The sequence below is a fragment of the Vibrio sp. ED002 genome, assembly GCF_023277445.1.
GTDB lineage: Bacteria > Pseudomonadota > Gammaproteobacteria > Enterobacterales > Vibrionaceae > Vibrio > Vibrio jasicida.
In genome coordinates, this window is sequence record NZ_CP080238.1 from 1730144 (window position 1) to 1787814 (window position 57671).

At 45.5% G+C, this 57671-nt stretch carries 54 protein-coding genes and 1 other RNA gene (2 of these 55 running past the window's edge); 13 read left to right on the forward strand and 42 right to left on the reverse strand.

Annotation, left to right across the window (positions count from 1 at the left end; translation table 11 throughout):
• Positions 1-149, forward strand: partial view of an erythromycin esterase family protein gene (locus tag ITG12_RS08000; RefSeq protein WP_038875533.1) — the 3' end only. Its footprint begins 1117 nt before the window's first position; only the last 149 of its 1266 coding nucleotides appear in the window; its start codon lies off the left edge, out of view; it ends in the stop codon at positions 147-149.
• A gap of 54 nt (positions 150-203) precedes the next feature.
• On the opposite strand, the gene ITG12_RS08005 is transcribed toward ITG12_RS08000, so the two are convergent.
• Together ITG12_RS08005 and ITG12_RS08010 are read right to left on the reverse strand one after the other, a co-directional pair.
• Positions 204-506 (reverse strand): RnfH family protein, encoded by a 303-nt coding sequence (locus tag ITG12_RS08005; protein ID WP_038868778.1) that lies wholly within the window; start codon positions 504-506, stop codon positions 204-206.
• Positions 496-939 carry an SRPBCC family protein gene (locus tag ITG12_RS08010; protein ID WP_005424743.1) on the reverse strand — a complete coding sequence of 148 codons (444 nt, stop codon included), beginning with the start codon at positions 937-939 and terminating at the stop codon, positions 496-498. The genes ITG12_RS08005 and ITG12_RS08010 overlap by 11 nt, the downstream gene beginning before the upstream one ends.
• 119 nt (positions 940-1058) lie before the next feature.
• Here ITG12_RS08010 and smpB point away from each other — a divergent pair, with 119 nt between their 5' ends.
• The 6 genes from smpB to ITG12_RS08040 all read left to right on the forward strand — a co-directional run bounded on the left by smpB (position 1059) and on the right by ITG12_RS08040 (position 7419).
• Positions 1059-1544, forward strand: coding sequence for an SsrA-binding protein SmpB (gene smpB, locus ITG12_RS08015; RefSeq protein WP_038868779.1), 486 nt, complete (start codon positions 1059-1061; stop codon positions 1542-1544).
• A 66-nt stretch (positions 1545-1610) separates the two neighbouring features.
• Positions 1611-1977: a transfer-messenger RNA gene (gene ssrA / locus ITG12_RS08020) on the forward strand.
• 138 nt (positions 1978-2115) lie between these two features.
• On the forward strand, positions 2116-3009 hold the full coding sequence (locus tag ITG12_RS08025; protein WP_248873932.1) for a LysR family transcriptional regulator: 894 nt from the start codon (positions 2116-2118) through the stop codon (positions 3007-3009).
• A 99-nt stretch (positions 3010-3108) separates the two neighbouring features.
• Positions 3109-5151: an FUSC family protein gene (locus ITG12_RS08030; protein WP_038881754.1), complete on the forward strand. Its 2043-nt coding sequence runs from the start codon at positions 3109-3111 to the stop codon at positions 5149-5151.
• A 145-nt stretch (positions 5152-5296) separates the two neighbouring features.
• A complete protein-coding gene (locus tag ITG12_RS08035) occupies positions 5297-5872 on the forward strand; it encodes a DedA family protein (RefSeq protein ID WP_038881755.1) in 576 nt (191 codons plus the stop codon).
• Positions 5873-6051: 179 nt separating this feature from the next.
• Entirely contained in the window at positions 6052-7419 is a 1368-nt protein-coding gene (locus ITG12_RS08040) for a Na+/H+ antiporter NhaC family protein (RefSeq protein WP_038881756.1), read from the forward strand.
• 47 nt (positions 7420-7466) lie between these two features.
• On the opposite strand, the gene ITG12_RS08045 is transcribed toward ITG12_RS08040, so the two are convergent.
• The 3 genes from ITG12_RS08045 to ITG12_RS08055 form a co-directional block, all read right to left on the reverse strand.
• Complete coding sequence (locus tag ITG12_RS08045) at positions 7467-8303, reverse strand: 3-keto-5-aminohexanoate cleavage protein (RefSeq protein ID WP_038881757.1); 837 nt, start codon at positions 8301-8303, stop codon at positions 7467-7469.
• Positions 8294-9625: an aspartate aminotransferase family protein gene (locus tag ITG12_RS08050; protein ID WP_248873933.1), complete on the reverse strand. Its 1332-nt coding sequence runs from the start codon at positions 9623-9625 to the stop codon at positions 8294-8296. Before ITG12_RS08050 ends, ITG12_RS08045 begins: the two co-directional genes overlap by 10 nt.
• A 207-nt stretch (positions 9626-9832) precedes the next feature.
• Entirely contained in the window at positions 9833-11101 is a 1269-nt protein-coding gene (locus tag ITG12_RS08055; protein ID WP_038881760.1) for an O-acetylhomoserine aminocarboxypropyltransferase/cysteine synthase, read from the reverse strand.
• Between the two features lie 200 nt (positions 11102-11301).
• On the opposite strand from ITG12_RS08055, the gene ITG12_RS08060 reads away from it, so the two are divergent.
• Positions 11302-12948, forward strand: a complete 1647-nt coding sequence (locus ITG12_RS08060) for a mechanosensitive ion channel family protein (protein WP_038881761.1) — start codon at positions 11302-11304, stop codon at positions 12946-12948.
• 44 nt (positions 12949-12992) lie between these two features.
• Here ITG12_RS08060 and ITG12_RS08065 read toward each other — a convergent pair whose 3' ends face one another.
• From ITG12_RS08065 to ITG12_RS08075, 3 genes are all read right to left on the reverse strand, one after another.
• A complete protein-coding gene (locus ITG12_RS08065) occupies positions 12993-14129 on the reverse strand; it encodes a lipase family protein (protein ID WP_038881763.1) in 1137 nt (378 codons plus the stop codon).
• A gap of 2 nt (positions 14130-14131) precedes the next feature.
• The gene (locus tag ITG12_RS08070; protein ID WP_038881764.1) at positions 14132-14710 is read right to left on the reverse strand and encodes a DUF6795 domain-containing protein; all 579 of its coding nucleotides are present in this window, start codon (positions 14708-14710) and stop codon (positions 14132-14134) included.
• Positions 14711-14872: 162 nt separating this feature from the next.
• Positions 14873-15775 carry a LysR substrate-binding domain-containing protein gene (locus ITG12_RS08075; protein WP_038881765.1) on the reverse strand — a complete coding sequence of 301 codons (903 nt, stop codon included), beginning with the start codon at positions 15773-15775 and terminating at the stop codon, positions 14873-14875.
• Between the two features lie 106 nt (positions 15776-15881).
• On the opposite strand from ITG12_RS08075, the gene ITG12_RS08080 reads away from it, so the two are divergent.
• Positions 15882-17138 (forward strand): D-amino acid dehydrogenase, encoded by a 1257-nt coding sequence (locus ITG12_RS08080; protein WP_038881766.1) that lies wholly within the window; start codon positions 15882-15884, stop codon positions 17136-17138.
• A gap of 307 nt (positions 17139-17445) precedes the next feature.
• Positions 17446-18993, forward strand: coding sequence for an alanine/glycine:cation symporter family protein (locus ITG12_RS08085; RefSeq protein WP_038881767.1), 1548 nt, complete (start codon positions 17446-17448; stop codon positions 18991-18993).
• Between the two features lie 128 nt (positions 18994-19121).
• Here ITG12_RS08085 and ITG12_RS08090 read toward each other — a convergent pair whose 3' ends face one another.
• From ITG12_RS08090 to guaB, 5 genes are all read right to left on the reverse strand, one after another.
• Complete coding sequence (locus ITG12_RS08090; protein WP_009705589.1) at positions 19122-19715, reverse strand: GPR1/FUN34/YaaH family transporter; 594 nt, start codon at positions 19713-19715, stop codon at positions 19122-19124.
• A 179-nt stretch (positions 19716-19894) separates the two neighbouring features.
• Positions 19895-21604, reverse strand: a complete 1710-nt coding sequence (locus tag ITG12_RS08095; RefSeq protein ID WP_020194993.1) for a glycoside hydrolase family 19 protein — start codon at positions 21602-21604, stop codon at positions 19895-19897.
• A 200-nt stretch (positions 21605-21804) separates the two neighbouring features.
• A complete protein-coding gene (locus ITG12_RS08100; RefSeq protein ID WP_038881768.1) occupies positions 21805-23328 on the reverse strand; it encodes a Na+/H+ antiporter NhaC family protein in 1524 nt (507 codons plus the stop codon).
• Positions 23329-23629: 301 nt separating this feature from the next.
• A complete protein-coding gene (gene guaA / locus ITG12_RS08105; protein ID WP_039977093.1) occupies positions 23630-25183 on the reverse strand; it encodes a glutamine-hydrolyzing GMP synthase in 1554 nt (517 codons plus the stop codon).
• A gap of 126 nt (positions 25184-25309) precedes the next feature.
• A complete protein-coding gene (gene guaB, locus ITG12_RS08110) occupies positions 25310-26773 on the reverse strand; it encodes an IMP dehydrogenase (RefSeq protein ID WP_038881770.1) in 1464 nt (487 codons plus the stop codon).
• 232 nt (positions 26774-27005) lie between these two features.
• Between guaB and xseA the strand changes: the two genes are divergently transcribed.
• Entirely contained in the window at positions 27006-28337 is a 1332-nt protein-coding gene (xseA, locus tag ITG12_RS08115) for an exodeoxyribonuclease VII large subunit (protein ID WP_038881771.1), read from the forward strand.
• Here the strand turns inward: xseA and ITG12_RS08120 are convergent.
• From ITG12_RS08120 to trmJ, 21 genes are all read right to left on the reverse strand, one after another.
• Positions 28334-28558, reverse strand: a complete 225-nt coding sequence (locus ITG12_RS08120) for a zinc ribbon domain-containing protein (RefSeq protein WP_033006191.1) — start codon at positions 28556-28558, stop codon at positions 28334-28336. The genes xseA and ITG12_RS08120 overlap by 4 nt on opposite strands.
• Before the next feature lie 71 nt (positions 28559-28629).
• On the reverse strand, positions 28630-29634 hold the full coding sequence (locus ITG12_RS08125) for a sensor domain-containing diguanylate cyclase (protein ID WP_038881772.1): 1005 nt from the start codon (positions 29632-29634) through the stop codon (positions 28630-28632).
• A gap of 296 nt (positions 29635-29930) precedes the next feature.
• Positions 29931-30800, reverse strand: coding sequence for a metal-dependent hydrolase (locus ITG12_RS08130; RefSeq protein WP_038881774.1), 870 nt, complete (start codon positions 30798-30800; stop codon positions 29931-29933).
• A 79-nt stretch (positions 30801-30879) separates the two neighbouring features.
• A complete protein-coding gene (der, locus tag ITG12_RS08135) occupies positions 30880-32376 on the reverse strand; it encodes a ribosome biogenesis GTPase Der (protein ID WP_038869600.1) in 1497 nt (498 codons plus the stop codon).
• A gap of 181 nt (positions 32377-32557) precedes the next feature.
• Positions 32558-33718, reverse strand: a complete 1161-nt coding sequence (bamB, locus tag ITG12_RS08140) for an outer membrane protein assembly factor BamB (protein ID WP_038881775.1) — start codon at positions 33716-33718, stop codon at positions 32558-32560.
• A 12-nt stretch (positions 33719-33730) separates the two neighbouring features.
• Positions 33731-34345: a YfgM family protein gene (locus ITG12_RS08145; RefSeq protein ID WP_038869596.1), complete on the reverse strand. Its 615-nt coding sequence runs from the start codon at positions 34343-34345 to the stop codon at positions 33731-33733.
• A gap of 125 nt (positions 34346-34470) precedes the next feature.
• Positions 34471-35739, reverse strand: coding sequence for a histidine--tRNA ligase (hisS, locus tag ITG12_RS08150; RefSeq protein ID WP_038881776.1), 1269 nt, complete (start codon positions 35737-35739; stop codon positions 34471-34473).
• A gap of 55 nt (positions 35740-35794) precedes the next feature.
• Positions 35795-36913 (reverse strand): flavodoxin-dependent (E)-4-hydroxy-3-methylbut-2-enyl-diphosphate synthase, encoded by a 1119-nt coding sequence (gene ispG, locus ITG12_RS08155; protein ID WP_038881777.1) that lies wholly within the window; start codon positions 36911-36913, stop codon positions 35795-35797.
• A 5-nt stretch (positions 36914-36918) separates the two neighbouring features.
• Entirely contained in the window at positions 36919-37875 is a 957-nt protein-coding gene (gene rodZ, locus ITG12_RS08160; protein WP_038869593.1) for a cytoskeleton protein RodZ, read from the reverse strand.
• 413 nt (positions 37876-38288) lie between these two features.
• Positions 38289-39416, reverse strand: a complete 1128-nt coding sequence (locus ITG12_RS08165) for a bifunctional tRNA (adenosine(37)-C2)-methyltransferase TrmG/ribosomal RNA large subunit methyltransferase RlmN (RefSeq protein ID WP_038869592.1) — start codon at positions 39414-39416, stop codon at positions 38289-38291.
• A gap of 210 nt (positions 39417-39626) precedes the next feature.
• Positions 39627-40052: a nucleoside-diphosphate kinase gene (gene ndk, locus ITG12_RS08170; RefSeq protein WP_038869590.1), complete on the reverse strand. Its 426-nt coding sequence runs from the start codon at positions 40050-40052 to the stop codon at positions 39627-39629.
• A 99-nt stretch (positions 40053-40151) separates the two neighbouring features.
• Positions 40152-41450 (reverse strand): aminopeptidase PepB, encoded by a 1299-nt coding sequence (pepB, locus tag ITG12_RS08175; RefSeq protein WP_038869587.1) that lies wholly within the window; start codon positions 41448-41450, stop codon positions 40152-40154.
• 171 nt (positions 41451-41621) lie between these two features.
• A complete protein-coding gene (gene iscX, locus ITG12_RS08180) occupies positions 41622-41816 on the reverse strand; it encodes a Fe-S cluster assembly protein IscX (RefSeq protein WP_038869586.1) in 195 nt (64 codons plus the stop codon).
• Positions 41817-41863: 47 nt separating this feature from the next.
• Entirely contained in the window at positions 41864-42202 is a 339-nt protein-coding gene (gene fdx, locus ITG12_RS08185) for an ISC system 2Fe-2S type ferredoxin (protein ID WP_005424889.1), read from the reverse strand.
• Positions 42203-42215: 13 nt separating this feature from the next.
• Positions 42216-44069, reverse strand: coding sequence for a Fe-S protein assembly chaperone HscA (hscA, locus tag ITG12_RS08190; RefSeq protein WP_038869582.1), 1854 nt, complete (start codon positions 44067-44069; stop codon positions 42216-42218).
• A 21-nt stretch (positions 44070-44090) separates the two neighbouring features.
• Positions 44091-44606, reverse strand: a complete 516-nt coding sequence (hscB, locus tag ITG12_RS08195; protein WP_038869581.1) for a co-chaperone HscB — start codon at positions 44604-44606, stop codon at positions 44091-44093.
• Between the two features lie 55 nt (positions 44607-44661).
• A complete protein-coding gene (iscA, locus tag ITG12_RS08200) occupies positions 44662-44985 on the reverse strand; it encodes an iron-sulfur cluster assembly protein IscA (protein WP_038869579.1) in 324 nt (107 codons plus the stop codon).
• A 74-nt stretch (positions 44986-45059) separates the two neighbouring features.
• Positions 45060-45443, reverse strand: a complete 384-nt coding sequence (gene iscU / locus ITG12_RS08205; protein WP_005424883.1) for a Fe-S cluster assembly scaffold IscU — start codon at positions 45441-45443, stop codon at positions 45060-45062.
• Positions 45444-45480: 37 nt separating this feature from the next.
• Positions 45481-46695 carry an IscS subfamily cysteine desulfurase gene (locus ITG12_RS08210; protein WP_038881778.1) on the reverse strand — a complete coding sequence of 405 codons (1215 nt, stop codon included), beginning with the start codon at positions 46693-46695 and terminating at the stop codon, positions 45481-45483.
• Positions 46696-46723: 28 nt separating this feature from the next.
• Entirely contained in the window at positions 46724-47230 is a 507-nt protein-coding gene (gene iscR, locus ITG12_RS08215) for a Fe-S cluster assembly transcriptional regulator IscR (protein ID WP_038881779.1), read from the reverse strand.
• 125 nt (positions 47231-47355) lie between these two features.
• Entirely contained in the window at positions 47356-48075 is a 720-nt protein-coding gene (trmJ, locus tag ITG12_RS08220) for a tRNA (cytosine(32)/uridine(32)-2'-O)-methyltransferase TrmJ (RefSeq protein WP_038869573.1), read from the reverse strand.
• Between the two features lie 232 nt (positions 48076-48307).
• Between trmJ and suhB the strand changes: the two genes are divergently transcribed.
• Positions 48308-49111, forward strand: a complete 804-nt coding sequence (gene suhB / locus ITG12_RS08225) for an inositol-1-monophosphatase (RefSeq protein ID WP_038869570.1) — start codon at positions 48308-48310, stop codon at positions 49109-49111.
• 70 nt (positions 49112-49181) lie between these two features.
• On the opposite strand, the gene ITG12_RS08230 is transcribed toward suhB, so the two are convergent.
• From ITG12_RS08230 to ITG12_RS08265, 8 genes are all read right to left on the reverse strand, one after another.
• On the reverse strand, positions 49182-49493 hold the full coding sequence (locus ITG12_RS08230; protein ID WP_050568840.1) for a hypothetical protein: 312 nt from the start codon (positions 49491-49493) through the stop codon (positions 49182-49184).
• Positions 49494-49634: 141 nt separating this feature from the next.
• On the reverse strand, positions 49635-50051 hold the full coding sequence (locus tag ITG12_RS08235; protein ID WP_038878405.1) for a hypothetical protein: 417 nt from the start codon (positions 50049-50051) through the stop codon (positions 49635-49637).
• 164 nt (positions 50052-50215) lie between these two features.
• A complete protein-coding gene (secF, locus tag ITG12_RS08240; RefSeq protein WP_038869569.1) occupies positions 50216-51163 on the reverse strand; it encodes a protein translocase subunit SecF in 948 nt (315 codons plus the stop codon).
• Positions 51164-51177: 14 nt separating this feature from the next.
• Positions 51178-53034: a protein translocase subunit SecD gene (secD, locus tag ITG12_RS08245; RefSeq protein ID WP_080774369.1), complete on the reverse strand. Its 1857-nt coding sequence runs from the start codon at positions 53032-53034 to the stop codon at positions 51178-51180.
• 21 nt (positions 53035-53055) lie between these two features.
• On the reverse strand, positions 53056-53385 hold the full coding sequence (yajC, locus tag ITG12_RS08250) for a preprotein translocase subunit YajC (protein WP_010446143.1): 330 nt from the start codon (positions 53383-53385) through the stop codon (positions 53056-53058).
• A gap of 165 nt (positions 53386-53550) precedes the next feature.
• On the reverse strand, positions 53551-54684 hold the full coding sequence (tgt, locus tag ITG12_RS08255; protein WP_038878404.1) for a tRNA guanosine(34) transglycosylase Tgt: 1134 nt from the start codon (positions 54682-54684) through the stop codon (positions 53551-53553).
• 205 nt (positions 54685-54889) lie between these two features.
• Complete coding sequence (gene queA, locus ITG12_RS08260) at positions 54890-55942, reverse strand: tRNA preQ1(34) S-adenosylmethionine ribosyltransferase-isomerase QueA (RefSeq protein ID WP_038869562.1); 1053 nt, start codon at positions 55940-55942, stop codon at positions 54890-54892.
• Positions 55943-56175: 233 nt separating this feature from the next.
• Positions 56176-57342: a trypsin-like serine protease gene (locus tag ITG12_RS08265; protein ID WP_042603092.1), complete on the reverse strand. Its 1167-nt coding sequence runs from the start codon at positions 57340-57342 to the stop codon at positions 56176-56178.
• A 260-nt stretch (positions 57343-57602) separates the two neighbouring features.
• Between ITG12_RS08265 and ITG12_RS08270 the strand changes: the two genes are divergently transcribed.
• Positions 57603-57671, forward strand: partial view of a hypothetical protein gene (locus tag ITG12_RS08270; protein WP_042606299.1) — the start only. 153 nt of this gene lie beyond the right edge of the window; 69 of the gene's 222 nt are visible here — the first part of the coding sequence; it begins with the start codon at positions 57603-57605; the stop codon falls past the right edge of the window.

Genomic DNA, 57671 nt, shown 5'->3' on the forward strand with positions numbered 1-57671 from the left:
AGAATGCGTTCATAAAAATGGAAGATATCGCAAACTTAACGTACCCAAATAGCATCATTAAGCAGCCAATCAACTACGCTACAGAACTGGCCGACGGCATCATCTACACCAGAACAGAAACACCAAGCTCTATTGACTCTCCAAGATAGCACCTTAAAACAAAAAACCTCCCATTTGGGAGGTTTTTCAGCTGTCCATAAGCGTTACTTAGCTGCTTTTGCTTGCTCTGCACGTTTACGGCGAATTTCTTTTGGATCGGCCAATAACGGTCGGTATATCTCGATACGATCTTTATCACGGATAGTTGCATCTAAACGAACATTTCGACTGTATACGCCGACTTTATTCTTTTTCAAATCAACTTCAGGGTACAGTTCCAGAACACCAGATTGACGAATGATCTCTTCAACTGTCGCTTGTTTGTTCACAACTAGATTAAACACACGTTGTTCTTGAGGAAGCGCATACACCACCTCAACGTGAATCATGTCCGACTCAATACTCATAACACTCGTACACCTGTTTCGCACGTTTAGTAAAAGCGTTCACCATATTACTGGTTAGCTCATTAAATATTTTGCCGAAAGCCATTTCGATCATCTTGCTCGAAAACTCAAACTCAAGCTTTAGTTCTACTTTACACGCTTGCTCATCCAAAGCAGTGAAGATCCAACCACCACGCAGCGTCTTAAAGGGACCATCCACCAAGTTCATCATAATAGCCTGACCTGGGATGAGTTCATTTGAAGTTGTGAACGTTTTGCTGATACCCGCTTTCGCAACATCGACAGAAGCCACCATACCCTCGCCCGAAGACTCAATGATTCGTGAACCTGAACAACCAGGTAGAAACTCAGGATACTTCGAAACATCATTGACCAGATCGAACATCTGCTCTGCACTAAAAGACACCAAAGCAGAACGGCTGATTTGCTTCATACACACTCCTATCGATACGCGTACATGTTTTAAGGCTTGTGCCAATTTTACTTTTATTCCACGATAGCGCAAATAAAAGGATTTCCTAACGTATATCCAACCCGTATAATGAGCCCATTATGGTAAAGAAAAAATCAAAGCAAAAAGCGGGTAGCAACACTATCGCGCTGAATAAAAAAGCTCGCCACGAATACTTCATTGACGATGAAATTGAAGCCGGCTTGGAGCTACAAGGCTGGGAAGTGAAAGCCCTTCGCCAAGGAAAAGCTAATATCGCCGAAAGCTATGTTTTCATGCGTGACGGTGAGGCTTTTGTGAGCGGAATGACCATCACTCCTCTTAATCAAGCATCAACTCACGTTGTCGCAAACCCTACACGTGTGCGTAAACTATTGATGAGTCGTCGTGAACTCGACAACCTTCTTGGTCGCATTAACCGTGAAGGTATGACGCTAGCAGCACTGTCACTGTACTGGTCTCGCTCTTGGGTGAAGATCAAAATCGGTGTTGCAAAAGGTAAAAAGCTTCACGACAAACGTACTGATATGAAAGAAAAAGATTGGGCTCGCGATAAAGCACGTATCATGAAGAGTAACTTGCGTTAATCTTGAGCACTTAAACGCACAGAGCTAGACAAGGAAAGCTTTTCTGGTACTATGCGGATAACACTTGGGGCTGATTTAGGATTCGACAGGAATTTTGAAGTCTGAGGTGCATGCCGTGGGGCGGTTGGCCACGTAAAAAGCCGCAAAAAAATAGTCGCAAACGACGAAAACTACGCACTAGCAGCTTAATAACCTGCTTAGAGCTCTCTTACCCTAGCTTCCGCTCGTAAGACGGGGACCAATAAGAGATCAAACCCAAACTAGCTAGCGTGGCTTCTCCCACCTGAGAGGAAAAGCGCGAATTATAATTCAGGTTAGCCTTTAACTAGCGTGTCGGTTCGCAGGTTGCTGGTGAAATTAAAGATCGACTAAGCATGTAGTACCAATGATGAATGATTTTTGGACGCGGGTTCAACTCCCGCCAGCTCCACCAAACGTTTGGAAAGGGCCAACTCGAAAGGGTTGGCCCTTTTTGTATCTGCAATTTATATCTCCCCCTCAACTCATCGCTTTGATTCCTAGCCAAAATCTCTTAGTCTGTGGTTAAGCATTCATCAATGGACATGAGATCATGCTAAAAGGCAGTGAATACCCTTCTATTCGTGCACTTCGAACCTTTGTTGCGGTTGCTAACCATCTGAGTTTTTCTAAAGCGGCAGAGAGTTTGTGCGTGACTCAAGGTGCCGTGAGCAAACAAATTGCGACGTTAGAGCAACTGGTTGGGCCACCTTTAATCCAACGTGGTATCAATGGTATTGAGCTCACTGAAGAAGGAAAACGTTACTTACCCAAGGTAACTGAAGCGTTGGAAATCATCCAACATGCCACAGCGAGCCTAATTCAAACCGACACAGAGCAAGAGTTACTGGTGGTGGATGTTACGCCTTCTTTCGCCAGTTTGTGGTTGGTGCCAAACATTGATGCATTCCATCAAATCCATCCTGATATCCGCGTTAAAGTTCGCACCAGTGATGGTCCAGTAAATCAGCTAGACGTAGACAGCGACATCACCATCCGTTGCCTTCCTCTTTCTAGTCACTACGAACATGGTCGATTGTTGCGTCAAGAAACGCTACTGCTAACGGGCTCATCAAGTTCTTCAACATGTAACGACAAACAGTCCATTGCAGATTTCGCATTTATTCCTCAAACGACACGCCCGCAGTTGTGGGAGCAGTTCAAACTAGAACAATCTCTGCAAAGCGCGATTCATTATCACCCCGTCGGTCATGAGCATTTCTATCTTTCTTATGAAGCGGTAAAGCTTGGCAAAGGGCTTGCTCTTCTACCTGATTTTATGGTGCAACAGGCGATGTCGAGAGATGAGGTCCACCACATCCAACAGCTGAGTATGCTGAGCCATTATGGCTATTACGTATTTGTGCCGAACTACCGTCTAGCGGCGCGAAAAGTCTCACTGTTCAATGATTGGTTATTTGCTCAGCTTGGAGAAGGCGTCGGTTAGATAACGACTCCGCTTCAATTTTTCAATCTGTGGTTGAAGCCAGCACATCTAAAGATATTCGCGTTACACTGAAGGGGTTGCCAACTGTAATGAGGGTTTATGACGTTATCTCCTGCCTTTCTGCGTAAAATCTGGTACTCCCCTTCTATCAACCTTGGTTTGCGTGCCACCAGCGCGATTGTTCTGTTCATGGGGTTGGGTGTGCTATTCAACCAAATCAATCTCGCCATGACGGCTTTAATGACCATGCCCGCAGCATTGATCAGTGGTTTAGACACTGCCGGCCCTAGGCGCTGGACACGCTTTGCGATTACTGCTTTCACGTGGAGCATTACGCTCGTCATCAGTTATGCTCTGCTGAATATGGGCTTACCACTGTGGCTGACTTACGGCGCGATGGGAGCAGTATTGGCGAGTACAGCAGTGAATGGTCCGTTTTGGGGACGTCTTGGCATGTCGAGCTTGCTGATCGCGGTCGTGAGCTTGTCGCTACATAATTCCAGCGCGGTACTTGGTCTCTATCCTATGTTGGTGTTGGGACCACTCACTTTTGCGCTGTTCAGTTGGCTTTGGTTTGCCTTATGGAAACATTACGCGCTGCGTGTTTGTCTTTCTGCGATTTACGAAACGCTAGCGGACTACATTCAATATCGCCAAGCTTTCTTGCTTGGAAGCGAAAATGATGCCCCGAAACGACGCATCAAATATCAGTTGATTGAACTGTTTCAGCAAGCTCTGCAATCGGAATCTTTTCGATCGAAACATGAAGGCGCCAACTCACTACGTCAGGCTTTGTTTTTGGCGCTCGATACATTTGAAGTCGTCTTGAGCAGCCATACCAGCAACCCTGATCTGTTCAAGCAATTTCAATCCAGTAAACCGAAACGAGATCTGCTCTTGGTTTGGAGCCAACACTGTCAGCAAAGATTAAGACACAAAGCCAAGCAGCTTTTGCATAACACGCATGAAGAGATGGAACACTTGAGCTCACTAGAACAGGAAGCTCATGATTTGATTGAAGCAGTGAAGCTAGAAGACCAACCTCGCTTTCGCTACTGGGCATACGCGGTCAAGCATATTTCTCGTCGTATTGAGCTCAATGAACCCGCTTATGAACGCTCCTTTGATGTGCAACCATTCGAGCTGTCTTTTCGTTTACCAAGTCGAGGCAACCCGATTTGGCGCCACGTGACTCGCGTTGGTTTGATGTTTGCTCTTGGATCTGGGATTGCTGAATACTTTGAATTGATTCGCCCGGATTGGGTATTAATTTCCATGTTGATGGTGATTCAGCCGAGCTTCTTGGCAACCCGAAGTAAAACCTGGCAACGCTGTTTAGGTACCGCGCTCGGGGTACTGTTCGCCACCTCCTTGATTCACCTTGGCGTACCAACGACCATCCTGTTTGTGTTAATAGCTGTCCTATTACCCGTCGCAATGCTCAATATTATGCGTCATTACTCGCTGGCGATTGGCTGTATTACCGCACTGTTAATTTTGGTTTATCAGACCATGGCACACCAGGGACTCGACTTTGCTGCACCGCGCCTGATAGACAATATCGTCGGTGGCGCAATTGTCCTACTCGGTTATGGTTTACTGTGGCCGCAGTGGCGAGGTAAAGAGATTCATACCCAAGCATTAAAAGCACTCGATAGTTCAAAAAGCTTATTTGTGTATTGCTATGAGCAGTTACAAGTAGACACTGAGCAACGTGATCACATGGCGCTCACTAAGCAACGTGCCGCTATGCTCACCGCTGAAAGCGATCTTGAACTGATTTACAACGAGATGCAACAAGAGCCAAGGCACACTCGCGCCGATCCGCATTATTATGAAGATATGCTGAGCCATTATCGCTTGTTGAGTCACTACCTTTGCTTGCTGATCCCTCTAGTGAGAACGGGCACCCATTATGAAGGCTCAACGCAAGTCGAACGCCTGATTCATGATGCGATGGATGCGTTGATCAGTACGATTCGTGACAATCGTGTTCATGAGCTGCCAGCACTGAGCAATAAAACCGATGCCGATCATCCCTCCTCAACGGCTGGTCAACGATCTGTCGAAGAGATCATCTGGTTAGCATTGATGACGATTAAGCAAATGCACGACTTAGTAAGGCGTAACCTAAAAGACTAAATACCCAGCACTATTATCAACGGCGTGTCAGATTTTACTGACGGAGACCAACGTCGATTGACCAAGCGAACTAACAGGAGTATCACTCCAGCTTCGTTCCAGTTTTGTTAGAGGAAAGCGTTTGGAACACATAAATGAACTATTGATGGCGATGAAGCCGCTGCTTGAGCAATATGGCTATCTCGCCCTTATCGTCAGCATCTTTCTTGAAGGCATTGGCATTCCGATGCCGGGGCAATCGCTGATGATTGCAGCGTCTATCATCTCATCAGAGCATGTCATGAACCTTAGCTTGGTGATGATAGTTTCTTGGTTGAGTTGCTTTTTTGGCAACACGTGCGGCTACCTGATTGGCTATTACTTTGAAGGTTGGTTAGACAAGAAAGGCTATATTTCTGGCCCCAAAATGCAGAAGCTACAAAATACGATTCAGAAGTATGGTCCTGCTTGTTTAGTTGTCAGTCGCTTTGTTGAAGGGATGAAGCAGTTTATGCCGCTTGCTTGCGGTATTGCTAAGATGCCGCGCAAAGAGTTCTTATTGGGTAACGCGCTTGCAACCACCATTTGGGTTGCCGTGTTCAGTTTGCTCACCAACTTCGCGTTTGAGCACTTGAGTGCCCTTAGCCAGTTCTACACCGAACACCATTACGTGGTTTGGTCTAGCGCAGCACTGCTGTTCTCACTGATGATCTTCGCGCTTCTTAAACGAAAAAAAGCGTAAGTGATCTAAACCAATATAATTCCGCAAAGGCTCACGGTATCAATAAGATATGTTATGTGAGCCTTTTTTCTGGGTCTTTTCCATTTAAAATAACCAGCCATTTAGACGTCTAGACGTTGACAAGTCTTTGGTGTCCGATTAGTCTGCTCGCCTTATTTGTTGATTATGTTGTCGTTCACATGTCTGGTTCTAAAAATTCTAATAAAGCAATCGCACCATCAGCGGTCGCACTTTTACCTTTAGTACTATTCCTTGCGCTGTTTATTGGCGTGGGCACTTACTTGTCTCTGCAAGGGGTAGATTTTGCATTTTACCAACTGCCAGCGCCTATCGCGGTATTGCCTGCGGTGATCCTTGCGCTCATCCTAAGCAAAGACAAACTCAATCGTTCTATCGAACACTTTATGCGTGGCGTTGGTCATCCAGACATCATCGCGATGTGTATGATCTACCTGCTTGCCGGTGCCTTTGCTGCAGTTGCAAAAGCGTCTGGCGGCGTAGATGCAACTGTTAACCTTGGTCTTTCTGCGATTCCAACCAGCATGATCTTGCCGGGTATCTTCCTGATTTCTGCATTTATCGCGACAGCGATGGGCACCTCAATGGGCACCATCGCAGCAGTTGCGCCTGTTGCTCTGGGCATTGCTCAATCGGCAGGTATGAGCCTTCCACTAACGGCAGGCGTAGTGCTAAGCGGCGCAATGTTTGGTGATAACCTTTCGATCATCTCGGACACCACCATTGCGGCAACACGCTCTCAAGGCTGTGAGATGAAGGACAAATTCAAAGAAAACATCCGTATCGCACTGCCAGCAGCACTGGTTGCGCTTGTTATCTTCGCCTTCAACAGCACAGCGACTCAAGTACCAGAAACCGGTTCTATTGAGTGGTTGAAAGTACTTCCTTACATAACGATTCTTATCCTTGCGGTATCAGGCATGAATGTATTTGTCGTGCTTACTATTGGTATCGTTTTGGCGGGTGGCGTGAGCTTGTCTTCTATCGATGATTACGGTCTAACCAACTTCGCACAAGACATCTACTCAGGCTTTGGCAATATGCAAGAGATCTTCTTGCTGTCCATGCTGATTGGCGGTTTGAGTGAGCTTATGCGTCGCCAAGGTGGTCTCGCGTTTCTGACTAACCTAGTGAGCGGCATCATCCGTACGTTTGGTTCTAGCCACTCGAAAGAAGCAAATGGTCGTGCAAGCGAACTAGGTATTGCTGGTCTGGTTTCGATGGTGAATACCTGTACCGCTAACAACACCGTTGCCATCATCGTATCAGGTAGCGTGGCTCGCCAACTGGCAGAAGAGAACAACGTTTCACCGCGTCGCTCTGCAAGTTTGTTGGATATCTTCTCGTGTGTTATCCAAGGTGTATTGCCATACGGTGCACAGGTTCTGCTATTGGGCTCGGTATTTAACCTTTCTCCACTAGAAGTTGTTGCGAACTCTTACTACTGTTTTGCTCTGGCAATTGCCGCTGTCGTAGCAGTATTTATCAAACACCCAGCGCGCCAAACAGTGACTCAGGCTGAAAACTAAAATACATTTGAAGAAGGCTCCGATTGGAGCCTTTTTTGTACCTGTTGCTAAATGGATTCTCGAAAACTCTCCGCATCATGCAGTGGCACATCGAGCAATTCACAGATCTCTTTTAATCGTTGAACTTGCTCCGCATTGCTGTTCGCGGGCTGACCATCAGCACTCAAATGGTTGTTCTCAAAGCCTACCCGAACATCCAACCCCAATAACAATGCATGGGTTAAACAGTCTTGCTCTCTCGCGCCAAACGCGCACACGGCACACCTAACCTTCTCTTCGATAAATCGCTCTAAATGCAGAGCCCGTAAATCCCATGGCGAAGATTGTTGAGCCTCATGATATCGACCAAGCACCACTAACGCGTGTTGGTTTTGCTTTGGTAAAACGCCTCGCTCTCTTAGGGATAAATAGCGCTCAATGTCTGCCTGATCATACAAAATGATTTGGCTGAGAATGCCCTGTTCAGCGACCCAGTCAAAAAAGACAAAACCTTGCTCTTCACTCTGCTCATCAGGAATCAGTTCACGCAAAGCAAAAGAAGCAGCTTCTGGTTTTACCGCTTTGATCAGCACCATTTGCTGTTGTGGCGAATACGTCCCAACAGCCTCAGTCGTGAGCTGAACAATCATCGAATCACCAACCGCAGCTTTCACCGCGTGGTAGATTTCTAAGTTGTCTTCAACCTCTAGAGAATGCCTGCCTTGCGCATCTCTCGCATGCAAATGGATCATGGCAGCCCCTGCCGTTTGACATGCTTTCGCCTCGACAACCATTTCTTCAATAGTCATCGGCAATTGAGCATGGTCTTGCTTGGTTTTTCTCGCTCCATTGGGCGCAACAATAATCGCGATTCGAGCTCTTTTAGTTTGGGAGTTCACTGCCATTTCTGCGACACCTCTCTAAGTGTACGAGTGAGCTTTTCCACCAGCTCGTCAATGTGGCTTCGCTCGATGATAAAAGGCGGTGCAAGAAGGATATGATGCCCATTTACACCATCAATCGTGCCGCCCATTGGGTAGCACATCAGTCCATTTTCCATCGCTTGTTGCTTGATCTTTTTGTCTGCCAAAGTTGAATTAGACAACGGGGTTTTACTTACTTTGTCTGCGACAAGCTCAATGCCAAGAAACAACCCTTTACCACGAATATCCCCAACATATGGGAAGTCTGAAAGCGCCGATTCGAGCTCTCTTTTTAACATCGCCCCTTGTTGATTGACGGCTTGCAGGAGCTTTTGGTCACCGATGGTTTGAATGGTTGCAACGGCAGCTACGCACGCAACAGGATGCGCCATAAAGGTATGCCCATGTTGAAAGAAGCCACTACCAGACGCGATTGCTTGATAGACTTTGTCATTGGCAACAACCGCACCGATAGGTTGATAACCCGCCCCTAACCCTTTCGCCATACAGACTAAATCTGGGACAGCTTGCTCTTGTTCAAAAGCAAAAAAGCTACCGCTGCGCCCAACGCCACACATCACCTCATCCATGATCAGCAACACATCATAGCGATCGCAAATCTCTCGTATTCGTTTGAAGTAATCTTGAGTGGCAGGTACTGCACCCGCTGTTGCGCCAACAATCGGCTCTGCAACAAACGCCATAACGTTATCCGCGCCCAGTTCTAAAATCTTAGCTTCAAGCTCATTGGCGGCTCTCAGTGAATAATCGAGTTCTGACTCATCTTCTCTTTGATAACGATAGGCATAACACGGCGCAATATGATGGCTTGGGTGCAAGATGGGTTTAAAAGGCTCACGCCGCCATTCATTACCACCAACAGCCAACGCACCAAGTGTATTACCGTGGTAGCTTTGTTGGCGGGCAATAAACTGCTTTTTCTCAGGTTTGCCACATTCCACAAAATATTGCCTTGTCATCTTTAGCGCAGATTCAACCGCTTCAGAGCCCCCACTGACTAAGTAGACATGATTAAATTGCGATGGCATTTGCTGGCAAATCAACTCAGCCAACTGCTCACTAGCATCGCTAGTAAAAAAGCCCGTGTGAGCAAAAGGCACTTTTTCGATTTGGTCGAGCATGGCTTGTTTAACAGCTTGGTAGCTATGCCCAAGGTTTGAAACAGCAGCTCCGCCGCAAGCATCGAGGTATTGGTTGCCTTGATTATCGAACAGGTAAACCCCTTCCCCTCTGGCGATAGTGGGCAATTTGGCGTGGCAATGACGGTGAAACACGTAAGACATGAGCGCCCCTTCCTAGTGACTATTTTCTAAGCATAGTCAGTAAGATGAGACTTATACGCAAGGTAAGAAAAGTACACCATCATGAGCATTTGGAATACTATAACCCAAATACTCAAAAATCATTATAAATAAGCACCTTATAGAAATATGGCCAGCTTTTAGTAAGGCTGACCTATGGGTAACCCAAAGCTCTGTTGAAAAGTATAATTATGCGTTCAGAGCTTGTTCTAAATCAGCCAGAATATCATCGATATGTTCAATGCCGACAGACAAACGAATCATCTCTGGAGAAACGCCCGCTTGCTTTTGCTCCGCCTCACTCAACTGTCGATGTGTAGTTGATGCAGGATGACAAGCAAGCGACTTCGCATCACCAATGTTCACCAGTCGCTTGAATATCTTAAGCGCATCGTAAAAACGTACACCCGCCTCGTAACCATCTTTCAACCCAAACGACAATATCGCCGACGGCTTACCTTGCATGTATTTCTCAGCCAACGGATAGAACTCAGAGTCAGGCAAGCCTGCGTAACTTACCCAACTCACTTTATCGTGCTGGCTTAAATATTCCGCAACTTTGAGTGCATTCTCGGTGTGTCTCTCCATACGCAGCGACAGCGTTTCCAGCCCCTGCATCAACATAAACGCATTCATCGGTGACAAAGCAGAACCGGTATTACGCAAAGGAACGGTGCGAGCACGACCAATAAACGCTGCCTCTCCAAATGCCTCGGTGTAAACCACGCCGTGGTAGGAAGGTTCAGGCTGATTAAATACCGGGAAACGATCTTTGTGCTGCGCCCAAGGAAACTTGCCCGAATCAATGATGATGCCACCTAATGTCGTACCGTGACCACCCACATACTTAGTCAGTGAATGCACCACGATATCTGCACCAAATTCGATTGGTTTACATAACACAGGAGTTGCGACCGTATTGTCAACAATCACAGGCACGCCCTGCCCATGAGCCAACTCAGCAACACGTTCAAGATCGATGATATTGCCAGCCGGATTACCAATGCTTTCACAGTAAACCGCTTTGGTATTCTCATCGATAAGCTCAGCGAGACTTTCAGGTTTGTCATCCTTGGCAAAACGTACCTCAATACCTTGGTTCGGCAACATATGCGCAAATAAAGTGTAAGTGCCGCCGTATAGCTGAGGAGTAGAAACGATGTTATCGCCGGCTTGCGCGAGCGTGAGAATGGCATAGTTAATTGCCGCACTGCCTGCACTAACAACCAAACCAGCAATACCGCCTTCTAGTGCTGCCATACGTTTTTCCAACACGTCATTGGTTGGGTTCATAATGCGGGTGTAAATGTTGCCTGGAACTTCGAGGTTAAATAGATCGGCACCATGCTGAGCATTATCAAACTCATACGCGACGGTCTGGTAAATCGGTGTCGCAACAGATTTGGTTGTTGGGTCTGTTTCGTAGCCAAAATGGATTGAGAGTGTTTCGTCTTTCATGCATCTTCCCTGAACTATTGAGTGAATGGTTATTCTTTTATATTGCCGATTTTTTCAGCAAAGAAAAGCAGTTTGAGTCACATTGAAGGGATTGGACTTTATTCAAGTCAGACGGAGATAAAGAGATAACAACAAGGCTTTTCCGCATATGAAAATCATTGACTAGACTTATTCAATAATCACAAGGCTAGGATAATATAATGAAAACAATCACATCATCGATGCTCAGTGTCTGCTGTGTACTTTTCACGTTCTTTGCTCAGGCTGAGGAAGCTTTCCCCCTCGCACCTCCCGATCTCTCTAGCCCTCAAAAAGCACTCACAAGCTTTGAGACTTTGGTTTCACAAGCGAATCAGCAGCTGACAGAAATCATCGAAGATCCAACCCAAAATACCGAACCAAACCGACAACACATCTATGCACTTTTCGACAAAGCAACTCAAGCCTTCGATCTGTCTAAAGTACCGGAATCTAGCCAAAATCGAGTTGCTATTGAATCGGTCATGTTGATGAAGGAAATTCTCGACCGAGCCCCGCCTTTGGACTTATCACTCATTCCAGATAGCAACACACTGGATCGCTGGCAAATACCAGAGACAGGTTTGGAGTTGATCAAACAAGCTGATGGGCAGTATCGTTTCTCAGGGCAAACCGTTCATGGGCTTTACAGTGATTACTTGTTGGTAAAACATCTACCCTCTCATTCAGGCGCGGACTTGGATTACTACCAATATTATTCGCTAAGCGCAGGACGATTGATTCCACCAACATGGTTTCACCTCGTAGAAACATTACCAAGCGTATTTATGCTTGAATATGGAGATCAAGCGATATGGCAATGGCTCGGGTTGGTTCTTTCTCTTTCTCTAACCATCTCCGCACTTGCTTTGCTCTATAACCATATTCACTCTCCGATTTCGAAAGCCATATGTGCCGTAATCACTTTGAGTGGTTTTCTCTATCTCGCAGACTATCAACTCAACTTAACTGGCATACTGATGTCGACGCTTAACGTCATCATAGAACTCATTTGTTGGCTATTACTCAGTCAAGTGGCTTACCTATTGATTTACAAAACTTGTCGTTTATTAATGAGTAAGCAGCGCACGAATACCATACTTCGACAAAGTCTGACCCAAATTATTGGCACTTTATTAGGTTCAATGGCAGCCATTGCCTGTCTTGGTTATGGTTTGAATCGCTTAGGAGTCCCTGTTTATGGCATCGTGACAGGCTTGAGTTTAGGGGGCATGGCAATCGCACTCGCTATCCGTCCAACTATGGAGAACTTAATCGGCGGGGTTATCTTATTCCTAGACAAATCGTTATCGGTGGGTGATTACTGCCAAATTGGCAGTCAGTCAGGAGTTATCGAACAAATAGGTGTGCGTTCAACACGAATTCGAGCGAAAGACCGAACACAAATCACCATTGCCAATGGTGACCTTATTAAGCGAGAGATCATCAACTACAGCCGTCGTGACCGATATCCTTTCAAAGCGACTATCGGGCTACGCTATGAGACTAGCATGTCTCAATTGCAGAGCATTACAGAGAAAATCACGTCCTTACTCAAAGAGCATCCCGATGTTTTAGATTCTCCTCTTCGAGTTCACTTTAGTGCCTTCAATGCTTACAGCCTGGATATTGAGATACTCGCTCACTTGAACACCACAAATAGAGAGACATTCCTCAACTTGCAGCAAGAACTTCTTATATTGATTGATAAGATCATTACCGCAGAAGGCGCTCAATTTGCTTTCCCTTCAAGTACCACATACCTCGCCACAGATACTTTACAGCCAGCAGTCACACCCAAGACCGTTCAAGCAGTCCCTCAAACATAGAGATTTAAAAAACCGCCTCGAATGAGGCGGTTTTATATTGAAGACTAAAAGCTAGTTTTTAGTGCGGCTTTTACTGCTGTATTTAGTTTGCCTAAAACCAGTTCGAATACCCAACGGATAAAGGAGTAAGTAAATTTAATCGCAATTTGGGCGACTTTACCTGCAAACACCAACATATGACCAAGTAAGCCTTTTACGCGAGAGGCAAATTCACTAGAAAGTTCTGAGATTTTTACCATTGAGCGCGCCATCGCATCGTAGATAGTTGCGATTGCAGCACCACCACTTTGCAATGCAAAGACTGTTGCTGCAAAGCCACCATCAATTAACAGCGTAAGGATTGCCGCTGAAATCTTATCTGCCCAATCAGCAGAAGGTTTCGCTTGCAATCGATTCTCGTAATTCAGGACAACACGCTTAAAAGCTGAGTTCGCTTTTTGAAGCCCTAGGCTATCCCACGTTGCTGATTGTGTGTAAGAACTATATTCCGACATAAAATGCGCGCTAGGAAGCAGTCCTTGTGCACGATTTAATATGTATTCTGAACCATCATAAGGCACATGATAAAAAGGCCACACTGGCGCTTTTGTCACTGGGTCTGCACCATTCACACAACGAAAATGTGACGATATGCGCGAGGATGAGTTAACAGAAAACGGCTTCATTCCCACTCTTGGTGAGCCAAAGGTATACAAATTCACTTTTCCTTTAAACTCAGGGGAAGCCGATATCCAGTTCGCAGCCAAAGTGGCAAGTGCGCCACCTAAACTGTGTCCGACGCAATGAATAGTACCATTACCAACAACCGGATTATCACGTAGAAAACGAGTTAGGCCCTTTTTCATAGAATAGAAAGTCGTTTGAAACCCAGAGTGCACGATCTCTCCTGTCCCCGTCCCCTTTCCACTGCAAGTTAAGTCGGTAATTCCATCAGCTAATCCTGCGGTACCTCTAAAAGCTAAAACTAAGTCGTTCTTATGGCGCTGACTTTTTCCTTTCCCCAACAAAGCAAATCCAGTTTCTGGGCGAAAGAAAAAACCACCACTAGTTCCTGTAACCATGTTTTTGAAAGAAAAATCATTGCGAAGAGAAAGAGGCACCTCTAAGTCTTCTAAGTTGTTTTTTATGGCATAAGCTGCGGATGCCAAGTAACTGGCTTGCTTTGGGGAAATATCACTCATAATTATTTAGCCATATCCTTTTTTGCAATGTATGTATCAGTGTCTTCGTCATACAGATAGGTGGTTACCCTGTCGTGATTCCAGTCGCAAACCGAGTAAACCGAAATTGGCGCACCTTTTTCCGGCGCGATCTCTACTTCATGAATACGTTCAATATTGGTTAACTCACAATCGATATTAGAGAGCATTGATACCAAAGGCTTCCGCCCATCTGTAGGAGACCAAACTCCCCAAAGCTTCTTTTGTTCACCGTTATAAGTGAGCGAAATCTTTTGATGAACCCTTAAGCTTCCTCCAAAGAGATCTCCAGGAGCACTAGAACGAACAATGAGCCGTTCGAAAGAGAACTCTCCTAGTTCATTGGTCTGAACCTCATCTGATAAGGTTTTGCCTTTTTTGTACCCTTCATAATAAAGCTCTCGATGAACCGTTAACCCCGCCTGTGGCACGCCATCAAGCTTGATAACACCACGCACATCCGGAGACATTTCCACATCGTATTTTTTGAACGGCCAAAACATTGCACTTGCTCCTACCGAAAATAGAGCTAGGGCCAACATAAGAGAGATTCTTTTAGCCATAGTCTTTCTCATCCATTGATTAATTTTTGGATGATATGGAAAAAGAAGACAGAGTGAGAGGAGTTAATAAACGGAAGGCAATTTGTGGGAAGCAATTCGAAGTATCATGTAATTAAGAAATTTATTTTTATTATTTCTTAAACACTTGTGCCAATTATCTCTCTACATTGATGATTGGACTTGCTGTAAAAGCCAACGTCTAAATCGTGCTGTAGGCTCACTTTTGGTATTAATGATCAGGTAGTAGCCTGCGTTAGCATCCACAGGTTCAAATGGCGAGACTAAGCGACCGCTTTCAAGTTCATCTTCCACCAGCGCCATACGTGCCATTGCTATCCCCACTCCAGCTTCGGCGGCAGACATTGCCATATCCGTACGATTAAAGAAGTGCCCTACCTCTGTTTTGAAATCAAACCCCATGCTTGATGCCCAGTACAGCCATTCATAGTCACGCGGAGCCTTATCCCATGGCATAGCATCGTGCAGTAATGTTGCGTCTCTCCATTGTTCTGGTGACGCTTTAAGAGTTTTTAGCCACCTATGATCCTCAAGGTATTTGGGGCTCATCACCGGTAGAAGTTGCTCATTGAGAATCCGCTCTGCGCTTTTATCTCGATAGGGATGAGAACCGTAGTCTATCGCAACGTCATAGTCCTTTCGCTCACTATTCACTAGTGCTCCCTCTGCAAAAATCTGCACTTGGAGATCGGGGTTTTCTAGATGAAAGCTTTCAAGGCGTGGAACTAACCATTTAAACGCAAAAGAAGGCGTCAGCTTGAGGCGAATTTCATTGTGGGGCTTTTCAATTTGCAGTTCTTTAAGTGTCTTTCCTAGTTCGGAGAAGTGGAATTGTGAGGATTGAGATAACTGCAATCCTTTAGGCGTCAATCGAATTCCACGCGAGTGGCGTTCAAACAAAGTAAAACCAAGCTGTTCTTCTAACTGAATGATTTGCTGGCTGATCGCCCCCGTCGTTAGGTGCAATGCCTTTGCAGCACTGGTAAAGCTGTTGTGTTCCGCCACTTGGCAGAATAACCACAATCCGCTAACGACACTACTTTTCATCTTTGAGCCTATAGATTTTCTAAACGCTAAATGTAATTTATATCGATTGTTAACAAAAGGTAAAGAAGAGAAACTGCGCAACATCAAAAATGTGTGGAGCACATCAATGGAAGTCATCGTAATAGGCAGTGGTGTTATCGGATTAACCTCGGCTTGGTATTTATCTCAGGCAGGCTGTCAGGTGACCGTGATCGATCGCCAACCAAGCAGTGCGATGGAAACCAGCTTCGCTAACGCCGGACAAATCTCTTATGGTTACTCTTCACCATGGGCTGCGCCGGGGATTCCACTCAAAGCCATAAAGTGGCTCACTGAAGAACATGCACCACTCAAAATAAAACCGTCTCTTAGCCCGGAGCTTATCCGCTGGGCAACGCAAATGGTGTCGAACTGCACTTTGTCCCGCTATCAAATCAACAAAGCCCGAATGCTCTCTATCGCCAATCATAGCCGCGCGTGTTTGGAGCAGTTGCGCCGTGATCATGCGATTGAATACCAAGGGCGGCAGTTAGGCACCTTGCAAGTATTTCGCTCTCAACAGCAGCTCGATGCCATAGAGAAAGACCTTGAGTTGTTAGAGCAAAGCGGTACACGTTTTCAGTTAATGGATGTCGAACAGTGCATAAAGCAAGAGCCAGGATTGGCATTAGTAAAAGAAAAATTGGTCGGTGGGTTATATCTGCCTGATGACGAAACGGGTGATTGTTTTCAGTTCTGTCAGCAGTTAACAGAGCTAGCAAAAGCCCATGGTGTAAGGTTTGAATTCAATACAGAGGTGAGCAATTGGGTTACCGTAGGCAAAAAGATCATGGGTGTCCAAACGGACCGTGGTTTGTTTAAAGCAGACCAGTTTGTCCTTGCCTCTGGCAGCTATTCTACAGCGTTACTCAAACAGCTTGAGATCGACATTCCTGTTTACCCCGTCAAAGGATATTCACTGACGGTACCAATTGAATGTGAGCAATTTTCGCCTCGTTCTACCGTCATGGATGAAACCTATAAGGTCGCAATGACGCGCTTTGATGACCGTATTCGTGTCGCAGGAACCGCGGAGCTAGCAGGCTTTGATCCTTCGTTACCGCAAAAACGCAAAAATACGATTGAAATGGTGATTCGAGATCTGTTTCCGCAAAGCGCCGATTTTACTAAAGCCGAGTTTTGGAGTGGATTTCGCCCTATGACACCCGATGGTACGCCCATTATAGGGACAACACCTTACAAGAATTTGTTTACAAACACAGGGCATGGCACGCTCGGTTGGACTATGGCTTGTGGCTCAGCTCAGATACTAACAGACGTCATCATGAACGCCGTTCCCAAAGTGACAAATCACTCAGAATTGAACCTGAGTCGTTACGCCTAAACACCTGCAAACCATTTCAAACAGTGCATTACTCCACAAGTTGAATAGCATTCAGAAGATATAACTATCATCTCTCGCGGAACATTTTCATGACAATGTTCTGCATATTCAATCAATTCATTGTTATTTCCAATAAAAACCACACAGATACATAACAAGAACCAATTTTTAACAATATTTAACCGTTCTGTGCCCACCATCACGCTACAAGGGATTTTTAGTTAAAAAGGTTAACAATTGCATTACAAAAAAGGGTAATGTGTTGTACGAAAAACAACCACAACCATAACAAACAGGGAAAATACTCATGCAGTCATTAGTTGATTTTCTGAATGGAATTATCTGGAGTCCGGCACTGATCTATCTGTGTCTTGGCGCTGGTTTGTTCTACTCGATCATGACGCGCTTTGTGCAGATTCGTCACTTCTTTGAAATGTGGCGCTTGCTACTTAATGGTAAGAGTTCAACCAAGGGGATTTCATCATTTCAGGCTTTGGCCGTTTCACTATCTGGCCGTGTAGGTACAGGTAACATTGCAGGTGTTGCTGCTGCTATCGGCTTCGGTGGCCCAGGTGCAGTATTCTGGATGTGGGTTGTTGCCTTCTTTGGTGCAGCAACGGCGTACGCAGAATCAACACTCGCACAGATTTACAAAGAGGAAGACGAAGGCGAATTCCGCGGTGGTCCAGCTTACTACATCGAAAAAGCAATGGGTCAGAAGTGGTACGCATGGGTCTTCGCTATCGCAACCATCTTTGCATGTGGCGTTCTACTTCCCGGCGTTCAATCAAACAGTATTGGTAACGCAGTAGAAGCAGCCTTTGGCTCAGGTGACATGATTGAAACCGCTATTGGTACCTTCAGTTTCGCTAAAATTTTCACTGGTACGGTTGTCTGTGTCATTCTTGCTTTCATTATCTTTGGTGGCGTAAAGCGCATCGCGAACTTCACGCAGATTGTGGTTCCGTTCATGGCGCTGGCTTACATCATCACCGCGTTCGTTATCATCCTACTTAACATCGGAGAGATTCCGCGTATCGTTGGCATGATCATTGGTGATGCATTCACGCCGATGGCTGGTATTGGTGCTGCGATTGGTTGGGGTGTAAAACGTGGTGTTTACTCTAACGAAGCAGGTCAAGGTACTGGCCCTCACGCAGCAGCGGCAGCAAGTGTTGACCACCCAGCGCAACAAGGTCTTGTTCAGTCATTCTCTATCTACATCGATACGTTGTTAGTATGTTCAGCAACCGCGTTTATGATTCTTATCACGGGTGCATACAACGTACAAGGCGCAGTAGAGGGTTCATTCTTAGTGCAAAACCTACCTGCAGATATCGGTGCTAATGGCCCTGTATTTACACAGATGGCGATTGAAAGCGCTCTACCTGGGGTTGGTAAACCATTCATCGCGGTTGCCTTGTTCTTCTTCGCCTTCACGACGATTCTGGCTTACTACTACATCGCAGAAACGAACATCGCGTACATCCGTCGCACTGTAAAAGTAAACGGTCTGATGTTCATTCTGAAGCTGGTACTCATCTCTGCGGTATTCTACGGCACCGTGAAGACTGCCAACCTTGCGTGGGCAATGGGTGATGTGGGCGTAGGTCTAATGGCATGGCTGAACATTGTCGGCATTCTGATCATTTTCTTCATGTCGAAGCCTGCACTAAAAGCGCTGGCTGACTACGAAGAGCAACAGAAACGTGGTGTGACTGAGTTTACGTTCAACCCAGTAGCACTTGGTATTAAAGGCGCGACTTACTGGGAAGAGAAGTACAAGCGCAAAACAGGTAAAGCACCAACCGCAGAAAGCGATACAACAGAAACGGTAGAGCAACCATCTACCTAATGCTTCACTTAACATCCTCCCCCAATGGGTTGGCAGGTATATAAGAAAAAGCAGTGGTCCGAACAACGGACATTAAAAAAGGGTTAGCCAGTGGCTAACCCTTTTCTTTTGCATTCAATTCGAAGCGATTATGCAGCGATTTCTTGCGTAGCAACTTGTGGCTTTTGCTTTTCGCCAACAGGAAGTACGGTACGGCCGTATTCGTTGTTTAGTACTTGAGCCATTGCAAAGTAGATTGCGCTCGCGCCACAGAAGATACCTTCGAAGCCTGCGATAGTACCGATCAGCTCGCTACCAGTGAAGTCACGTGCCGCTAGTAGGAAGAACAGGATAGTAAGAGAACCGAATACTACTTGCTTCGCTACTGGGTAACATAGAGAGCCAATGAACATGAAGCCAGTGAAGATACCCCATAGTAGTAGGTACCAACCCATGAAATGTGCTGGGCTTGCTGGAAGGCCCATGTAAGGCATTACGATTAGACCAACCAGTGTTAGCCAGAATAGACCGTAAGAAGTAAATGCAGTCGTACCGAACGTGTCACCACGCTTGAAGCACATCATGCCAACAAGTACTTGGCTTAAACCACCGTAAAAGATGCCCATAGCCAGAATCATAGAATCCATTGGGAAGAAACCTGCGTTGTGGATGTTTAGCAGGATGGTAGTCATACCAAAACCCATTAGACCTAGTGGCGCTGGGTTAGCCAGTTTTGTAGACATGTACATTACCTTTTCAAAAATGTTGATAAAAATTGCGCGCGAATTTTAATGGACTCAAAAACAAAAGAGAAAAGACGTTATTGAAAACTTAGATTGCACAAATAAGCAACCAAACGAATAAAAAAAGACCCTGCTAAAAAGAAGAGTCTTTATAGATAGTTAGACTATTTATTGTTCAACTACTGGCAAGAGATCTCATCCCAGAACCAATTGCTCTGTGTCGGTGATTCCCATACTCCCGGCCCATTTTTCGCGATAAAGCATTTACCTTGATAAGTCACTTTGTCGCCATTAGCCACTTGAGTCACACCTGGTTCCCATGCAATAAAGTCACCCGATACTGGTGGTTCAGTAACCGGAGGCTCTGTCACTGGCGGCTCGGTGACAGGTGGTTCTGTTACAGGTGGCTCAGTCGTTGGCGGTTCAGTCGCTGGTGGCTCTGTTGGCGTACCTGAGACCAATTTCCAAGGGTCACCTTTAGTAGGCTCATTACCTTGTGACCACCACTTCGCTTCATATACCGCCCCCTTGTAAGAGACTTGGTCGCCCGTGTTATAAACCTTGCCAGCATCCCATGCAGCAACACCGCCTACAGGTGGGTCAACCGGATCGACTGGGTCTAATTTATCGACAACGCGAACTTCAGGCCAACCTGCATGAGATTGGTAGAAGTTAGTAACACACTTCTCGTAATCACCAGCCACTAGCGCTGAATACGCGGTTTGGAAACCAACCAATTCACATTCAAATGAGTGACCGCCTGGGCGATCTGAGTAGTACTTCCAGTTACCATCCCAGTTGGTGTAAAGCACGTCAGTGGCACCGTTAAGGTTTAAGCTACCGTAAGGCGTTTGTTGCCAGCAGGTATTGGTTTCATCAGCTTCGATAGGAATCTGATAGTGCGCCGCTAGACCTTCCCAGTAACGAATGCGGTTAACTGGCTGACCTTTGTCTTTGTTTTGCTCACCACACTCAATACCACCGTTGATGACGTTGATCGTGGTACCAAAGCCGTAGCCAATGCCCGCATCAATTTCACGCTGCGATGGTACCCAAGTACGATCAATCACGTGCAGCATTGCTGGTTTTGGCGCTTGAGGGGTTAAGAAGAACCAAATCGCAGAAGCTAAGTTCAACCATGAGTCTGCGACTAAGCCCGGATTTTTCAGCAATACCGATGCATCGCCATCGAACATAACTTCAGAGAAAGCGCCGTAGTTAAAGTGGTAAGAAAGCTGTTTTGCACCACGACCGAAATACCCCTGACCAGGTTCACAAGGCCAACGCTTATTTTGCCAATCGTTCTGACCACAACCTGTGGTGTAGCCCTCTTGACCTTCTGACCACCCCATTTCACGTACGTGCACGAGTGCCTGCTGCCACTCTTCTAATGCAAGCGGGTTGTCCGATACGTTATCAACCGCAATGTGACCACCGGTTTCCTGAGCAAAGTGCGCAAATGCTGTCACGATAGATTTCTTACAAATCGCGTCTGAATCACGCCCGTCGGTGTACTCACCACAGAATGCGGGGAACTTACCGATCGCACGCAAGAAACGTGTGTACGTATACTCTGGTGCCGCCATCTGAGTAAGGAAGTTCCATTCGCTCTCAGGGAAGACACGTTCAACTCGCTTAACGTTTTCCGGATTGCTTGCTGCTCCTGGAACAATCGCTTCAACAACCGTATTTGGACGAGTCTCTAGCGCTTGTGACCAAATAGCATACATAGGGTCAGAGGTTTTACTTTGCTCCATAGCTTGGATGTCGCCACGAGCAATCACGTAACCATTTGGGTTTTGTGGATCAGGTTGGATATTCATGCTGGCATGAGCTTGTGCAGCGAGTACACAACCCAATGCGAGAGGCAGATGTTTGAGTGCAAACATGTCTAATCTCCGTATTTAACAATACAATATACAAGGAATAACTAGACACATAGTGGATCATGTAGAAAAAACGCCGAGTGAAGTGAATTAATTCTGCGACGCAAATTTCATAAATAAATACTGTTACACAGTGGGTATCACAAAAACTGTTACCTCGACTCAAAAGAAAACGGGGGATAATCCCCCGCTCTCATTTATTGTTATTGATCTGCTGTTGCTTGCTCTAGCGTCGGTGAAGATTGCTGTTTAGAGAGCACCAAGTAAATGGCAAACTGCGCGACTATTGCCACCAGCACAATTACAGGAGAAGCCATCACACCCGCAACAAGGAAGCTTGTCAGAGCGATAGCGCCGTTGAGTACCGCATAAGGCAATTGAGTTCTAAAGTGCTCATACTGCTCACAACCTGCACCCGTAGAGGACAAGATGGTGGTTTCCGAAATTGGCGAACAGTGATCACCAAATAAGCCACCAGATAGCACCGCACCGATACACACCAATAATGGCGCATCAATCGCGACTGCGGTTGGAATGACCAATGGCATCATGATGGCAAAAGTGCCCCATGACGACCCTGTGGCAAAAGAGATAATACCCGCCAGTAAAAATGCCACCGCTGGTAATAACCAGTATGGGAAGCCAGCTTGTGCCTGCTCTGCAATGTAAGCCGCAGCGCCAAGCTCTTTACCGACAGAACTCAGCGACCAAGCGAGAACTAGAATCACCGCAACGGACATCATGTTCGACATCCCTTTTAGGTAAACCTGAATGCCATCAGAGAGCTTTCTCACGCCATAAAACGCCATCAAACTAATTAGGGTAATTGCAGCAAAGAAATACGCCGACGACAGTGCAGCACGGAAAGTTGAGCCTGCTACTTTCTGAAATGGAAAACCGTGAGGAACCAAGATTGAACAAAGCACCACAAGCATGACGAGCAGCGGTGCCCAAACAAAACTTGTTTTTGCATTTTTATGCTCAAACACATTCAATGAATCTTGCACTTTTCCAAAATCAGAACCCTGCTCAGCAAGCTGTTCGGCTTTCGCCATTGGTCCAAAATCCAGTTTGAAGAAAGAGACAATCGGCACAATCGCGATCGCTAAAAAGGCATAAAACTGGTAAGGAATCGCGCCAATAAAGGCATCCCAATCACTTATACCCACATCCAACGCAGCAAACTCTTTTTGAATCAGGCTCATGATGTAAACGCCCCAACCAATGAAAGGGATCAGGATAGCCACAGGGGATGAAGTGGAATCAATAATAAACGCAAGTTTCTGGCGAGAGACTTTCAGCTTATCAAAAAGAGGACGAAAGACAGGGCCAACAATTAACGGTGTACCAAGGTCTGAAAAGAAAATAACAACGCCACCAAACCAAGCAGAAAGCTGCGCTTGGCATTTACTTGCAACCCACTGAGTGATCTTTTTAGCGAACGCCACGCCACCGCCAGATTTTTCCATCAAGGCCACAAAGCCACCAATAAAGACTAAGAGCAAAATGACGCCCGCATTGTAACTGTCAGTCAGTTGCGGCAACAGGTAACTTTTCATCAGTGCGCTAAACGAATCGAGCGGACCTTTATCGACGAATGTGCCTTCTAACATAGCCACACCGCTAACAACGCCGGCAAAAAGACCGACAACAACGTTTCTTGTAGTTAGCGCGAGGACTAACGTAATAATGATGGGGATGAGGGAGGTAACTTCTGCCTGTTCCATAGCAATACCAACTTTAATATTCAAACACTAAAAATGAATATACATTCAACAATCTCGCATGTATATATTTTCTAATAAAAAAGTTGAGACCTGCGTTCACACTTTTCAGGCATAAAAAAACCAGCCCGAAGGCTGGCTTTACTATTTTAATCTTTACGTCAAATACGAAAGCTAATTCCCAAAATAGTTGGAGTTGCAACTAGGCGACAAGCCATTTCAGCCCTATGAGCATAGGTTTACTATGTGATTAGGGTGAAATGGAGAAGTCAACAACGTTGCTACTTCAAATATGAAGGGAATATTATTCCCATTCGATTGTCGCTGGTGGCTTACCAGAGATGTCGTAAACCACGCGAGAAATACCTTCAACTTCGTTGATGATACGGTTAGAAACCTTACCTAGGAAGTCGTATGGTAGGTGCGCCCAATGCGCAGTCATAAAGTCGATAGTTTCTACCGCACGTAGAGAGACAACCCAATCGTACTTACGACCGTCGCCCATTACACCTACAGAACGAACTGGTAGGAATACCGTGAACGCTTGAGATACTTTGTTGTATAGGTCCGCAGCGTGTAACTCTTCAATGAAGATAGCGTCTGCACGACGTAGCAAGTCACAGTACTCTTTCTTGATTTCACCAAGAACACGAACACCTAGACCGGGACCTGGGAATGGGTGGCGGTAAAGCATGTTGTATGGAAGACCAAGCTCTAGGCCGATCTTACGAACTTCATCTTTGAACAGCTCACGAAGTGGCTCAACAAGACCCATTTCCATGTCATCTGGAAGACCACCCACATTGTGGTGTGATTTGATCACGTGCGCTTTACCAGTCTTAGATGCAGCAGATTCGATAACGTCAGGGTAAATCGTACCTTGAGCTAGCCATTTCGCGTTTTTCAGCTTCTTAGACTCTTCATCGAATACGTCTACGAATACGTGACCGATTGTCTTACGCTTCTCTTCAGGATCCGCTTTGCCTTCTAATGCATTTAGGAAACGCTCTTCTGCGTCAACTTTGATGATGTTCAGGCCGAACTTGTCGCCAAACATATCCATAACTTGTTGACCTTCGTTTAGACGAAGCAAACCGTTATCTACAAATACACACGTTAGCTTGTCACCGATTGCACGGTGAACCAGCATCGCTACTACCGATGAATCCACACCACCAGATAGACCTAGGATAACTTCGTCGTCACCCACTTGCTCTTTAATACGAGCAACCGCGTCTTCGATGATAGATTCAGAAGTCCATAGACGCTCACAGCCACATACGCCAAGAACGAAGTTCTCTAGCATTTGTAGGCCGCCTTTCGTGTGCGTTACTTCTGGGTGGAACTGAACGCCGTAGTATTTCTTCTCTTCGTTCGCCATCGCAGCGTACGGACATGTGTCTGTCTCACCGACTTTCACGAAGTCAGCAGGAATTTCTACTACTTTGTCACCGTGGCTCATCCACACGTCTTGAGTTAGCTCAAGATCTTTAAATAGTGCAGATTCACCAGAAACTTTAACTTGTGCGTAGCCGAATTCACGTTCAGTAGAACCCGCTACTTTACCACCTAGCTGCTCAGCCATAGTTTGCATGCCGTAACATACACCTAGTACTGGCACACCAGAGTCAAATACGTATTGAGGAGCGCGTGGAGAGTTATCTTCCGTTACGCTTTCTGGACCACCAGATAGGATGATACCGTCTGGATTGAATTCACGAATATCCGCTTCTTCAACGTCCCAGCTCCACAGTTCACAGTAAACACCGATTTCACGTACACGGCGCGCTACTAGCTGAGTGTACTGAGAACCGAAGTCCAAGATCAGAATACGTTGGTCATGAATATTTTTAGTCATTTTGAGCAGTCTTATAAGCTAGGTTATTAAAACGGAGGCGAGTGTACTCGCCTCTTATTAATGCTTCAAGGAAAAAAGCAAACGTTTACGTCGAGTGTATAGGTTTTATTTTTACAACAGTAAAAATTAACCGCGACGGTAGTTTGGAGCTTCCTTAGTGATTTGAACGTCGTGTACGTGTGATTCAGCCATGCCCGCACCTGAGATACGAACAAATTCAGCTTTAGTACGCATATCTTCAATCGTTGCAGAGCCAGTAAGACCCATGCTTGAACGTAGACCACCCATTTGTTGGTGTACGATTTCTTTTAGACGACCTTTGTATGCGATACGACCTTCGATACCTTCTGGTACTAGCTTGTCTGCTGCATTGTCAGACTGGAAGTAACGGTCAGATGAACCTTGAGACATCGCGCCAAGAGAACCCATACCACGGTAAGACTTGTAAGAACGACCGTTGTAAAGAATCACTTCACCAGGGGCTTCTTCTGTACCAGCGAACATTGAACCAACCATCACACAAGATGCGCCAGCCACGATTGCTTTACAGATGTCACCAGAGAAACGGATACCGCCGTCAGCGATAACTGGAATGCCGAATGAATTCGCCACTTCTGCTGCGTCTGCGATTGCTGTTACTTGAGGAACACCAACACCCGTTACGATACGAGTTGTACAGATTGAACCAGGGCCAATACCAACTTTAACTGCGCTAACACCCGCTTCGATAAGAGCCTTAGCACCAGCACCCGTCGCAACGTTACCACCGATGATGTCTAGATCTGGGTAAGCAACACGAGTTTCGCGGATACGGTTTAGTACACCTTCAGAGTGACCGTGTGAAGAGTCGATAAGTAGAACGTCAACACCAGCTTCAACCAAAGCAGCAACACGCTCTTCGTTACCAGCGCCAGCACCAACAGCTGCGCCAACACGTAGGCGACCGCGTTCATCTTTACATGCGTTTGGTTTACGTTCTGCTTTATGGAAGTCTTTCGCAGTGATCATACCGGTTAGTTGGAAATCATCATTCACAACCAGTACTTTTTCAACGCGTGCTTCGTGCATCTTCTCTTGCACTTCTTCACGAGTTGCACCTTCTTTAACTGCTGCAAGGTTTTCTTTTGCTGTCATTACTGACGACACTTTCTTAGAAAGGTCAGTAACAAAGCGCACATCACGACCAGTGATAATGCCTACAAGCTCGTTGTTCTCTGTGATGACAGGGAAACCAGCGAAGCCGTGTTTTTCAGTTAGAGCTACCACGTCAGCGATTGTCGCTTCAGGGTTTACCGTTACTGGGTCAGAAACGACACCAGCTTCGAACTTCTTAACTTTACGAACTTCAGCAGCTTGCTGCTCAATAGACATGTTTTTGTGGATAAAGCCAATGCCACCCTCTTGCGCTAGCGCGATAGCTAGACGAGCTTCAGTAACAGTGTCCATAGACGCTGAAATCATTGGGATGTTTAGGGTGATGTTCTTAGTCAGCTGAGTGCGAAGATCAGCTGTGTTTGGGAGAACAGTGGAGTGAGCTGGCACGAGTAGTACGTCATCGAATGTCAGCGCTTCTTTGGCAATTCTTAGCATTTGCAATATCTCACAATTAGAGGAGTAGAAAGAACAATCCAATCTCATCGTTTCGCATAATGAGGGTAACCAGTTTTAGGTTGTTGGCTACATTTGGATTAGATATTGCGGAGGGATTATACGGTTAACGCAATCGCTTGACCACAAATTTTTTAATTTTTTTCTTGCAATTACCCCCTTGATATGTATTATATTGCCGCTAATTTCCATACTCACGTCTACGGAATTAGCTGTGCTCTCCCAGACCAATCAAAACATCTTCACTGTTTCTCGACTCAATGCGGAAGTCCGCCTGTTACTTGAAAACGAAATGGGGATCGTCTGGCTTGTCGGAGAGATATCCAACTTCTCAGCTCCTGTCTCTGGTCACTGGTATCTCACTCTTAAAGATTCTCGCGCTCAAGTTAAATGTGCCATGTTCCGTGGTAACAATCGTCGCGTCACTTTCAAACCTGCTAACGGCAATCAAGTATTAGTTAAAGCACGTCTGTCTCTGTATGAGCCTCGTGGTGATTATCAATTGATCATTGAAAGCATGCAACCTGAAGGTGATGGTCGTCTGCAACAAGAGTTCGAAGCACTTAAGATGAAATTGGCAGCAGAAGGTTTGTTTGCTCAAACCAATAAGCAGCCTTTACCTGAGCACCCAAAACGCGTTGGTGTGATCACCTCAAAAACCGGTGCAGCGCTGTACGACATCTTAGACGTATTGAAACGCCGTGATCCTTCCCTACCCGTGGTGGTTTACCCGACCATGGTGCAAGGTGAAGAAGCGGCCATTCAAATTGCGCAAGCGATCGGTCGTGCAAACAGTCGTGATGAATGTGATGTATTGATTGTTGGTCGTGGTGGCGGCTCGTTAGAAGACCTTTGGTGCTTTAACAACGAAATTCTTGCTCGCACGATTGCTGCAAGCCAAATTCCGATCATCAGTGCAGTTGGTCATGAGGTTGACGTAACTATTGCCGACTTTGTAGCGGACATGCGAGCGCCGACTCCATCAGCGGCGGCTGAATTGGTAAGCCGCGATAACAGCCACAAAGATCAAGCTTTGGTGACTCGTCAACATAAGCTAGCCAGTGCAATGCGTTACTACCTAGCGCAGCAAAAACAGCAATCAGCTCAACTTATACACCGTTTAGAGCGCCAACACCCAAGCTATCAATTGCAACGCCAGACGCAACAACTTGATGAGTTGGAGATGCGCCTACAACGCACGATGCAACGATTCATTACTACACGCCAACAAGCTGTTGAGCGTAAGCATCATCGCCTACAACTGAACTCACCAGTAAAGCGCTTGGCTGAGCAGAAGTCGAAGCTTGATCGAGTTGAGCAAAAATTGCTGGATGCGATGGACCGTAAGTTACTAACCATGCGCCATCAACTGGCAATCGCGGCTGAGAAGCTAGATACGGTAAGCCCACTGGCAACGCTAAAACGTGGCTACTCGATCACTCAAACTGAGCAAGGTCAGGTTGTTACTCAAGCGAAAGATGTAAAAACGGGCGACGTATTGGTCACCCGCTTATCTGATGGTGAGCTTCGCTCAACCGTTAATTAACTGACTTTCTGAAACTCAAATCGAACACGTGATTTCGATTTGAGTTCATTACAACTGTTGCAGAAATAGTTCGCCGCACCACAAGCTTGTAGCTTTTCTAGTTCAGCGTCGCAATCTGGACAAAATCCCACTTTCTTATAATCCGACTCACATTGATTACAGTGGTATTGACCTGTCCACTCCAGCTCAATATCGCATGTTGGGCAAATATTCGGTTGCATGGTTACCCCTAAAAACTTCTATTTACTGACTCACAGTTTAATCATAAGGCAATCTTGTGCTTTGATCTTAATCACGCTCGTTTGGCACGCTTGTTTTGATACATTACCACATCAGCTTGTTGGATAAGCTGCTCTAACACTGCACGTTCACTCGCTAAACTACAAGCCCAACCAATACTTGCCCTAACTGAATATTCTTCTAAATGACAGATTTGGTTGAGCTCCGCTTCTAAACGGATACCAAACTCTTGATAAGCGCGATCATCAGCAAAGCAGCTAAAGCCAACAAACTCATCCCCTCCATATCTCCCTATCACTGAACATGAACGAAAGACCTGCTTTAAATGCTCAGCCACTAAAATAAGCACTTGGTCACCCGCTTCATGACCAAAACGATCGTTGATGTACTTAAATTCATCGATATCGACAAAAAAGCAACCGACAACGGCATTCCGCCCACATTCACCATTCACTTTGTGGTCAACCTCGGCCAACAAAGCTCGACGATTGAAGCAGTGAGTTAATGAATCTCGACTTGCATGAAAGTGGAGCTGCTCTTCCAGGCGAAACTTCTCCAATGCAATCGCATACAAAGCCGCAAGCATTTCTAGTACTTCAATTTCATAAGGGTGCGGTGTTGACGGCTCAGTACTGTAGACCGCGAATGTACCAAGCACATGACCATCGGAAGCAATAATAGGGACAGACCAACAAGCCCGGAGTTGAGCCTGCTGAGTAAGTTTAAGAAAAGCCGCCCAGTTAACATGATGATCAATATCACTCACTACAACGGTTTGCTTTAAAAATGCGGCAGCCCCACAAGAACCAATATCAGGTCCAATAGGAACGCCTTCAATCGCTTGGTTATAAAAATCAGGCAAATGCGGGGCAAACTCTAAATGAAGTGTGTTTGTATCTGGCTGTAATCGTAATATTGAAGCTTGCCTCTTTCCGAACAAATGTTCACTTAACTCAATCACTTCATGATTAAGTTTATCGCGACTCATCCCAAGAGCAAGCTTACCTAAAAGACGATTGACTGCTCGGTGAGCATCTAACAGTCTATCTTTATCCATCGTACTGCGTATTCACATTGTTATTATGTTTGTTAGCTAGGAATATAATAAATCTATTAATATTACACAGGTAGCTAACTCACATTATGCGCACGCGACACTATAAAAGATCACATACTGATCTTCGGATATTTCCCCTTTGATCAGCGATCACCCCTTAAAAGAATATTTATATAACCACATACCGAAAGCATAAGTTACATATTCTGTCCCTCAATTTTATTCAGAACTAAAAACTACACTTTCGAACCAAAAACCACGATAACAGGATTTAATAAAAAGATCAGAATCCAAATTTAGCGTATTACATCGGTGTGCATTTCGATAGTTTGTGAGTCTATTTCCACTAGTGTGACTAGGATAGAACCAAAGTCACTCAAATGACTCGCATGCGTTCCCCCACAAGGGATGACAGCGATTTCTCCTTCGCCTAAATCACATTGCCAATAACGTGAGTCCGTGAGGTGTTCCCCATGGCAATCAACAGTGATCGCAGCGTCTCTTTTTAACCAATCCCCCAACAGAACATTCACCTGTTGTTCGATACTTTTCAGGTCAGACAGCATATCTGCACTGTTTAAACCCCTTTTGCGGAGTGTTTTGCCTAAACGATACGTATCCAGACATTTGTCTTGGGTGACAAAACTGGTTTCTTGCGCATAGCTATTGAAATCGTAGTTACCATGCGGGTCTTTACGGTCAGCATCTTTACGCCAATAGTTCTGCGCCAGCACCTTATTGAGCGCAAGATATGTGATGTGTCCTGCGCTATGACCGCGACTTAGAGACAGTTGGTATTCTTTGTCTACTTCCAGCAACGCAATATCACCAGCATCAAACGTATCGGTGAATGGCAAGACATGCACTACAACAAACGCCCACCCTTCCGTATCACGTTTTACCGGAATAGCTTGGCCAATATATAACTCGCCGCTTGCTAGTTCTACAGCACCAACTTGGCAGTCAACCACTTCAAACTTCATGCCTTTTATAGTTAGTGTGCCTTTATCCGCTGGATGATCTGGCCAAATATGGCTGACTGGATGAAAAGGCGTGACATCAGTAACAACATGGGTAGCTTCTGATGTAGATTGAACAAATTGTACGTGCGCCTCTAACTGCCAAGTTTGGTGACAGAAACGCGTCTTGGTTGCTGTGATTGTCATGTGTTGATTACTTCTTATGAAAGCTTCGAATAAAAAAATACCCAAGTCGAAACTTGGGTATTCATAAAATCTTAGGCGATTACTTGTTGCGGTTCTTCACTGCAGACATCATACGTTTGCGCTTACGCTCTTGAGAAAGAGTCAGCTTGCCACCACGGTTTTCGTACGGGTTATCGCTGTTCTGGAAGTTAATACGGATTGGTGTACCCATGATTTCCAGAGACTTACGGAAGTAGTTCATCAAGTAACGTTTGTACGAATCAGGTAGATCGCGAACCATGTTACCGTGAACAACCACGATTGGTGGGTTGTAACCACCCGCGTGTGCGTATTTAAGCTTAATACGACGGCCACGAACCATAGGCGGTTGGTGATCGTCTGTTGCCATCTTCATGATACGAGTAAGAACAGATGTACCTACACGTGTCGTTGCCGACTTGTAAGCTTCTTGAATCGACTCGAACAAGTGACCAACGCCAGTACCGTGCAATGCAGAGATAAAGTGAATACGTGCAAAATCAACGAAGCCTAAACGGCGATCGAGTTCTTTCTTCACATTCTCTTTTACATCGTTATCCAGACCGTCCCACTTGTTTACTGCTAGTACGATTGAACGACCAGCATTCAGTGCGAAGCCAAGTAGGCTAAGATCTTGGTCAGAAATGTTTTCACGCGCGTCGATAACCAATAGAACCACGTTTGCATCTTCTACGGCTTTCAGCGTTTTAACAACAGAGAATTTTTCTACTGTTTCGTTGATACGACCACGACGACGTACGCCCGCAGTATCGATCAGCACATACTCACGACCATCACGTTCCATTGGAATGTAGATAGAGTCACGAGTGGTTCCTGGCATGTCATATACCACTACACGTTCTTCACCAAGAATACGGTTAGTCAGCGTTGATTTACCTACGTTTGGACGACCAATAATTGCCAGTTTGATTGGCTGGTCTTGCAAACGTTTGAACTCAGCTTCTGCGTCTTCTTCGGTGTAATCTTCGATCGCTAACTCTTCATCTTCGAATTCAGTCAGATCTTCAATCTCACCTTCTTCAGATTCACTTGCCAGTAGATCATCGAAAAATGGCGCTAATGCACGCTCTAGCAATGCCGTTACACCACGACCGTGTGCCGCAGCGATTTGGTACATATCGTCAACACCAAGTTGCCAGAAATCGGCACATGCGGCGTCAGCATCAATACCATCGATTTTGTTTACTACCAACATCGCTGGCTTTTCGATTTTACGCAGATGCGCAGCAATCGCTTCATCCGATGGTGTTAGTCCAGCACGACCGTCAACAAGGAACAGCACTACGTCAGCTTCATCAATAGCCGCTAACGATTGTTCTGCCATCTTTGTTTCTACGCCTTCTTCCGTACCATCAATACCACCGGTATCAATAACGATGAATTCGTGTTCCTCACCAAGGCGAGCTTGGCCATATTTACGGTCACGCGTTAGGCCAGGGAAGTCCGCAACCAACGCATCACGAGTACGAGTCAATCGGTTAAATAGCGTAGATTTACCTACGTTTGGACGCCCCACAAGAGCAACAACAGGTACCATAACAACCTCTACAATAATCTTTCTTCTGTAGTTATAGGTAACGACTTGCCTAATGCCAAATCAAACCAGCTTTTTACCTATAACCACGTCAGGAATAACTGTTAATAAATAATAATTTCAAACAACAAAACGGCCCCTAACTGTTACCAGCCAGGAGCCGAATGTGAATTATATCACGATATTATTCGTTAATGGTTAGTTTCTTTACATCGCCATTGCGAGTGGTAATCACGTAACCATCTGACAACAAGGTTGGCCCTACAGCGAAACCACTGTCATCGACAAACTGTTGTGCGACGAACTCACCCGTTGAACGATCCATCCAGTGCAAGTAACCCAATGTATCACCAACAACAAGATAGTTATCAACAAGGACAGGTGCTGTTAGCTGGCGGTACTCAAGCTTGCTGTTTTCCCAAAGCTCAGTACCACTACGAGCATCAACAGCGACCACATGATCTTTCTCTGTAATCACAAAGATACGACTACCATCTGTCGCAATATCTGTGGCTGATGAGTAGTTACGTTTCCAAATTGGGTTTGCGCTGCGCAAGTCGATAGCAATCAACTGACCGTTGTAACCAACAGTGAAAAGAGTACCGCCAAGAACGATAGGAGAAGAATCTACGTCAACCAGACGATCAATCTCAGTTGCGCCTTTTGGTGTTCCAACTGGCTGTTGCCAAATCAACTGACCTCGTTCAACGATTGCCGCCGCAAGACGTCCATTCGCTGTACCCCAGAATACACCACCACCGATTGCAGTTGGTGTGCTATCGCCACGCAAGGTTAGGTTTGGAACTTCAGTGCTCAGTGCCCAACGTTGCTCACCAGTGCTTTCGTCAAGCGCAATGAGAGTGCCACGGCTAGTATTAACGATGATCAAACCTGAGTCTGCGATTGGCTTCGCCAATACTTCACCGCCAACTTCAATACGCCAAATCACGTCACCAGTGTCTTGGTCAAGCGCGATCACTTCACCGTTTTCAGAACCAATATAAAGATTTTCGTAAGCCGCTGTAATACCGCCAGAAAGACGAGCAATCACATCTTCTTCTAGATTTACTTGCCACTTCTGCTTGCCGTTTTCTGGGTCCAATGCTTTAACTAAACCATCACGACTAGCAACAAACAGAGTGTCATTGGCCATGACAGGAGACAGCTTAGAGAAGTAATGACCTACGCCATCTCCAATTGATGTACTCCATTCACTGCTTGGTGTGAACTGGCTATCTACCTGAGGCAGTGGAGCCATAACAATGGTGTCTTCCTCGCTAGCACAACCGGCAAGAATTCCCACTGTTAATGCCCCTAACAAGGCTTTCTTAAAGACTCTTTTCATCCAATGCGGTCCTTATTTCGCCAGATCGTCCAATTTCATTTGTAGCGTCGGGCTAGCATCTGCTGCTTGCTGAGCTTCCGTGTAAGCTGCGTATGCCGCTTCTTTGTCACCTTGACGAAGTGCGATATCACCACGAAGTTCTGCAATACGACCAGTCCATGCTGCATCTGTTACTTTGCTTAGCTCAGCATTTGCTGCGTCAAAGTTGCCCATTTCCGCTTCAATGCGCGCAATACGGTAGCTGATAAGTGGAGTTAGCGCGGCATCTTTCGTGTTGCTTTGAGCCCATTTCAATTGCTCAAGCGCAGCGGCAAGATCTTTTGCATCAACCTGAACTTTTGCTAATTGAAGTGCAGCAAGTACTGAGTACTCTTTCACTTTGTTTGAATCAATGAACGCTTGAATATCTGTTTGAGCATCTGCGCCTTTCGTTTGCAAAGCATTCATCGCTGTTGTGTAGCTTTGAGAAGCTGCTTCACTCGCCTGAACGACAGAATCCTGATAGTAACGCCAGCCAAATAGACCACCTAAACCAACAACCGCACCGATGATGACGGCTTTGCCGTTTTCCTTCCACCAGTCTTTAATGGCTTCAACTTGTTGTTCTTCAGTATCGTAAAGTTCCACTTCCTGTCCTCTTAAAACATGTAAATGGCAGCAAGGGCTACCATTGCTCCTATTCGTCGAAAGGCTCCTATCTTGGGAGCCTCGTTATTACAAATTAGGATATAATCTTTAGCTTATTAAAAGACTTAGATAAGTGCTGCGATCTTCTCAGCAACTTCTGCTTGATTGTAAGTCTCTTGCTCACCACCAACCAAATCTTTTAGTACTACGGTATTATCCGCAACTTCGTTTTCGCCCAGCACTAATGCTACAACAGCACCGACTTTGTCTGCGCGTTTAAACTGTTTCTTGAAGTTACCACCACCGAAGTGATTCATCACACGAACACCAGGAACAGCTTCACGAAGCTGTTCTGCTAGCTTCATGCCTACCATCATTGTGCCTTCGCCAGCTGTCACTACGTAAACATCAACACTTCGACGAACATCTGTTAGCTCTAGTGTTTCTAGCATCAAAACAAGACGCTCTAGACCCATTGCAAAACCAACTGCTGGTGTTGCACTGCCACCTAATTGTTCTACAAGGCCATCGTAACGACCACCGCCACATACTGTGCCTTGAGCACCTAAGCTCTCAGTGATCCACTCAAACACCGTACGATTGTAGTAATCCAGACCACGAACTAGACGCTCGTTAACTGTGTATTCGATACCTGCAGCGTCTAAAAGTTCACATAGACCTGCGAAGTGTGCTTTAGATTCTTCACCTAAGTACTCAGAAAGACGAGGTGCATCGCCTAAAATAGCCTGAACGTCAGGGTTCTTCGTATCCAGAACTCGCAGTGGGTTCGTGTGCATACGACGCTTACAATCTTCGTCTAGCACATCGATATGTTGCTCAAGGAACGCAACCAGTGCCGTGCGGTAGTCTGCGCGATCTTCTTGAGAACCGATAGAGTTAAGCTCAAGACGAACATGTTCATGGATACCCAGCTCACGCCATAGACGTGCTGTCATCATGATAAGCTCAGCATCAACATCTGGACCATTTAGACCGAACACCTCAACACCACACTGGTGGAATTGACGGTAACGACCTTTCTGCGGGCGTTCATGGCGGAACATTGGTCCCATGTACCATAGACGTTGTTCGTCACGGTTGATCAGGCTATTTTGAATACATGCACGTACACAGCCCGCTGTACCTTCAGGGCGAAGTGTTAGGCTGTCTCCGTTACGATCATCAAAGGTGTACATTTCTTTTGAAACGACGTCTGTCTCTTCACCAACCGCGCGGCTGAATAGGTTTGTTTCTTCAACGATTGGCATGCGCACTTCGTTGTAGCCGTATGCACTCACGGTACTTTTTACTGCGTTTTCAAGTTTCTGCCACAGCGGAGACTGAGTTGGAAGGCAGTCGTTCATGCCTCGGATTGCTTGGATTTTCTTTGCCACAATTATTACCGTCGCTTAGTAACCCGAGCACACTTAGCGTGCTCAAGCTATGAGATTAATCTTCTTGTTTGATATCGATGCGGTTAGCTTGGTCTAATACAGACGCTTTCGCACGGATTTTCGCTTCTAGCTGATTCACTAGATCATCGTTGTCAAAACGCTCTTTCTGACGTTTGCCGTCTTCGTAGAATGCGCTCTTCTTATTGCTGCCAGCTAGACCTAGGTGTGAAACCTCAGCTTCACCTGGACCGTTTACGACACAACCGATGATAGACACATCCATAGGTGTGATGATGTCTTCTAGACGCTCTTCCAATGCGTTAACTGTGTTAATCACGTCGAACTCCTGACGTGAACAGCTTGGACAAGCAATAAAGTTGATGCCACGTGAGCGAATACGCAGAGACTTAAGAATATCAAAGCCAACTTTGATCTCTTCTACTGGATCTGCCGCCAATGAGATACGTAACGTATCACCGATGCCTTCAGCCAAAAGCATACCAAGACCAACCGATGACTTAACAGCACCAGCTCTTGCACCACCGGCTTCGGTGATACCTAGGTGTAGTGGCTGGTCAATCTGTTTTGCCAATAGACGGTATGAATCCACCGCTAGGAACACATCTGACGCTTTCACACTGACTTTGAACTGGTCAAAGTTAAGACGGTCTAGATGATCCACGTGACGCATCGCCGACTCGACCAATGCCTCTGGCGTTGGCTCACCGTATTTCATTTGCAGATCTTTTTCCAAAGAACCACCGTTTACACCAATACGGATAGGGATGTTTTTGTCACGGGCACAATCAACAACAGAGCGAATACGCTCTTCGTTTCCGATGTTACCTGGGTTGATACGCAAACAATCAACACCGTACTCTGCCACTTTCAGGGCGATACGGTAGTCAAAGTGAATGTCCGCAACTAACGGCACAGACACTTGCTGTTTGATGAGCTTAAAAGCTTCCGCTGCATCCATAGTAGGAACAGAAACACGTACAATGTCTGCACCCACTTTTTCTAATGCTCGGATTTGTTCGACTGTAGCTTCCACATCAGTCGTGCGAGTGTTTGTCATTGACTGTACAGCAATCGGTGCACCATCACCAATTGGCACATCACCCACATAAATACGCGTCGATTTACGACGAATAATTGGAGATTCGTGTTGCATAATATTTATAACGGTAAAGTGAATCTAGCGACTTTGCCTGAAGTATACCCAGAAAGGTCGACAGGTTCACTTGCAAATGTCATGGTTACGCCTTCTGGTGCGCCTAATATCACTTTAAAAGGTGCTTTTCCGGCAAGTTCTACGTCTTGACCCGGTTTACGGGTCCCGCTTACTAGCGTTTTGCCATTCGAGTCCTTAACCTGAATCCAGCAGTCTGCTTTAAACTTCATGGTTAATAACGTCATGCCCTCTGGCACAACAGGCGTCATTGGTTCTTGAGTTGCTTGAGCATCTTCGATGACCGCAACAGGCTCTTCTGCCACAGCTTCTGTCATCGTTTCTTCAGTTGTTGCTACCGCGCTTTCTGCTTTACTTACCGTCTCGTCAGCAGATGAAACGGCTTCAGCAACTTCTACCACTGGCGCAACTTCCGCAGGCGTGCTTGCGATAAGTTCATCGGCACTCATTAGATCGATATCAGCATCGTCCGCTGTTTGTTCCGTTTCTGAACTTGATTCTGTCACAACTTGAGCAAGGCTGTTTTCTTGCTGGTTCTGCCACCACCAAGCGCCAGAGATACCAGTAATCACAATCGCAATCGCCCATGTGAGCAGCATAATTCGGCTATTGTGTTTCTCGTGTTTGGTTTTACGAGAGAAACTTTGCATCTCTGTTTCTTGTGGCTTAACGTGAACTTCAGAAGTTTGCTCTAAAGCTGCCAAAACAATCTTTTCATCAAGCCCAACAAGCTTTGCATAAGAACGTAAGTAACCACGAGTAAACGTAGTAACTTGCTGTGCTTCAAATCGATTACTTTCAATATCTTCAATAACAGAAACGCGAAGTCTTAGGCGATCAGCAACATGCTTCTGAGTCATCCCTAGAGATTCGCGTTTGTTTTTTAGTAACGTGCCAGCTTCCATAGAAAGCGGGACTTCATTGGTGTTTTCGTGTTCTGTCATAATGGCGGTATTTAATCTGTTTGGTGGCTAACACAGTTATTTATTTTCGTTTTTGTTCTTAAGCCTCACTTAAAGATAGCTAGCCTAAACGCGTTAACCAAAATAATCTTTTAGAAATTCTCAGTGTTCGGAGTATGAATGCTCGCTTGCAATGAATCAGCAAACGTAATTGAGAGAATACTGAGAATAGTCAGTGTCTTTGTTATATTTCGCTCACCATGATAAGCGAATGTATAAGGAAGACAAAAACTCTTTGCTCTCAAATTAACAGATAGCTCAAGCTTTTGTCCAAAAATTGACACAGCTAAGTAATATTTCTACTCACAACGCTGTGTCTATAAGGATACAGTGTAGATATTACAAACAAAATAGCCAGAGCATAAGGCTCTGGCTATTCAAGAATTTGTTACAACTTATACTGCTTTTACGTCGATGGTTTCTGCACCACGCGCAGCTTTTAGAGATGCTGTACGTTTGGTGCGGTCAATAACATCACCAACTAACTGCCCGCATGCGGCATCGATATCATCACCACGCGTTTTACGAACCGTTACCGTGTGTTCGTATTGCATCAATGTTTTCTGGAAACGGTCGATGCGTGAGTTACTTGGTTTTTTGTAAGGAGAACCTGGATACGGGTTAAACGGAATCAGGTTGATCTTACATGGCGTATCTTTCATGAGTTCCGCAAGTTCACGAGCGTGGTCCATATCATCATTCACATGATCAAGTAGTACGTACTCAACGGTTACTTTTCCGCGATTAGCATTCGATGAAGCGATGTAACGACGAACGGATGCAAGGAAATCTTGAATGTCCCAACGGTCGTTGATCGGCATAATTTGGCTACGCAGTTCATCATTTGGCGCGTGTAGAGAGATCGCCAATGCGACGTCAATTTTACCCGTCATCTGATCAAGACCAGAAACCACACCAGAAGTAGATACGGTGACACGACGTTTAGACAAGCCAAAGCCAAGATCATCAAGCATGATTTCAAGCGCAGGGATAAGGTTCTTCATGTTTAGAAGAGGCTCACCCATGCCCATCATTACCACGTTAGTGATTGGGCGACGACCGGTTTCTTTTTGCAAACCAACTTCGCGCGCAGCACGCCATACCTGACCAATGATTTCAGATACTTTTAGGTTACGGTTGAAACCCTGTTGAGCAGTTGAACAGAACTTACATTCCAGCGCACAACCTACCTGAGACGATACACATAATGTCGCACGATCTTCTTCTGGGATATAAACCGTTTCTACGTCCTGATCACCCACCTTCATCGCCCACTTGATTGTGCCGTCTGAAGAGTGCTGAGCTTCTGCTACCGTTGGTGCTTTGATTTCGCACTTGTGTTGCAGTTTTTCACGTAGCTTCTTGTTGATGTTCGTCATGTTATCGAAGTCATCAACACCGAAATGGTAGATCCACTTCATAACCTGATCCGCACGGAACGCTTTTTCGCCTAGCTCTTCCGCGAAAAATTGACGCATGCCTTTGCGATCAAAGTCGAGTAGATTGATTTTTTCAGTGGTCATGTTGCCTCTCAATGACTGAAACAAGAATAAGGGCGCGAATTGTACAGCCTTTATGCAGCTACAACAAGGGTTCTAAGACCCTGAGTTTGCTAAGGCATTAAAATCCTATAGATTAAATTTTAGACAATAGGTGTGATCAGTTCTCAGTCAATTTTCGATAATAAAAAGCCCCGGAAAATTCCGAGGCTCAACATTCATATTAGAACAAGATTAACGCGGGCAAATCTCTGACTCAGGGAAGAAGAATTCAATCTCACGAGCTGCAGATGTAGGGCTGTCTGAGCCATGAACAGAGTTGTAACGCATACTAAGTGCGTAGTCTGCACGGATAGTGCCACATGCCGCTTCTTCTGGATTTGTTTTCCCCATTAGCTCACGGTAACGAGCGATTGCATCTTCACCTTCCAAAACCTGAACCATGATAGGACCAGATGTCATGAACTCTTTCAGTGCAGGGAAAAAAGGTTTGCCTTCATGTTCTGCGTAAAAACCGCTCGCCTGTTCTTCTGTCAGATGAACCATTTTTGCAGCAACGATGCGTAGACCAGCTTTTTCAATGCGGTGGTAGATCTCACCAATCAGATTGCGTTCTACAGCGTCGGGCTTAACAATTGAAAACGTTCTTTCTAGAGCCATAAAGTTTCCTTTTTGTACTTGTAATAATAGTTTTATATGAGGGACTTGCGTCTCTCTTAGTTATACCAGTACAGACAAAAGTCTGCACTGGTAAAAGTCTTATTTCGTGGCTTGTTCGTTTAGGAAACGGGCAAGAGTACGAACCCCCATACCTGTCGCACCAGCAGACCATTTATCTGACGCTGACTTACGGTAGGTACCCGCGCAATCAAAATGCAACCAACCTTTCTTGTAATCTTCAACGAAGTAAGACAAGAATGCCGCGGCAGTGCTCGCACCAGGAGAGTAATCACCAGAACTGATGTTAGACAGGTCAGCAAAGTTTGATGGCAGCATGCCACGGTGGAAATCAGCAAGAGGTAGTGGCCACAGACCTTCTTTCTCTTGGTTCGCGGCCGTTAGCGCTTGATGAGAAAGCTCGTCATCAAAACTCATTAGCGCATGGTAATCATTACCTAGTGCGTTCTTCGCTGCGCCTGTCAGCGTTGCACAGTCAATGATGAGCTCTGGGGTTTGCTCACTTGCGTAAATAAGACCATCAGCAAGTACCAAGCGCCCTTCGGCGTCGGTGTTCATGATCTCAACCGTCTTACCGTTTTTGTAGGTGATGATGTCGCCAAGTTTAAGCGCACGACCAGATACCATGTTCTCAGCACAACAAAGAATCAGCTTCACACGCTTGTTCAGACCACGAAGAATAGCGAGACCAAGACCACCAGTAATCGTACCTGAACCGCCCATATCAGCCTTCATTGCCGTCATGAAGTTTGATGGCTTCAAGCTGTAACCGCCTGAGTCAAATGTAATGCCTTTACCAACTAAACATGCAAATACCGGTGCGTTTTCATCACCTGTTGGATTGTAGTCAAGTTGCAGCATTGCTGACGTTCGCTCAGAACCACGACCCACTGCGTAGATACCTTCCCAGCCTTCCGACAGTAGGTCTTTATCTTTTACGATACGAGCAGTAACTGTACCTTGAGGCGCAACAGATTTGATGAATTCCGCAGCCATGGTTGCCAGTTGACGAGGGGCAACTTCTTCTGCTGTTTTGTTGATAATGTCACGAGTAAAGTCGGTTGCAGTGATGCGAGCATGAAGCTCAGCTTGGTCTTTTTCAGACAGAGCAATCCACTCTAGTGTGCCGTGTTTTTTCGGGTTGCGGTAACCTTGGTGGAAAGCCCAAACGCTTTCAACATCCCAGTTATCACCAGCAAGTAGAATTGAACGAATTCCTTGGCCATCTAGTTGACGAGCTGCACGTTGGACTGCGCCAAGATCATGCCCTTCACCTAGGTGAATCGTTGCGCCATTTTCAGCGAAAGAAAGCAATGCTTTGTCGCCCCAATGTGGTGCCGCTGGTTCTTGGCTTAGAAATACAGACATCTGTGTAGACATGGTTTCTCCTTGTCTTATAACGGCGTTGCCTACGCCTCTTCTTTTTAATAACTAACGGATGTTAGCATTATGTAGGGTAAAAATGTCAACTTGATAAAAAAACGGACCTTGAGGTCCGCTTTTTTTAGTGAGAATTGTTAACTCTGCTGCGTTTTACCGCCGAATCGAGTATTAGTCAGCTTCATCCATCCAGCACAAGATAACGGCTTCTAGGATCTTTTCATTAGAACGGTTTGGTTCATCGTCAAACTCTTCCAATTCAGTGATCCATTGATGCAAATCCGTAAAACGTACCGTTTTAGGATCCGTATCAGGAAACTTGTCACAAAGCTCAATCGCGATGTCGCGAGAATCTGTCCATTTCATTGCTCATCTTCCTTTTGCTTCGCCCCTATATTATTGGGGAGATAGTATTAGTGATCTTCTGACGCGTGGTTCAACGTGTATTTCGGAATCTCAACAACCAAATCTTCATCAGCGACCTTCGCTTGGCAACCTAAGCGAGATTCTGGTTCCAGACCCCATGCTTTATCTAGCATATCGTCTTCTAGTTCTTCACTCTCTTCTAGTGAATCAAAACCTTCACGAATGATCACGTGGCAAGTTGTACAAGCACATGACTTTTCACATGCGTGTTCAATACCGATACCGTTTTTCAGTGCTACATCTAGAACGGTGTCACCAGTGTTTGCTTCCAACACTGCACCTTCTGGGCACAAATCTTCGTGCGGTAATACAATAATCTTAGGCATAACTACTTATCTCTTATATATCATTAACTGACTGACCAGACAGTGCAGCTCGAATTGATTTATCCATACGTCGCGACGCAAAGTCTTGGCTTGCTTTGTCGGTGTCTTTAATACCTTGTTCGATTGCTGCGACATCGTCGCCATTGCGCAACTCGATCAATGCTTCAATAACTTTAACTAATGCTTGTTTTTCTTGCTCTGACAGCAACTCATCGCCATCAGCTTGCATTGCCGCAATCAAGCCCTCAATCACTCGGTCAGCTTCAACACGTTGCTCCGCTAGAGCTCGAGCTTGCATGTCTTCTTTCGCAAACGCCATTGAATCACGTAGCATGTTCGCGACTTCATTATCACTCAGACCGTACGAAGGCTTCACCTGAATCTCAGATTGTACGCCTGTGCTTTTCTCCATCGCGGTCACGGACAATAGACCGTCAGCATCCACTTGATAAGTCACGCGAATGTGTGCTGCGCCTGCTGCCATTGGAGGAATGCCTTTCAATGAAAAACGAGCGAGTGAGCGGCAATCGTCCACCATTTCACGTTCACCTTGAACGGTGTGCACTGTCATAGCCGTTTGACCATCTTTAAATGTGGTAAATTCTTGCGCTCGTGCAACTGGGATTGTGGTGTTACGAGGAATAATTTTCTCAACCAGGCCACCCATGGTTTCAATACCAAGAGACAATGGGATGACGTCAAGCAGAAGCATTTCAGAATCAGGTTTGTTACCTGCCAAAATATCCGCTTGGATACCGGCACCGATTGCGACGACTTCGTCTGGATTGATCGTAGTAAGCGGTTTGCGACCAAAGAAGTCACCGACCATTTCGCGAACAAGTAACGTTCGTGTTGAGCCACCCACCATTACGGCTTCGAGTACATCTTCTGCATCGACATCTGCATCTTTCAATGCTCGACGACAAGACATCAGCGTTTTCTTAACCAGAGGACGAATCAAATCTTCGAACTGCTCACGAGTCACTGAGCCTTTCCAGCCAAATACATCAACATCAACGCGGTCTTGCTCAGAAAACGCAATTTTCGTCTCGGTTGCAATGTTCAGCAACGCACGGTTTTTCTCAGCAGAAAGCGGCGCTTTTAAGCCAGCTTGCTCCATCAGGTAGTCTGCTAAAAGATGGTCAAAGTCATCACCACCTAGCGCCGAGTCACCACCTGTTGCTAATACTTCAAATACGCCTTTCGACAAGCGTAAGATAGAGATATCAAACGTACCACCACCCAAGTCGTAAACCGCAATAACGCCTTCTTGGCCAGAATCTAAACCGTAAGCAATCGCAGCCGCTGTTGGCTCGTTAAGCAGACGTAGTACATGAAGACCAGCCAATTTCGCCGCGTCTTTTGTACCTGCACGTTGAGCGTCATCAAAGTAAGCAGGAACAGTAATTACCACGCCAGCTAATTCACCACCTAGCGTTTCTTCTGCACGCTTGCCAAGCGCTTTTAGAATGTCGGCAGACACTTCAATCGGGTTTTTGTCACCTTGAGCGGTTTGCAGAATTGGCAGACCGTTGTCGCTTTCTTTAAATTGGTAAGGCAAAGATGGGTAGCGAGCTTGAATGTCTTTTAATGAACGGCCGATCAGACGTTTTACCGAGATGATGGTGTTTGCTGGCTCTAACTCTGCTTTTGCTTTGGCATCGTAACCGACTGACGCTGAATCTTGCGTGTAGTTTACCACTGAAGGCAAAATGCTACGGCCTTGGTCATCTGTCAGAGTTTTTGCGTCGCCGCTTCGAACTGAGGCAACCAAAGAGTTAGTGGTACCTAAGTCGATACCCGCTGCTAACTTATGCTCATGAGGTGCCGAGCTTTGGCCCGGTTCTGCGATTTGAAGTAGTGCCATGATGGGTCCTTGTCACGCTAACTAGCCGAGGAGTTTGTCTTCAACCAGTTCAATTTCGTTCTTTAGTTTGGCAATAAATTTGAGTTTTCGAACTCGGTCTGCGGCTTCTGGCCAAAGACTATTATCAAGTTCTTTCTCTACACTCGCCAAATGCTGTTTGTACATTTTGCTGACCTTAGAGTCGAAGTCAAAAAGCGCTGATTCCGGATCAGAGCTGTCAGCAATTTCTTCCAATTCTTCACGCAATTCCATTTGTTCCATCAAGAACATTGGGTCTTGCATAGTTTGTTGTTCGCCACGGATTTCGATGCCCTTTTCAGCCAAGAGATATTCCGCACGTGAAATAGGCTGCTTTAGAATTTGATAAGCATCGTTAATTTGCGCTGCTTTTTGTACCGCCATCAAGCGATCACGCTCAGAAGCAGTAGCAAAGTTATCTGGGTGGAAGCGTTTTTGTAGTTCTCGGAACTGAGAAGAAAGAAGGCTACCATCCAGCTTAAACTGACTTGGTAGCCCAAATAATTCAAAGTGATTCATTAAGATCGGGTCCTAGTAAAGCCTTCTGGACTCGGTCGCCCAGAAGGACGAACAATTAGACGTTGAAGCTTTCACCACAACCACATTCACTTTTTGCATTCGGGTTGTTGAATTCAAAGCCTTCATTCAACCCTTCCTTCACGTAATCTAACTCGGTACCGTCTAAGTACACCAAGCTCTTCTGATCGATGATGATTTTCACACCTGAAAGGTCAAATACTTCATCTTCTTCGTTAAGATCATCGACGAACTCAAGTACGTAAGCCATGCCGGAACAGCCTGTCGTCTTCACTCCAAGACGCAAACCGACACCTTTGCCTCGGTTGTCTAGGAATGCTTTTACGCGACTTGCCGCTGTTTCTGTCATTGTGATGGCCATACTGCACCTTAAGTTTATCTAAATTACGTTTTGGAATGGGAGCGTTTTAAGGGCTCCCATTATATACGGAATACTTATTCCTGGTGTTTTTTCTTATAGTCAGCAACTGCTGCTTTGATTGCATCTTCCGCTAGGATTGAGCAGTGAACTTTCACTGGTGGAAGCTCTAGCTCTTCTGCAATCTCAGAGTTTTTGATAGATGCCGCTTCGTCGATAGACTTGCCTTTTACCCACTCAGTTACGAGTGAGCTTGAAGCGATTGCACTACCACAACCGTATGTTTTGAATTTCGCGTCTTCAATGATGCCTTCTGGCGTCACTTTGATTTGAAGTTTCATTACGTCACCACAAGCTGGTGCGCCAACCATGCCGCTGCCTACTGATGGGTCTTCTTTATCGAAAGAACCAACGTTACGTGGGTTCTCATAGTGATCAATTACTTTTTCGCTGTATGCCATGATAAATTACCTCGAATCCTCTATTCAGTCCGTGAGATTAATGATGAGCCCATTCAACAGTGCTCAGATCAACCCCTTCCTTGTACATATCCCATAGAGGAGACATGTCGCGTAGCTTAGTCACTGCAACGCGGATTTGTTCAATTGCGTAATCAATTTCTGCTTCAGTCGTGAAACGACCAAATGAGAAACGTACTGAGCTATGCGCCAATTCGTCGTCTAGACCAAGAGCACGAAGAACATAAGATGGCTCTAGGCTCGCTGATGTACAAGCACTACCAGAAGAGACTGCTAGGTCTTTTAGTGACATCAGTAGAGATTCGCCTTCTACGAATGCAAAGCTCACGTTTAGGTTGTGTGGAACACGCTGTTCTAGATCACCATTCACCGTTACTGCTTCTAGATCTTTAACGCCATCTAGAAGACGGTTACGAAGTGCTAATGCGTGATCGTAATCTTTTTGCATGTCTTCTTTTGCTACGCGGAATGCTTCACCCATACCTACGATCTGGTGAGTTGGAAGTGTACCCGAGCGGAAACCACGCTCATGACCGCCACCGTGCATTTGCGCCTCAAGACGGATTCGAGGTTTGCGACGTACGTAAAGTGCGCCGATACCTTTAGGACCGTAAGCTTTGTGCGCAGACAGTGAAACAAGGTCAACTTTCATTTCTTGAACGTCGATTGACAACTTGCCTGCCGACTGTGCAGCATCCACATGGAACACAATCTTACGTTCACGACATAATTCGCCGATTGCGGTGATGTCTTGGATAACACCAATCTCGTTGTTAACGTGCATGATTGAAACCAAAACAGTATCTTCACGCATTGCTGCTTGCAGCTTGCCTAAATCAACTAGGCCGTTTGCTTCTGGCTCTAGGTAAGTCACTTCAAAGCCTTCGCGCTCTAATTGACGACATGGGTCAAGAACGGCTTTGTGCTCTGTTTTACAAGTGATTACGTGTTTACCCTTCTTAGAGTAAAAGTGAGCAGCACCTTTGATTGCAAGGTTGTCTGACTCGGTCGCACCTGATGTAAATACGATTTCGCGTGGATCTGCATTTAGAAGGTCAGCAATTTGCTCACGAGCAGTATCTACAGCTTCTTCTGCCTGCCAGCCGTAACGGTGCGAACGCGAAGCTGGGTTGCCAAATGTGCCATCCATTGTCATGTACTGAACCATTTTTTCAGCAACACGAGGATCGACTGGACATGTAGCGGAATAATCAAGATAAATCGGCAGTTTCATTCTCTACTCCAATGTAAAATGCTGACCGCTAAGAGCGGACGTTTACACCGATGGGCGCGGTGGTTGTATTTTTGTTTGATAACCCATGAGTGACCACAAGATCAATGTCCTGACGATCAGAAATTTCTAAGACTTCATTATCTGTCATTAACTCACCGAGCGTAATGTTATTTAAGAAGTCACTAATGCGAGAGCTTAGGTCACGCCACAAAGTGTGGGTTAAGCAACGAGTGCCACCTTGGCAGTCGCCTTTGCCTTGGCATTTGGTTGCGTCAACTGACTCATCAACCGCTGCGATAACAGTGCCAATAGCAATGCTGTGAGCGTCAGTACCCAGTCGGTAACCACCGCCAGGACCACGAACGCTGGCAACAAGACCGGCTTTGCGCAATTTTGAAAAAAGCTGCTCTAAGTATGAGAGCGAGATACCCTGACGCTCTGAGATATCAGCTAGAGGTACTGGGTTTTGTTGCGAGTGCAGTGCCACATCCAGCATGGCCGTCACCGCATATCTTCCTTTAGATGTAAGTTTCATACCACACCGTATCCACATCGTTTGTAATGATTAGGATTTTTCCATACCCGACTAAAATGGTCAAGTATTTATTTGACTAAAATAGTCAGGTATTCATCCTTACACCTAAAGTGGTTATTCTTTGTTCAGAGCTTCTTTTCAATCGCCGTCAAAACACCACGCAAGATATTAAGCTCTTGAGCCTCTGGTCGAGCTCGTGAATACAAACGACGAAGCTTGTTCATCACCTGACCAGGCTGATCTTTGCTAATAAATTGGGTCTCCACCATTACTTTTTCAAGGTGTTCGAAGAACATTTCTAATTCTTTATGGCGAGGGTACTCTTCAGGCTCACTTGGCGTGTACTGGCTTTGTTCTAGGTTGAGGTGTGCAACACGCACTTCATAGCTCAGCGTCTGTACAGCCATTGCTAGGTTGAGCGAGCTGTATTCAGGGTTAGCTGGAATGCAAACATGGTAGTGACACTTCTGCAATTCTTCATTAGTGAGGCCTGTTCTTTCTCGGCCAAATACCAATGCAACAGGGTGCTTTTGGCCTTCGACGGCAAACTTTTCACCACATTCACGTGGTTCAAGCATTGGCCATTCTAAAGTGCGTGAACGTGCACTAGAACCAACCACTAGGCCACAATCTTCAATGGCATCTTCTAGTGTTTTTACTACCTTGGCATTTTGTGCAATATCACCTGCCCCTGCCGCTAGTGCTAGGGTTTGGTCGTCGACCTCACATTGCGGATCAACCAATACAAGCTGGCTTAAACCCATGACTTTCATTGCTCGAGCTGCCGAGCCAATGTTGCCTGAATGAGAAGTTCCGACGAGTACGACTTTTACTTGATCCAACATCTGTGATTACTACCTAAATTAAAACCGAAGGATATTACCATAATTTTTTAACACACCCTAGGGTGAAGCAGGTTTCTATTCGCATTCTCATCAATTGTTTTTCAGCTTTAAGGTAGGGCTAATTAGTGCGGCTTTTACATGCGACCAAAAAATAACCACTTCCCTTTTCTCTGCACTCTGGTATACTCGCCGCCGCTTTAAATTGTTCTTTAACATCCGTTGGGAAATTCGTATGCATCCAATGCTAAACATTGCTATTCGCGCTGCGCGAAAAGCAGGCAATCATATTGCTAAATCATTAGAAAACACAGATAAAGTTGAGTCTACGCTAAAAGGCACTAATGACTTTGTTACTAACGTAGACAAAGAAGCAGAAGCTATCATCATTGATACTATCAAGCACTCTTACCCAGAGCACTGTATCGTTGCTGAAGAAGCTGGTCTTATCGAAGGTAAAGATAAAGACGTACAATGGATCATCGACCCACTGGATGGCACCAATAACTTTGTAAAAGGTTACCCAACGTTCGCAGTATCTATCGCAGTTCGCTTCAAAGGTAAAACTGAAGTGGCTTGTGTATACGATCCAATGCAAAACGAGCTATTCACTGCACAACGTGGTGCTGGCGCTCAACTAAACAACGCTCGTATTCGTGTAGCTCAACTGAAAGACCTTCAAGGTACTGTTCTAGCAACTGGTTTCCCATTCAAACAGAAGCAACACGCTGAGTCTTACATCAAAATCGTAGGTTCTCTATTCACTGAATGTGCTGACTTCCGTCGTAGCGGCTCTGCTGCTCTTGACCTATGTTACGTGGCTGCAGGCCGTGTTGATGGTTACTTCGAACTAGGTCTAAAACCTTGGGATATGGCAGCTGGTGAGCTTATCGCTCGTGAAGCTGGTGCAATCCTAACTGACTTTGCTGGCGGCACTGAGTACATGAAGTCAGGCAACATCGTTGCTTCTAGCGCTCGTGGCGTTAAATCAATGCTTAAACACATCCGTGAAAACGGCAACAGCGCGATCCTTAAGTAAGATTCTGAAGTCATACTAAGCCCGTCACGCTGATGACTTTTGAATAGCCCCGCTCATTGAGCGGGGCTTTTTATATGGAACAATCTGCCTGTTTATAGAAACGGTCGTAGTCAGGTAAGTGGTCTATTTTTACGTGCTGAACCTTCCATACTTGTTCCTTCATGAGAAACTGCAACGAAACCGTGACTGGCTGGTATACATCGCCAAAGCCGTTTACGGAAAGACACCCAACTCCTCCATCCTCACTATATGCTTCAAAGTAAGACAGCTCCGTAACCAAACTTGATGGGATGGATGACAAAAATGGAAATTGATGACCAAATTTTATTGGGTGAGATTTAATACTATTTAGCTCTTCAATCGATAGGTTTGGCCCTGCCATAGCTTCTACCACCTCGATATACTGCATCTTGTATAAATTATTGCGTATATCAAGGTAAGTATCGTGGAGTGGACTTGCTATGCACGGCGCTGAAACACTGAGTAAAACCGGAATAGGTAGAATTCTATTTATCATAACCAACTAAACCCCAGCTTCACGGAGCGCTTGATCAATTTTACTCGGCTTAAATCTGTACTTACAAAGCCCCCACTCGCACTGCTCTAAAAGCTCTCGGACATTTACCTGCCCAGCAACACCAAAGGAAACAACACCAAAAAAAGAAACACTTCCACTGTATGTCAAAACACCATCACGAGTAGTTTTAAAAGTAACAGAAACTGCTTTTAATTTTATGCCCAGCTCTTCAACCATTTCTTTTGAAACTTCAAACTTAGTAAACCCAAGCTCACCAGATAAAGTTACCTTACCTGACTCATCAACTGCTAACTTGAATCTTTTCCCTCCAGTAACTAGCTTGCTGGTAACACCTTTATTGTGTTTGTAAGAAATCTCTACAAACTTCAGTAACTGTACTTTTATTTCAGCTTGCCTTGACATTATTTCCTCCCGAAATTGTTGAACATACTTCCGATGTTCAACTCAATCAAAAAACTACAATTCAAGCTGGAAGTACCTCAAATAAAAATGAAACTATCAAATCTATCAGGCATAAAAAAACCGCTGACTGCTCAGCGGTTTTTGTTTTCGGTTCTCAATCTGCCTTATGGCATCTCGTCGAACTCTGCACCTTCTTTTTCTACTTGAGGTGGCATCAAGTGCTCTTTCTGGATACCCAGTTTTAGCGCTAGTGCTGATGCTACATAGATAGAAGAGTAAGTACCTACAGTGATACCTAGTAGAAGTGCGGTTGCGAAGCCGTGAATCATCGCACCACCTTGCATGAACAGTGCAATAACTACGAACAATGTCGTACCAGACGTAATCAATGTACGGCTCAATGTTTGAGTGATTGATGCATCCATGATGTCCGAAGGTTCGCCCTTACGCATCTTACGGAAGTTTTCACGAATCCGGTCGAATACAACGATGGTATCGTTGAGCGAGTAACCAACAACCGTAAGTAGCGCCGCTACGATGGTTAGGTCCACTTCAATTTGCATCAGTGAGAAGACACCCAGCGTGATAATGATATCGTGTGCCAGTGCCATTACCGCACCAGCCGCTAGACGCCATTCGAATCGCATTGATACGTAGATCAGGATACAGATCAGCGATACAAGAATCGCTAGACCACCCGCTTCCGTTAGCTCATCACCAACATTTGGACCTACAAACTCGATACGACGCATTTCTACGCTTTCACCCGTACCTTCTTTGATAGCACCAATGATTTGGTTACCTAGTGTTTCACCAGACATATCGTCACGAGGACGAAGACGAACCATTACATCACGAGCACTACCAAAGTTTTGTACTGTCGCATCGCCGAAGCCTTTTGAATCTAGTGCTGAACGAATCTCTTCAAGGTTTGCAGGTTGTTCAAAGCCCACCTCGATAAGCGTACCACCAGTAAAATCTAGGCCCCAGTTCAACCATTTGGTTGATAGCGTGAAGATAGAAGCTGCGATCATAACAATAGAGAATACGAACGCGACTTTCGACCAACGCATAAAGCCGATCGTGTTTTCTGCTTTTAGAATTTGAAACATATTAATTCCCAGCCTTAGATCGACAATTTATCAACGCGTTTGCCACCGTAAATCAGGTTCACGATACAACGTGTACCCACAATAGCGGTGAACATTGAAGTTAAGATACCGATAGATAGTGTTACCGCGAAACCTTTCACCGCGCCTGTACCTACTGCAAATAGAATGATTGCAGTGATAAGCGTTGTGATATTCGCATCGGCAATAGTACTGAATGCGTTTGCGTAACCTTGGTGAATCGCTTGTTGTGGACTACGCCCATCTCGAAGTTCTTCACGGATACGCTCAAATATCAGTACGTTGGCATCGACTGCCATGCCGACCGTCAATACGATACCGGCAATACCCGGCAGCGTCATTGTCGCCCCCGGAATCATCGACATAACACCAATGATCAAAACCAGGTTCGCCATCAATGCAATATTGGCAATCAGACCGAAACCACGGTAGTAAAGCAGCGTAAATAGCATTACGGCTACCATACCCCAGATACACGCTTGAATACCCATATCGATGTTTTGCTGACCCATTGATGGACCGATGGTTCGTTCTTCAACGATTGAGATAGGCGCAATTAGAGCACCAGCACGAAGTAGAAGTGCTAGGTTGTGAGCTTCAGCAGCAGAGTCGATACCGGTAATACGGAAGTTACGGCCAAGCGCAGACTGAATCGTTGCTTGGTTGATCACTTCTTCATGTTTATCCAGAATCACACGACCTTCTGGCGTACGACGACCACTATCTTTGTACTCTGCAAACACGGTTGCCATTAGCTTACCGATGTTCTTTTTAGAGAACGCAGACATCTTGTTACCACCTTCGCTGTCTAGCGAGATGTTAACCTGAGGACGACCGTATTCATCAACACTTGAACTTGCATCTGTGATGCTTTGGCCACCGAGAATTACGCGTTTCTTCAGAACAACAGGACGGCCATCGCGATCTTGCTTAATCTCGCTACCAGCTGGTGCTCGACCGTTTGCCGCAGCAGAAAGGTCAGCTTTGTCGTCGACTTCGCGGAATTCTAGTGTTGCCGTAGCACCTAGGATTTCTTTTGCTCGAGCGGTGTCTTGAACACCAGGCAATTCAACTACGATGCGGCTAGCACCTTGACGTTGAACCAATGGCTCAGCAACACCAAGTTCATTTACACGGTTACGAAGAATCGTGATGTTTTGTTCTACTGCGTAGTTACGTATTTCTTGTAAACGTTGCTCGGTAAAGGTGGCAATCAACGCGTAACGACCATCAGAATCAGAATCGACAAAATTCATGTCTGGGTGATTCTTTTCTAACGTAGCTTTCGCTTCAGCTAGTTGCTCTTCATTACGTAGCAATACTTCCACGCCTTCTTTACCAGAAGGACGGATTGCGCGGTAGCGAATCTTAGCTTCACGAAGTTCACTACGGAAAGCTTCTTCTTGTTGACCAACCAGCTTTTCCATCGCCGCGTCCATATCCACTTCCATCAAGAAGTGAACACCACCTCGTAGGTCAAGACCTAGCTTAAGTGGTGACGCACCAATTGCTTCTAGCCAATCTGGCGTAGCTGGAGCAAGGTTGAGTGCAACAATTTTATCTTTGCCAAGCGCTTCACTGATGATATCGCGGGCACTGATTTGAGTGTCAGTGTCATTGAAACGAACAAGGATTGATCCATTCTCGAGAGCAATGGATTTATGAGAGAGATGCTCTTTATCAAGAGCTTTGGTGACAGCATCCAGCGTTGACATATCTACAGAGGCACCACGTGCCCCTGTAACTTGAATAGCCGGATCTTCACCGTAGATATTTGGAAGTGCGTACAACGCAGCGGTGATGATGGCAAAAAATACCATCAAGTACTTCCATAATGGGTAACGGTTTAGCACAGCGAGGATCCTTTAGCTGTTTTATAGAGACTTCAGCGTACCTTTTGGTAGCACTGCAGTTACGAAGTCTTTCTTGATTACAACTTCATTGTTTGCGTTAAGCTCAATTGAAATGTAGTCATTATCTTCAGCGATTTTCGTGATTTTACCCACTAGACCACCGCTTGTTAGCACTTCATCGCCTTTGCCCATGGAAGACATCAGGTTTTTGTGCTCTTTTACACGCTTAGATTGTGGACGGTAGATCATGAAGTAGAAGATCACCGCGAACATGCCTAGCATGATTAGCATTTCAAAACCGCCGCCAGCTGGAGCGCCTTCTGCTGCTGCATGAGCTTGAGAAATAAACATTAAAACATCCTCATTATATTTTATTGATAATCCAACAAGTTGGGCTTTCGTAATTTAGATTCAAGTCTAAGAGTGAGTAATAGAGATCACCTTCTCAAAAATAACGTACGTTAGCCTACTTTATTAGCAAAAGCCTCTGGCGACATGCCAAAGGCTCTAATTCTTTTATGCTTTGCTTAGTGGTGGCACTTCGCGGTCACGACGAGCGTAAAACTCTTGAACAAACTCATCGAAACGGTCTTCATCAATCGCCGTGCGAATGCTTTCCATCAAACGCTGGTAGTAGCGCAAGTTATGGATAGTATTCAAACGCGCGCCTAGAATTTCATTACAACGCTCTAGGTGGTGAAGGTACGACTTGCTGTAGTTTTGACAAGTGTAACAGTCACAGTGCGGATCTAGCGGAGTTGTATCCGTTTTATGTTTCGCATTACGGATCTTGATCACACCACCAGTCACAAATAGGTGACCGTTTCGTGCATTACGCGTTGGCATTACACAGTCAAACATGTCGATACCGCGACGAACACCTTCAACCAAATCTTCCGGCTTACCTACGCCCATTAGGTAACGAGGCTTATCTTCTGGAAGCTGTGGACACGTGTGCTCAAGGATACGGTGCATGTCTTCTTTCGGTTCGCCTACTGCAAGACCACCAACTGCGTAACCATCAAAACCGATTTCAGTTAGACCTTTAACCGATACGTCACGTAGGTCTTCGTAAACACCACCTTGAACAATACCAAATAGGTTGTTCGGGTTTTCTAGCTTATCGAAGTGGTCACGTGAGCGTTGTGCCCAACGTAGTGACATTTCCATCGATTTTTTCGCTTCGTTGTGTGTCGCTGGGTATGGCGTACACTCGTCGAAGATCATGACGATGTCAGAACCTAGGTCTTTTTGGATTTCCATCGACTTTTCAGCGTCCATGAAAATCTTGTCGCCGTTTACAGGGCTGCGGAAGTAAACGCCTTTTTCGGTGATCTTACGCATTTTACCAAGGCTGAATACTTGGAAACCACCTGAGTCAGTAAGAATAGGACCGTGCCAGTTCATGAAATCGTGCAGGTCACCGTGCATTTTCATCACTTCTTGACCAGGACGTAACCATAGGTGGAAAGTGTTGCCTAGCAGGATTTCTGCACCCGTGCCTTTTACTTCTTCCGGAGTCATGCCTTTAACCGTACCGTAAGTACCGACTGGCATGAATGCTGGAGTTTGAACAGTGCCACGTTCGAAGGTCAATTGACCACGACGCGCATTGCCGTTTTTCTTTTTAAGATCGAATGATAATTTCACGATGCCTCCGAGTGTCAGAGAAACAGTCTGACTATGTATCTTGGGGGTGTTCCCCACTTTAAGGAGCGGTCGCCTTCCTTGCGAGAGACAAAGCAGAAGTTCTACTCTGTTTCCTAGCGTACTGCTAGCACCCGTAAATCATTAGCTTTCTCCCCTCCTAACCTCCCCCCTTTTAAAAGGGAAGGGCTAGGGAGGGGTTAAAACGTTATGCCGTTTTCTTCTTAATAAACATTGAATCACCGTACGAGAAGAAACGGTATTGGTTATCCACAGCGTGCTTGTAAGCATTCATGGTGTTCTCGTAACCTGCGAATGCACTGACCAACATAATCAATGTTGACTCAGGCAAGTGGAAATTGGTGATCAAACAATCCACCAGCTGGTACTCGTAACCAGGGTAGATAAAGATTTCAGTATCACCAAAGAATGGGACCAATTCCGTGCCTTTCTTCAGTGCGTCTTGCGCTGCACTTTCAAGCGAACGAACTGACGTAGTACCTACGGCAACGATTCGGCCACCGCGTGCTTTAGCTGCATTAATCGCATCAACAACATCTTGCGGTACTTCAACGTATTCAGCGTGCATGTGATGATCGTTAATGTCGTCCACTTTCACTGGTTGGAACGTACCGGCACCAACATGAAGTGTTACGTAAGCAAACTCAGCGCCTTTCGCCTTGATCTTCTCAAGCAGAACATCATCAAAATGAAGGCCTGCCGTTGGTGCTGCAACCGCACCTGGCTTTTGGTTGTAAACCGTTTGGTAACGCTCTTTATCTGCGTCTTCATCTGGGCGGTCGATGTAAGGAGGAAGTGGCATGTGACCAATTTCTTCCAGAATGTCTAAAACCGTCTTATCAGACTCAAACTTCAATTCAAAAAGAGCATCATGGCGAGCAACCATTTGCGCTGAATATTCATCGTTCTCGCCAACAATAATAGTCGAACCTGGCTTTGGTGATTTTGAACAACGAACGTGAGCCAGAATGCTCTTTTCGTCCAACATACGCTCTACCAACACTTCTAGTTTGCCGCCAGACTCTTTTCGACCAAACATACGCGCAGGGATAACGCGAGTATTATTGAAAACCACTAGATCACCAGCTTGAACTTGGTCCAACACATCAGTAAATGTGCCATCAATAAGTTCGCCAGTATTGCCATCCATTTGCAGCAGTCGGCTAGCGGTACGCTCTGGTTGAGGGTAGCGGGCGATAAGTTCATCTGGAAGGTCGAAATGGAAATCTGATACTTGCATGTTACTTGTCTTATATATTGGTCAAATCACGTCGAAAACGACGATAAAATTGCGACGAGTTTTTCGCAGCAGACTAGTATATGTTTACATGCTGCAATAGCAAGCAAATCCCCTTAGATTGACTGTAAAACCTTTCATTAAGAGTGTAATAAAACGTGAAAGTCTCAGGATTAGCAGCAACAAAAAAGCAGCGGAGTTCGCTGCTTATCTTTTCTATCTATTGCGGCCTGATTTTATACTTTACGTCGGCGCAACCATGTAAATGAGGCTAAAACACTCAGCCACCAAATTCCTAAGCTACCACCATCGTCTTCAGAGCCTCTAAAATCACAGTTGTTGGTCGCAATACCATCGTGACACTCTTCTTCTCCCCCATTGTCATCATTGGCCTCTTTAATAAAGTTGGGTTCAATGATGTAACTGTTTGGGGGGGCGTCAGCGGTAATGTAAGACTGTACCCAATCATGATATTGGCTCACTTTGGTGTAGAAACTTGGGATAGTAAGTGAACCACATGTCGGAAGAATAAGAGGAGCACCGCTTACAATACCGATCTGCTTCCCCGTTGCGACATCGATGAGTGGACCACCACTGTCACCTTTACATGCAGAATTGCCATATTGGGTATTACTCTCTGAGTCCAGCACTTCATTCCGAGTTGGCAAAGTACATATTTTGGTTAAATTCTCACGTGAATCAATGATGCCCGGAAAGCTGCTGCCAATTTCTAAGCGCTCATAACATTTGTCGATGGGTAAAAAGGTGCTAATGGTGGTTTTAAGTGTATCTGAGGATTCAGACGCATCAGGTTGAGTAGTTCCCCAACCAAATACTTGCACGTTTTCCACACGCTGATTGGTTAGATAATTGTCGTTCCAATCTGCAGCCAGACGCGCTTCAATATTCTCCATCTCAGTTTTGTTTGCTAAGTCCGCAAATCTTGCATTCGCGACCGGACGAGTGAGATACAACAATGCAATATCAGAATCTAAACCCGTTTGGATGGGTTTGACGTTGCCGCTACTGTCGATATCCGCTTTAGATATACGCGTGTAATCCGGATGCACTACCACATGTGAAACTGGATAGAAGTTATCAAGCCCTGCAGTATTTAGATCATACACATTGGCATTCACGGACAGTTCACCCGGAGGGGTCACATAATAGCTCGCTTCGTTGGTTCCCTGCCCCATCACCACACAGTGTGCCGCAGTTAATACCCATTGTTCCGTCAGCATGGTACCGCCACACAGCGGAAACTCTGCCATGTTACTTGCGCGTAAAGTCACACGATCAACCGGGTCGGTTTGCTCATCTCCTAACACAATCGCTTGAGCGGATTGCACACTGAATGCCGCCACTGCCAAAGCAATGAGCTTGTTGCATTTCGTTCGTTTCATTTAGGTTGTAATCTTCAATCTGGTAAGCCTGAGCATATCTTCTTCCACAGGCTTATCTTGGAGAATCAAGCAAGTAAAAATGTGCGATTCAACTCATTAGATTACATTCTGACCACATACCTTATCAGTGAAAAATGCAAACTGACTCGCATTGAGTTTTTCAACGGTAAACAGCAATAATTAACAAACCAATCAGTAGTAATTTCTTTGAACTATAGTGAAGGTGAGCATTTGCTCTTTGAACATTGATTGAGGTAAGTATGAAGATGTTAACTGTGGCGTTAAGTGCCGCCGTACTCGTGTTTTCTTCCGGTACACTCGCAAACTCT

Bases quoted from the DNA above. Each gene is read 5' to 3' on its own strand.
- ITG12_RS08005 (WP_038868778.1), bottom strand. From the start codon at position 506: ATGAGTATTGAGTCGGACATGATTCACGTTGAGGTGGTGTATGCGCTT.
- ITG12_RS08010 (WP_005424743.1), bottom strand. From the start codon at position 939: ATGAAGCAAATCAGCCGTTCTGCTTTGGTGTCTTTTAGTGCAGAGCAG.
- smpB (WP_038868779.1), top strand. From the start codon at position 1,059: ATGGTAAAGAAAAAATCAAAGCAAAAAGCGGGTAGCAACACTATCGCG.
- ITG12_RS08025 (WP_248873932.1), top strand. From the start codon at position 2,116: ATGCTAAAAGGCAGTGAATACCCTTCTATTCGTGCACTTCGAACCTTT.
- ITG12_RS08030 (WP_038881754.1), top strand. From the start codon at position 3,109: ATGACGTTATCTCCTGCCTTTCTGCGTAAAATCTGGTACTCCCCTTCT.
- ITG12_RS08035 (WP_038881755.1), top strand. From the start codon at position 5,297: ATGGCGATGAAGCCGCTGCTTGAGCAATATGGCTATCTCGCCCTTATC.
- ITG12_RS08040 (WP_038881756.1), top strand. From the start codon at position 6,052: ATGTCTGGTTCTAAAAATTCTAATAAAGCAATCGCACCATCAGCGGTC.
- ITG12_RS08045 (WP_038881757.1), bottom strand. From the start codon at position 8,303: ATGGCAGTGAACTCCCAAACTAAAAGAGCTCGAATCGCGATTATTGTT.
- ITG12_RS08050 (WP_248873933.1), bottom strand. From the start codon at position 9,625: ATGTCTTACGTGTTTCACCGTCATTGCCACGCCAAATTGCCCACTATC.
- ITG12_RS08055 (WP_038881760.1), bottom strand. From the start codon at position 11,101: ATGAAAGACGAAACACTCTCAATCCATTTTGGCTACGAAACAGACCCA.
- ITG12_RS08060 (WP_038881761.1), top strand. From the start codon at position 11,302: ATGAAAACAATCACATCATCGATGCTCAGTGTCTGCTGTGTACTTTTC.
- ITG12_RS08065 (WP_038881763.1), bottom strand. From the start codon at position 14,129: ATGAGTGATATTTCCCCAAAGCAAGCCAGTTACTTGGCATCCGCAGCT.
- ITG12_RS08070 (WP_038881764.1), bottom strand. From the start codon at position 14,710: ATGGCTAAAAGAATCTCTCTTATGTTGGCCCTAGCTCTATTTTCGGTA.
- ITG12_RS08075 (WP_038881765.1), bottom strand. From the start codon at position 15,775: ATGAAAAGTAGTGTCGTTAGCGGATTGTGGTTATTCTGCCAAGTGGCG.
- ITG12_RS08080 (WP_038881766.1), top strand. From the start codon at position 15,882: ATGGAAGTCATCGTAATAGGCAGTGGTGTTATCGGATTAACCTCGGCT.
- ITG12_RS08085 (WP_038881767.1), top strand. From the start codon at position 17,446: ATGCAGTCATTAGTTGATTTTCTGAATGGAATTATCTGGAGTCCGGCA.
- ITG12_RS08090 (WP_009705589.1), bottom strand. From the start codon at position 19,715: ATGTCTACAAAACTGGCTAACCCAGCGCCACTAGGTCTAATGGGTTTT.
- ITG12_RS08095 (WP_020194993.1), bottom strand. From the start codon at position 21,604: ATGTTTGCACTCAAACATCTGCCTCTCGCATTGGGTTGTGTACTCGCT.
- ITG12_RS08100 (WP_038881768.1), bottom strand. From the start codon at position 23,328: ATGGAACAGGCAGAAGTTACCTCCCTCATCCCCATCATTATTACGTTA.
- guaA (WP_039977093.1), bottom strand. From the start codon at position 25,183: ATGACTAAAAATATTCATGACCAACGTATTCTGATCTTGGACTTCGGT.
- guaB (WP_038881770.1), bottom strand. From the start codon at position 26,773: ATGCTAAGAATTGCCAAAGAAGCGCTGACATTCGATGACGTACTACTC.
- ITG12_RS08120 (WP_033006191.1), bottom strand. From the start codon at position 28,558: ATGCAACCGAATATTTGCCCAACATGCGATATTGAGCTGGAGTGGACA.
- ITG12_RS08125 (WP_038881772.1), bottom strand. From the start codon at position 29,634: ATGGATAAAGATAGACTGTTAGATGCTCACCGAGCAGTCAATCGTCTT.
- ITG12_RS08130 (WP_038881774.1), bottom strand. From the start codon at position 30,800: ATGACAATCACAGCAACCAAGACGCGTTTCTGTCACCAAACTTGGCAG.
- der (WP_038869600.1), bottom strand. From the start codon at position 32,376: ATGGTACCTGTTGTTGCTCTTGTGGGGCGTCCAAACGTAGGTAAATCT.
- bamB (WP_038881775.1), bottom strand. From the start codon at position 33,718: ATGAAAAGAGTCTTTAAGAAAGCCTTGTTAGGGGCATTAACAGTGGGA.
- ispG (WP_038881777.1), bottom strand. From the start codon at position 36,913: ATGCAACACGAATCTCCAATTATTCGTCGTAAATCGACGCGTATTTAT.
- rodZ (WP_038869593.1), bottom strand. From the start codon at position 37,875: ATGACAGAACACGAAAACACCAATGAAGTCCCGCTTTCTATGGAAGCT.
- ITG12_RS08165 (WP_038869592.1), bottom strand. From the start codon at position 39,416: ATGACCACTGAAAAAATCAATCTACTCGACTTTGATCGCAAAGGCATG.
- ndk (WP_038869590.1), bottom strand. From the start codon at position 40,052: ATGGCTCTAGAAAGAACGTTTTCAATTGTTAAGCCCGACGCTGTAGAA.
- pepB (WP_038869587.1), bottom strand. From the start codon at position 41,450: ATGTCTACACAGATGTCTGTATTTCTAAGCCAAGAACCAGCGGCACCA.
- iscX (WP_038869586.1), bottom strand. From the start codon at position 41,816: ATGAAATGGACAGATTCTCGCGACATCGCGATTGAGCTTTGTGACAAG.
- fdx (WP_005424889.1), bottom strand. From the start codon at position 42,202: ATGCCTAAGATTATTGTATTACCGCACGAAGATTTGTGCCCAGAAGGT.
- hscA (WP_038869582.1), bottom strand. From the start codon at position 44,069: ATGGCACTACTTCAAATCGCAGAACCGGGCCAAAGCTCGGCACCTCAT.
- hscB (WP_038869581.1), bottom strand. From the start codon at position 44,606: ATGAATCACTTTGAATTATTTGGGCTACCAAGTCAGTTTAAGCTGGAT.
- iscA (WP_038869579.1), bottom strand. From the start codon at position 44,985: ATGGCCATCACAATGACAGAAACAGCGGCAAGTCGCGTAAAAGCATTC.
- iscU (WP_005424883.1), bottom strand. From the start codon at position 45,443: ATGGCATACAGCGAAAAAGTAATTGATCACTATGAGAACCCACGTAAC.
- ITG12_RS08210 (WP_038881778.1), bottom strand. From the start codon at position 46,695: ATGAAACTGCCGATTTATCTTGATTATTCCGCTACATGTCCAGTCGAT.
- iscR (WP_038881779.1), bottom strand. From the start codon at position 47,230: ATGAAACTTACATCTAAAGGAAGATATGCGGTGACGGCCATGCTGGAT.
- trmJ (WP_038869573.1), bottom strand. From the start codon at position 48,075: ATGTTGGATCAAGTAAAAGTCGTACTCGTCGGAACTTCTCATTCAGGC.
- suhB (WP_038869570.1), top strand. From the start codon at position 48,308: ATGCATCCAATGCTAAACATTGCTATTCGCGCTGCGCGAAAAGCAGGC.
- ITG12_RS08230 (WP_050568840.1), bottom strand. From the start codon at position 49,493: ATGGCAGGGCCAAACCTATCGATTGAAGAGCTAAATAGTATTAAATCT.
- ITG12_RS08235 (WP_038878405.1), bottom strand. From the start codon at position 50,051: ATGTCAAGGCAAGCTGAAATAAAAGTACAGTTACTGAAGTTTGTAGAG.
- secF (WP_038869569.1), bottom strand. From the start codon at position 51,163: ATGTTTCAAATTCTAAAAGCAGAAAACACGATCGGCTTTATGCGTTGG.
- yajC (WP_010446143.1), bottom strand. From the start codon at position 53,385: ATGTTTATTTCTCAAGCTCATGCAGCAGCAGAAGGCGCTCCAGCTGGC.
- queA (WP_038869562.1), bottom strand. From the start codon at position 55,942: ATGCAAGTATCAGATTTCCATTTCGACCTTCCAGATGAACTTATCGCC.
- ITG12_RS08265 (WP_042603092.1), bottom strand. From the start codon at position 57,342: ATGAAACGAACGAAATGCAACAAGCTCATTGCTTTGGCAGTGGCGGCA.